Genomic DNA, 56,535 nt, shown 5'->3' with positions numbered 1-56,535 from the left:
CCGGCATCACCTGCGGGCCACGCGCACAGATCTCACCCGGCTCCCCAAGCGGCACCTCGTTGTTGCCGTCGTCGCGAATCGAAATGTCCGTTGACGGCATCGGTAGGCCGATGGTGCCGTCCCATTCGGGGTCGGTCGGCGAATTGCAGGTCAAGACCGGTGACGTCTCCGAGAGACCATAACCTTCCCATAGCGGCGAGCCCGTGGCACTGAACCAGCGGTCCGCCACCGATTTCTGCACCGCCATGCCGCCGCCGACGGCGGACTTGAGCATGCTCCAGTCGATCTTGCCGAAATCCGGATGATTGAGCAGCGCGTTGTAAAGCGTGTTCACGGCCGGGAAATGGTTCACCTTGTACTTGGCAAGCTCGTTGATGAGGCTGGGAATATCGCGCGGGTTGGGGATGAGAATGCTTTGACCGCCGGTACGGACGCTGAGCAGGAAACATGCCGTCAACGCGAAAATGTGATAGAGCGGCAACGCCGCCATGACGGTCAGACGATCCACCTTCGGCTCGCTCTCCAGCACCGGCTTCAGCCACTCGTCGATCTGCAGCAAGTTGGCGACCACGTTGCGATGCAACAGCATCGCGCCCTTGGGAATGCCCGTGGTCCCGCCGGTGTATTGCAGGAATGCGAGATCGTCGGGTCCAAGCTGCGGCTTGGTCAAGGTCATGCTCTTGCCGGCCGCGAGGGCCGCATTGAACGGCGTTGTGCCGGGAAGCGAATAAACCGGCACCATCTTCTTCACCCACCGTACCGCCAGATTAACGATCGTGCCTTTGATCGTGCCCAGGAGGTCGCCCATGGAAGCAACGACGACATGCTTAATGCTGGTATTGCCGATCGCCTGCTGCAGGACATGCGCAAAGTTCTCAAGCACGATAATGGCTTCGGCGCCGGAATCCTCGAGTTGAGCCTCGAGCTCGTGCGCCGTGTACAACGGGTTGGTGTTCACCACAGTGAAGCCGGCACGCAGGACGGCGCAGGTCGCCACCGGATACTGCAACACGTTCGGCATCATGATGGCGACGCGTGCCCCACTCGCCAGGCCTCTGCTCTGCAGCCAGGCCCCCAGGGCGCGCGACATCTCGTCGGTCTCGCCGTAGGTCAGCCCCTTGTCCATGCAGATGAAGGCCGTGCGCTCGCGATATCTGGCAAAGCTCTCTTCGAGCATCGCAACGAGCGATACGTATCGCGACGGGTCGATCTCCCCCGAAACGCCCGGCGGATAGTGCTTGAGCCAGATGCGATCCATGGCACTCCTTCTGACGGCCGGCAGATCACGCGAACCAGCTGATCAGACCTCTACAAGGATTCCTGACAGTTGCTCCCGGCGCCTCGCCAAAACGCGCGGTCGCGACTGGTCCGCCATGCTCTCCATCACGCGAACAGGCCGTTTGTCCTTCTCCCTCGGGACTACGTTCGCCGATGACCGGCGTAGCGGGGATTAAGACCACAATGCGCGTTAGTTCCCGACGCCGCCACCAGGCATTGTTGACGGGTGGCGAACTGACAATTTCCGGGAAAACCCCATCTGCGACCTTGTAGACAGTACCGGTCGTTCGAAGCGGCTGCATGCGTCATGGATGAGATCCCTATGACGGTGATGAGGGTCATCAGGCCGAGGATAAAACGCATCTTGATACACTCACTATGGACCGGACCGTACACGCACTTCACGCGATCTGCAGATCGGGAAAAGTTGAACCCGCATCCTGTGTTTTAGCTTCGGACGGGTTGTTTCCCATTCCGAGCGATCTGCGCAGATTAGCCGGCGACTCACCGCCGTGACATCCGATAAAACCCGCAAACGAGGGTCCTATTTGTCCCGATCACTAATATGTCGCGCCAGTCGCTGCTAGTGGAGGGACCCGCGGTTGCGGATGGGTTATCATCGGCATACCGGGCAGGCTCGGAGGCGGCTTCTACATATGCGACGGCAACGCTTCAGCCTTCGTTTGAATGCAGCTGATGAATTCATCAATAGCCTGCCAGTGGATTGGGCCAAGAAACACGATGAGGATCCGAGCGCAACTGCCGCCGCGAGGCCGCGACTATCGCCTCGATCTTCTGCGCGGTTTCGCCAACTGGGCGATCTATGTCGACCATATACCGAATAACGTGGTCAACTGGCTCACGCAGCGCAACTTCGGGTTCAGCGATGCGGCCGATCTCTTCGTCTTCATCTCTGGCTATACCGCGTCATTCGTCTATGCGCGGATCATGCTCGAGCGAGGATTCGTCATCGGGGGAACTCGCCTGATCAGACGAGCGTGGCAAATCTACGTTGCGCACATTGTCCTGCTCGTGATGTACATCGCCGAGATCGGGTATCTTGCGCGTCGCTACGACGATCCAAATCTCGAGCACGAGTTCAACGTCGCGGGCTTCATGGCCAATCCCGCCGAGACGCTCTACCAAGGACTCATTCTTGCGTTCAAGCCCGTCAACATGGATGTACTGCCTCTCTATATCCTGCTCATGGTCGCCTTTCCCCCGATCCTGTGGACGATGTTGCGACTGCCGAACCTGACGCTCGCCGCTTCATTCTTTCTGTATCTGGCCGCGCGCCACGTTGGCTGGAACATGACGGCGTTCCCGACCGGGTACTGGTATTTCAATCCATTCTGCTGGCAGTTTCTCTTCGTCTTCGGCGGATGGTTCGCGCTCGGTGGGGCGACCTTGGCGAGGCCCTTGATCCGGTCGCGTGCATTGCTCTGGCTCGGCAGCGCCTATTTGCTATTTGCGCTGGTCATGACGATGGCGGGGCGATTTCCGGAGATCGCTCGCTTGATGCCGACATGGCTCTACGATGCATTCGATCCCAACGACAAAACCAATCTCGCACCCTATCGTCTCGTGCATTTCATCGTGCTGGCCTTTTTCATCACCAGATTCCTGCCGCGTGACTGGCGTGGTCTCGAATGGCCGATATTTCAGCCGCTCATCAAATGCGGCCAACAGTCGCTCGAGGTCTTCTGTGTCGGTGTCTTCCTCGCGGTGGGGGCTTACGTCGTCCTCGTCGAAGTCTCGGACGCGCTCTGGATGCAAATTGCGGTCAGCTTTGTCGGAATCTCGTTGTTGACCGCAGTCGCGTACTACCGCTCCTGGTCCAAGAAAGCCGACAAGTCAAAGCGACCTACCTCACCCGCGGCCGGGATCGGCGGCTGAGAAACATAAACGCGGAGGCTGTGCGGTTCAGCATTCCGACCATCAAAACGATCCAAAAACCGAGCCTAGTATCAGGACAGCCACGAGTGCGATGATGCAACTGACAATCACGGTCATCACCATGTCAAGATAGCTTTCACGATGAGTGAGACCACTTATCTGCAATAGCAGCAGCACCGTGCCGTTGTGAGGAAGTGCATCCAGCGTACCGGCGCTCATCGTAGTAATACGATGCATCAATTCTCGGTCGATGTGATGCTCGGCGGCGAGACGCAGGAAGTCGTCGCCAAATGCATTGAGCACGATCGCCATGCCGCCAGAGGCGGTGCCGGTCAGCCCCGCCAGCACATTCATGGAGACGGTCAAAGAGACCAGCGGTCCTCCTTGAATCGCGAACACCGCATCACGAACCGTCGCAAATGCGGGCAACGCGGCAACGACCGCGCCGAAGCCGACAAGGCTGGCGATCATCAGCATCGGCAGGGCTGCGGAATTCGCACCGGCGTCGAGACTTTCGCGGAGGGTTGGCAGGCGTCGAAGGTTGGAGAGAAGGACGGTCAAGTTTGCTGCCGCCAGGGCCACGACGACTGACCAGACGCCGGACACGGCCCCGATCGTCGTGCCGCCCCACTGCTCCTCGGACAGGAACGAAAAATCGAGCCGCGGGAATACGACGAGCGACATCAGGAGATTCGTGACGATGACAACGACAATGGGCAGAACGGCAACGGCGAAGCTGGGCCCGCGCTCGGCCGGCTTGCCATGCGGCAGCTCGGCCGGGTCGAAGTCGCCCGCCGGTGCGGCCTGCTCGCGAACCTTCTCGCTGACCACGGGAGTGGTTTCCGCATCGCCGCCATAGCCTTCGCCCGCCTTGCGCGCGGCCGCCTCAACGCGGCCGAGCCACCACATGCCGAAGACGAAGATGATGGCCGACGCTATGAGGCTCAGCCCGGGAGCCGCGAAGGTGGTGGTGCCGAAGTACGGCATCGGAATGGCGTTGTTGACCGAGGGAGTTCCCGGCATCACCGACATGGTGAAGGTGAACGCACCGAGGCCGACGGTTGCCGGGAGCAACCGTCGGGGAATGTTCGCGGCCCGGAACATCTCATGAGCCATGGGTACTAGCACGAAAAATGCCACGAACACGCTCACGCCGCCATAGGTCACGAGAGCCGAGGCGATCACCACCGCGAGAACGGTGCGCTTGGTCCCCAGCTTGTCGGTCAAATAGTGCGCGATGGAGCTGATCGAACCGCTGTCACCCATGAGCTTTCCGAACAACCCGCCCAGCATAAACATGGGAAACCACTGTGCGACGAAGCGTGCTGCCCCGCTCATGAATGTTTGAGTCCAGTGGGCGAGCAGGGGCTCGCCTGAGAAACTCGCCGCGATGAGGGCTGCGATCGGCGAAACCAGCAAAACACTGACTCCCCGATACGCGAGCCACATGAGGAGGGCTAGGCCAAGCAGTACCCCAAAGAGTCCCATGTTTCGCTTTCTCCGACAGATCCGAGGTCGATGATTGAGCTGTCGCTGTCTTGCGCACGGACCACCTCAATCAAGCAGGCTTTTCGGCATCGCGCGCAACGGCAGACGCCGGCTCGAGGCGTTGCCGCGGCAGCAGGAACAGCCACGTCACCAGCACGAAAGGCGCCGTCAACGCCGGAATGGCGAACGGGGTCAGCGCAACGTTTAGGGCTGACTGGACGATGACCGTGAACATCGTGGCAAGGATCGTGTAGACCACGACGCGCCAGCTCGGCTGATAGAAGACGGTACCGAGTGCGATCGCAGTCAGGACCGGGCTGAAGCCGAGGAGACCGCCGGTGATCAGGTCGCTCTCGGCACCGAAAAGATGGGCCGTGAGCACGGCCAATATCGCACCTCCAAGAGCGAAGGCGGCGGCTGCGAGCGAGCTGACGGCGAGCCCCGCAAGCAGGAGCAACGCCGCGATGCTGCTGGCCTTCAGGAAGACCTGCGAGATGCTGAGGAACACGCCCTGGACAAGGTCAATCGGCTGGAGCGGGCTTCCCTGGTAGGGCTGGAATGCGGTAACAACCTTGCCGGTCGGCAAGGCTGCTCCCGCGAGGCCGGAAAATCCATACGTGGCCAACAAGAGGAGCCACGTCGTGAACACGAACGGAAATGTGAGAGCGCCACCCCATGGCTTGACGACGTTGGTCGTCCCCAGCATCACGACGACGGATACGACCGCCCCCAATATCACATAGACCCAAAGCAGCGGCCCGGGAGCCAGGAACGTCGCCAGCGCAAGGCCGACGAGGATGCCGTTGAAGCCATAGAGCCCCGCATGGAGCGACTCGGTATCGACGTGAAGCAGCTCCGCGGTCAGGTTTGCCGCGATGACCGCGACGACGCCCGCAATTGCCACGCGCGGGGCGCCGGCTGCATATGATCCCCAGGCAATCGCAGCGAGGAAGAGAATCCCGGTCAGCGGGTTGTTCTGAAACATGACTTGCCCGATGCCGCGCAAATTGATGTCCAGGAAACGCAATGCACCTGACGATGCGGAGAGGATTTCCCACCTTGCCAAGATCTGTTCCATTGCTGCCTCCTCTGACGTGGCGGCACCTGCGACTAGCGCCATAAGTAGTGGGGAGGTAACGCGGCGCCGATGATCTCCTCACGAACGATTTCCCAGAACTCGCGAACCTTGGCCTTCACCTGCGCGGTTTCGCGGCCCAGCACCTTGAAGATGAGACCGGCATCATTGGGCAGATGACAGGCGCCGAATGCCACGCCTTCCGCCAGATTCGCATCGGCGTCCGTGCGCTCATAGATTCGACCCGCTTTGTCCTTGGGTGCACACAGGATCACGTTGGCGAGCACGTCGAAGTCGCTCATCACGCCAATCTGCCGCATCCCATATCGCCGCGGTTCGATGACCAACCTCTCCGCGAACAGGGCGGGGCCATCAGGCCGCACGGCGGACGTGGAGATCGACAGCACCGTTGCTCCGAAGCACTCGTCCGGATGATGGTGCTTGCGGCCTGGCTGAATGATTTCCGACAAGAGCAGCGTAGCCGATGGAGCGATGGAGATCTGCGTGTCGCTGAGAAATCGCGCGTGCCGGTGCGGGATCACGGGATCGGGAAGAAACTCAAGATATGCGTCATCGGCGAGCGTAATCGTCTGGCTTTGTGCCGCATAGTTGGCGTCCATCGCGTGAATCTTTGTCGCCGACTGGGAGGTGAGGTGCGCCTGCGCGCGCGGGCCAAGGCTGACGTCCAGAGCGAGCCTGTCTCCCTGCAGCAAGCAGCCCGTGGTGGTGATGAGGAACACGCTGGCCAGGCCGGGCATTTCCTGGTCGCAATGCAGTGCGCGCTGCACCATGTAGGGCACACGCCGCTCCAGGGTCGCCAGAATCGTCTCTCCGGAGCGGCGCTCGAAGCCCAGGCGCAGGAATCCTGCCTTCCCGACGACGCCGCTGCGCATCTGCAGCGGCTCATCCTGGAAAGGGGCGAATTCCGGCATCGATGCGCCGAGCGCCTCGGCGCGAGCCCAGGGATGGACAGCGGCCGGTATCATGCCGACCGCCGTTCGCGCGGAGTGATATCGAACAGAAACTCCCGCTCGATCAGCCCAACCAGTTCGGGAATGCCTTCTCCGGTCTTGCAATTGGTGAACAGGAACGGCTTGGCGCCGCGCATCATCTTCGAGTCCTGCCTCATCACGTCGAGGCTCGCCCCCACGTGAGGGGCGAGATCGGTCTTGTTGATGACAAGGATGTCGGAATAGGTGATGCCGGGCCCATTCTTGCGGGGGATCTTGTCGCCCGCGGCGACGTCAATCACGTAGATGAAATAGTCCACGAGCGCCGGCGAGAAGGTCAGCGTCAGGTTGTCGCCGCCACTTTCGATCAGCACGACGTCGCTGTCCGGAAAGCGCCGCTCCATATCCTCGACGGCGGCGAGGTTCATGCTCGGATCTTCGCGCACTGCGGTATGAGGGCAGGCACCCGTCTCCACTCCGAGGACGCGCTCCTGGAGAAGGACGCCGTTGAGGGTGCGCTGGACGTGCTTGGCGTCTTCGGTCGTGACCACGTCGTTCGTGATGATGAGAACCTTGATGCCGAGCCCGAGCAGGCGTGGCGTGATGGCTTCCACGATCGCCGTCTTGCCCGACCCGACAGGGCCGCCGATCCCGATGCGCGTGATACTCTTCGACATTCCATGCTCCAATCAACGTCAGTTCATGAACAGGCGGACATGCGCCCTGGTATGGACAGCGGCTAGAATGTCCGTCAACGGAGCAAAGCTTGCCATGTCGGCAAGCCGCGCCGCCGCGGCGGTCGCATACATCTCTTCCACTTGTGCGGTGAGCTCATAGAGAATTTTCTGCGTCTCTATGTGGCTGATCTTCATCAACCGTAAGGCGGCGCCGAGGATCGTCGTGGCAACGCCGTACTGATGCACGACAAATGCCTGGCGGGCGGGCAGATTCTGCACGGCAAAGCTGATCGCCAATGCCACGGGATAGCAGCCCGGCGTGGCGGATGTCTGAATCCGTTCGCGCCACTCGCGAAGCAGCGGCGCGCCGATCACCTCTACACCCAGCTCCGTGAACTTTTTGCCCATGCGAACCGACATCGTTCGCGCTTCGTCGGAAAGCTTGCGCGCGTAGACCTGAGCATCGATGCGCGAGAGGGTGTCGACGTCGCCGGCAGATGCCGCGCGGTGCGCAGCGAGCAATGCGATGCAGTCGCCGCGTGCCGCCTGTTCTACCGCGGTGCGCGCGAAGGCTCGAAGCGTGGTTGCATTGGTAACCACGCCTTCCTGAACCGCGGATTCCAGCCCCGAGGAGAACGAGAACGCGCCAATGGGGAACATCGAGTCACCAAACTGCAGCATCCGCGCGAGAAATGCGGCGCTGTACGATGCGTCGATCCTGTCATTCGCGATAGTCACGCGCAGAACCGACCGTTGCCGGCGATGTGTGGCCGTGAGCAGAGGCTCCATGATGATCGTGAATATTGGTCTCGGCCTCTATCTTGGCGTGGCTCTCGTGCGCGTGCGAATGCACCGGCCCTTCCGCGCCGCCGAAGAGCCGACGCGCTTCATGTGGTGCGAGGTAGGGAACGACCTCGCGGCCAGGCACGAATTCGTAGCGGATTCCTTCAAAGCGATGTGTCTTCATGACGGACGCCATCACCTTGCGATCGACCGTCAGGGGAACATAGACGAGGTTGTCCTTGACCAAGGCCGGCCAATGCTGGTTGCCCATTGCATGGCCTAATTCAACGCATGTGCGCATTGCCATTTCGGGCGCAAGTCTGCTCAGGCCGTCCAGATGCACCATCATCACGTCACGAACTTCTATTCGCGCGATCAGCGCCGAGGGCGCCTCAGGGTTCCAGAGCAGCACGTCTCCGTCGCGGATATGCGTGCCCCGGTCGACAGAAACTGCAACCTCTGCGCCCTTCGCGGTGGTCTTGCGGAAGCGGCTCTTCTGCGCCTCCCACTGGTCGATCTCGATCAGGTCCATATCTGCGGTTGACAACCGCCTAGCCCATTCGGGGTCGCCTATATTGCCCAGAACTGCCTCGATCAGGATCACAGCGCGCTCCTAGCTGAAGAAATACTTCTGGTTCAGGGAGATCGTCTTCAAAGGGGGAACGGTCGCATGCTTGCCGTCCACGGTCACGGCGAAAGTTTCCGCGCTGACCTCGATCTTCGGTGTCCCGGAATTTCGAACCATGTCGCTCTTTGCGATCTTGCGCACATTTCTGACCGGCATCACCTGTCGACGGAGTTCCAGCTTCTCCTTGATCCCGGCTGAATGCGCTGCGCCGGAAACAAACGTGATGCAACTGGTAGCCAATGCGTCACCGTAGCCACCGAACATGGGCCGATAGTAAGTGGGCTGCGGCGTCGGCAGCGACGCGTTTGGGTCGCCCATGACCGCCCAGCTTATGAAGCCGTTCTTGATCACGATCTTCGGCTTGGCGCCGAAAAACGCAGGCTCCCACAGGACGAGGTCCGCGACCTTGCCGACCTCGACCGATCCAAGCACGTCGGCAATACCGTGCGTGATCGCCGGATTGATCGTGATCTTCGCAACATAGCGCAGCACCCGAAAATTATCGTTGCCAGGTGCATCCTCGGGCAGTTTGCCGCGCCCGGTCTTCATTGCATCCGCAGTCTGGATGCAACGCAGCCAGCATTCCCCGATGCGTCCCATGGCTTGCGAATCGCTCGAGAACATCGAGATGACGCCGAGATCCTGAAGGACGTTCTCGGCGGCGATAGTTTCGGCGCGGATACGGCTCTCGGTGAAGGCAACATCCGACGGGATGTCGGGGCTGAGGTGGTGACACACCATGATCATGTCATAGAGCTCCGCCTGGGAATTGATGCCATAGGGGAGCGTGGGGTTCGTCGATGACGGCAAGACGTTGGGAAGACCGGCGATCTTGATGATGTCAGGCGCGTGGCCGCCGCCGGAGCCTTCCGTGTGGAACGAATGGACCACCCGCCCCTCGAACGCCTCGATCGAATCGTCGACGAAGCCCGATTCGTTCAGGGTGTCGGTATGAATGCACACCTGAGTGTCCGTCTCGTCGGCGACGGTGAGCGCCGACCGAAGCACGGCCGGCGTGGTGCCCCAGTCCTCGTGACATTTCACGCCAACGGCGCCCGCCTCGATCTGTTCGACCAGCGCTGCCTTGCCGTGCCCGTGTCCCTTGCCGAGGATGCCGACGTTGAGCGGCCAGTTCTCGAATGCGCGCAACATCATCTTGATGTTGCCGGGGCCCGATGTAACCGTCGTGGCATTGGACCCGTCCGAAGGGCCCGTGCCGCCGCCGATCAACGTCGTGGTACCATTCGAGAGCGCTGCCTGCGCCTGCTGCGGAGAAATGAAATGAATATGCGTGTCGATTCCGGCGGCCGTCAGGATCAGATGCGAGCCCGAGATGGCATCCGTGGCGAGACCGACCTCGAGGCCGGGCGTAACGCGATCCATGATCTGCGGATTGCCGGCCTTGCCGATCCCACAGATGCGGCCATCTTTGATGCCCACATCCGCTTTCACGACGCCCAGCACCGCGTCGATCACCGTCACATTGGTGATGACGAGGTCGGGAGCCCCTCCCGCCCGCGTCACCTGATTGTCCATACCCATGCCCTCGCGCATGCTCTTGCCGCCACCGAAGACGATCTCGTCGCCGTAGCCGCCGCGCAAGTCGCGTTCGATTTCAACGAACAGGCCCGTATCGCCCAAGCGGATTCGGTCGCCTGTCGTCGGACCAAAGAGGCCGACATACTCTTTTCGAGAAATGGTAGCCATGGCGCCTCTCGCTCCGGAGATTGTGCTTCACAGCTCGTCTACAGTGAACGAAAACCTCGCTTCCCCGCCAGCGCCACTGCCTTGGATTTGACAGCGGCGGCGTCCGAGCCCGCGGTGGGACCGTCGACGAGATTGTTGAAGCCAAACACGGCGCGCTTGCCGCTGTAGGGAACAAGCTGAACCTCGCGCTCGTCGCCGGGCTCGAACCGCGTTGCCGTTGACGATGGAATATTCAGGTGCAGCCCAAAGGCCGCTGAGCGGTCGAATTCCAGGGCGCGATTGACTTCGAAAAAGTGAAAGTGCGATCCAACCTGGACCGGCCGATCGCCGGTATTCCGCACCTTGAGTGTCGTCACCGGACGATCGGCGTCGAACGTGATGGCTCCTGAAGCGCACACATAGCCGCCAACCGGAACCTCTACCGTCGCGGGATCGACATTGACGGGAGTCGTGGGGCCGATTTTTGGTCCAGCCATGTTGGTCTCCTAGCTTCTACTGAATCGGGGTGTGCACCGTTACCAACCGGCTCCCGTCAGTGAATACCGCTTCGATCTGGACCATTGGAATGAGATCGGCGACGCCATCCATGACGTCGGTTTTGGACAGGGCAGTCCGCGCCTCGTTGGTGACCTCTTCGATCGTCTTTCCGGCGCGGGCGCCGTCAAGGGCGACCGCCGAAATGACAGCGACTGCTTCTGGATAATTGAGTCTCAGTCCCTTGGCTTTTCGCTTCAACGCGACATCGGCCATCATGTAGACCAGCAACTTATCGAGCTCTCTCGGAGTTAGCTGCATGGGATCCCAGCCAGCATACGGAAGGTGTTGTTGAGATGGTGATCCAATGACCCGGAATTCAGCATTGGGGCTTTTACCCAGTTGCCTGCCGGAAAATACCTAGCGAGCGAAATCCCGCCGCCATGAGCTTGTTCAACGCTTCTTCGTCGGTATGATGCCTGATAACAAACCTCATACTGAGGTGTGGCTGCGATGATGCGATTGACTAAGTGGTCTTTGCAGGGCGTCGACCTCGCCACCGTGATCATGTTCGGCGGGCTGATTGCCACCAACGTCACGGCATGGGCCATTGCCCTCGCGCTGTTTTCCGACCGGCCTGCGTTGATGGCAACCGCGTTGCTTGCCTGGGTGTTTGGACTGCGGCACGCCGTCGATGCCGACCACATCGCGGCGATCGATAACGTCGTGCGAAAATTGATGCATGCGGGTGAAGGGCCGCGGAGCGCGGGGCTCTATTTCGCGCTCGGCCACTCCACCGTCGTGGTGGTTGCAACCTTGGCGCTCGGCTTGAGCGTGGTGGGTCTCGGCGGGGACAGCCTGCTCAGGACGGTCGGCAGCCTAATTGGCGCCTCTGTCTCAGCGATCTTTTTGCTGCTGATCGCCATGGCCAACCTCGCGATCTTTGTCAGCCTGTGGCGGACCATGCGCGCGGTGCGAACATACGGCGTCCACGACGCGGACCAGCTCGATAGGCTGCTCGCCGGGCGTGGGGTCCTGTCGCGATTGTTCGCCCCGATGTTCCGCATGGTGACGAAATCCCGTCACATGTATCTGCTGGGCCTCCTTTTCGGCCTGGGTTTCGACACCGCGACCGAAATCGGCCTGCTCAGCATCTCGGCAACGGAGGCCGCGCGTGGCGCGTCCTTGTCGCACATGCTGGTCTTTCCTGCGCTGTTCGCCGCCGGCATGGCGCTGATCGACACCGCCGACTCGACGCTGATGGTGAGCGCCTATCGCTGGGCTTTCGTCGATCCCCTGCGCAAGCTCTGGTACAACCTGACGATCACCGGCGCCTCCGTAGCGGTCGCGTTGTTCATCGGCGGCATCGAGGCACTCACCCTGATCGGCGAGCGGTTTGGCCTCCACGGCCCCACATGGGGGCTGGTTCAAACCCTCAGCGGGTCACTCACCAATTTTGGTTTCGCGGTGATCGCGCTATTCGTGCTCGCCTGGCTCGGTTCTATCGCCACGTGTCGTGCTGTGTTTGGCGGCACCGAGCCTGTTGTTCCGGACCGCGCTGCAGCTCCTGACATGCGCTAGTCATTTGTGGGTAGGCAGTGAGGGACTTGACGCAGCTTTGTCATGGCGCGGTTTCCCGTTGTGCAGACGGAGCACGCTCGGTCTCTCAGTTACCGACGCCTACCGAGCAGAGCCTCGGCCTGTGATGCAGAGACAATACAACCTGTTGCAGAATTGTTGCTAGAAATTCGGCTCTGGGGGCAAACCGCGAAAAGAGTCACGGCGAGCAAAACGCGGCCCTCTTAGCGCGGCCGCCTGGAAAATGACGCAAAAGAGCTGACTGACCGACGGACTGTCTGGCAACGTTGGCGGCGTCGTCCTGTGACCCGAGTGGGTCTGAATTGGCACAATATGCTAAGCGGAGGCGTTGTGTCGAGCGTGCGGGGCTGGGCAGTGCAGAAGAGACTGTTGCGGGTTTTTCCCGTCACAGCCTTTTCTGCCTTTCTTGTGTTGCCTGCGACCGCGCGCGAACTCGACGAGCCGCTTACTCACCTTCCGCCGATCACCGTCACCGCTCCTGAGGCCACCCCACCCAAACGGACAGCCCGTCCAAAGCCGTCGCGAAACCGCAGAACTCGGACCACAACAGCGCCCCCGCAGGAACGGCCCGTCAGCGGCGCCAGCAACGTCACATCCGGCGTGGCGCCCGCCGGCGCGCCCGGCTTGCAGCCCACTGCCGCCAGTGCAACGCGCATCGGCGGCAAGGAGGTGAATGCGGTCCCATTCGCGCGGCCCGGCGAGGCGCTGGAAGTGGTGCCGGGTCTGATCGTGACGCAGCACTCCGGCGAAGGCAAAGCCAATCAATATTTCCTGCGCGGCTTCAATCTCGATCACGGCACTGATCTCGCGATCAGCGTCGACGGCATGCCCGTCAACATGCCGACCCACGGGCATGGACAGGGCTACGCCGACATCAATTTCCTGATCCCCGAGCTGATCCGGCCGGTCGACGTCCGCAAGGGACCCTATTTCGCCGACCAGGGCGACTTTGCCTCGGCCGGCGCCGTGGCGATCGACTACGTCAACAAGCTGCCGAACAATTTTGCGGAGATGACCTTCGGCAGCTTCGGCTATCGCCGCGCATTGGCGGCGGGATCGACCAAGGGTGGCGAGGGCACGCTGCTGGCGGCGATCGAAGCCAACAAGTATGACGGACCGTGGGACGTGCCCGACGATGTCCGCAAGCTGAACGGCGTCCTGCGCTACAGCCAAGGCACCGCGACCGACGGTCTGACCCTGACGGCGATGGCTTATTCCAACGGCTGGAATTCGACCGACCAGGTCCCGCAACGCGCGATCGACCAGGGCCTGATCAACCGGCTCGGCACGCTCGATCCGACCGACGGCGGCACCTCCAGCCGCTTCAGCCTGTCGAGCAACTGGGCGCAGTCGAGCGACTACGGACAGACCAATGTCAGCGCCTATGTCGTGCGCTCCGACCTGCGGCTGTTCAACAATTTCACCTACTTTCTCGACAACCCCGTCAACGGCGACCAGTTCAGCCAGCTCGACGCGCGTACGCTCGGCGGCGTTGACGCGCGGCATACGTTCGACTGGCGCTTTGCCGCCTTCGAAATGCAGACCCGCGTCGGCATGCAGAGCCGCTATGACGACATCCATGTCGGCCTGTTCAAGACCGAGCAGCGGTCATGGCTCTCGACCGTGCGCGACGACCGCGTGCAGGAGGGCAATGTCGGCCTGTGGACCGATACCACGACGCGCTGGAACAATTGGCTGCGCACCACGGTCGGCATCCGCGAGGATTTCTTCGCCGGGCACGTCTTGAGCGATACACCGGAGAATTCGGGCAACGCGCAGGCGTCGATGGCAAGCCCGAAAGCCGGCATCGTGCTCGGGCCCTGGTCCAAGACCGAGTTCTACGGCAATGCCGGCTACGGCCTGCACAGCAACGATATCCGCGGCGCGACGATCACCGTCGATCCCAACGACAAGACGACCCCGCTCGATCGCGTGCCGCTGCTCGTGCGCTCGCGCGGCGCCGAACTCGGCATTCGCACCCAGGTGATCGAGGGCCTCACCAGCTCGCTGGCGGTGTTCGTGCTCGATTTCGACTCGGAGCTGTTGTTCGTCGGCGACGCCGGCACCACCGAGCCGAGCCGGCCCAGCCGCCGCGTCGGCGTCGAGTGGACGAACCAATACAAGCCCCTGCCGTGGATGACGGTCGATCTCGACGTCGCCCAGACCCATGCGCGTTTCACCGATTTCGACCCCGCCGGATCCCGCATCCCCGGCGCGCCGGCGTGGGTCGCCAGCAGCGCGATCACGCTGGGCGGCGACACCGGCTGGTTCGGCGCTCTCAAGGCGCGCTATTTCGGTCCGCGCCCTCTCATCGAGGACGACAGCATCCGTTCGAAGTCGTCGCTGATCTTCAATGCGCGCGCCGGGTACAAATTCGACAATGGCCTGCGGGTTCAGCTCGACGTGCTCAACCTCTTCAACGCCCAGGCCAACCAGATCGAATATTACTATCTGTCACGCCTGCCAGGCGAGCCGATCGACGGCGTTGCGGACCGCCACGTTCATCCCGCCGAACCATTGGCGGTCCGGCTGACCGTGGCGGGGCGGTTCTGACCCCGCGAAGAGATGCCCTGATGGCGGGTCGATCACGCTATGGTTTCGATACCGATGCCAGCCAAGCGGCCGCCGCAGTCGGACCCCTCAGGCGATAAATCCGGTCGATCGCTCAATGAACCAATAACGCGGCCAGAATTCCAATCGCGCAAGTCGTAAGTAAGGGCGCGCAACGTTCGACAAAGACAGCAAGCTTGATCAGCCCTGCGCCCCGTAGTGCGCACAGGACAACCTCGATGAAGGCAAGCAATGGCGGCTGATCGGTGGTCCGGGCACCTGCGTCACCTCCGGCGTGGCAAGGCTCAAGGTAATGGAATGCGCGACCGTAAAAGCCGTGACCGTAACTGGTGTTGCGCATAATCATGATGAGGATGCACGGCGCCACGGTATGTCCGTTGATCCGCTGCGAGCCGAGCACCTCGCCTCTGTCGCGGATAGGGATGCCCCGCGCCAGCGCCTAGGGTTTCGCCGGATAGATTGAGATCCGCTGGACGCTACGATCCTCCTGATGAGCCATTCTCGGTTGGAACGGCCAGTGAGTTGCGGCAACTTCGTGAGCCGATAAGGGAGCATCTAAAGGATATCGTGTCCAACTGACTACAGATTCTCGCCACCTACGCGCGGATCACGAACCGTATCGGGTGTCGACGGTATGCGCGAATAGTCGACTTGTCCTAAAGGAATGGAAGTATGTGTGATGCATGCATGAACACGCTTGTCGGACGGCGTAGATTATTGCAGCGCGGTGTGACGCTGGCCGGGATGTCATTGATGGGCGGCTCGTTCATTGCACGCGCGGCTCGGGCTCAGCCGGTACGCGCCGCCGGTACGCCGGACTCGGCGTTGAAGCTGCTGATGGACGGCAATGCCCGCTACGCGACGAACCAGCCGAACGAGCGTGATTTCTCAGCGAACCGGGTCAACACCGCTATCGGGCAAAGCCCTTTCGCATCGATCCTTGGATGCGCGGACTCCCGTGTCGCGCCGGAATTGGCCTTTGACCAACGGCCAGGCGATCTCTTCGTAGTCCGCGTCGCCGGCAACTTCGTAACGGATGAAGGGCTTGGTAGCCTTGAGTTCGGGTCAGCAGTTCTGGGATCGAAGCTTATTCTGGTGCTGGGACACACCGAGTGCGGCGCAGTGAAGGCCACGGTGGAGGCGTTGCAGAAGGGCAATAACTTGCCAGGCCATATCGCGGGGCTCGCTAGCGCGATGAAGCCGGGCATTGAACCAGAGGTCAAGAAGGGCGGCGACGATCTCGGTCAACGGGCGACAATCGCGAATATCCGCTTCAACGTGAAGCGCTTGCAAGAGACCAGCCCGATCCTGGCGGAACTCGTTGCGAAGGACCAGTTGCGCGTGGTCGGCGGCGTTTATGACTTGGCGACTGGAAAAGTATCATTGGTGTAGATCACAAGGCCTGCGCTGCATTTTGCGCAATTACGTCCTCAGTACGCGTGCTCGCGACACGCAGCGACGCGGAACGCATCGGAAATATAGAGAAAGTCGAGCTAACCGATTCTATTAACAAGGAACGCTATAGAAAAGCTAATAGAGCCTTAGGCCCGCCACGCCCAACGCCAAATTCACGCCGAATACCCCTTCGACCGACAACGGTTGCAGCGAGATCGTGCGGTTGGATCCTCCTACGAGTACATTCGCGCCCATTCCTATGCCAAGGGACGCGTTCCCACCTACGCCTACGAACGTTCCTCGCAATGCGCCAGGACCGATATGGCTCGTCGGCGCAAGGACGCTCCAAAATAGCCTTCCCCCTCCCGTGATGCCGACATCCACACCGAGGCGAGTAATCCTACCCCGATAGCGATAGAGCTGTCCTGTATTTGAACGGAAGACGCAATTCATCCGCTGTCGCGAGCCAATCAATAATCCAACTCTCGGCCCGGTCTCGCAAGTGAGCCCGCCGACTCGAGCCGGTTGCCTTTGCGCACGCGCGGGTGCGGCAAGTAAAAACGTGCAAATCCCCACGGCAAGAAGGCCCTTTAGCATCACACTCTCCAATTCGTCGGTCACGGTGGCTCTAAGTTGGCGCGCCGGCTTCTACTGCATCGCAACCTATGTTGTCACGGCGGATCAGAGCAACAAGGACGTCGGAATATTGAGTCTTGCTGGGTCATTCCATCCGGCAAAACCCTGGGTAAGCTCGTGGATGTTCACAGACGTAGACAGCGTCTGTGGCGAGTTTTCCAACCGCTCATCAAATGCGGCTATCAACCACTCGAAGGGTTCCTCGTCGGTATCCTCGTGGCGATGGGGGGCCACGTCGTGCTCGTATTCGTAGATCGCCGTCAGTCTCACCGGCATAAACCCATCAAAGAGACAGGAAGAGAGCCACGATCTACGCTCAATTCTCAGCCGATCTTCAGAATGAGCGTTCGATTTAAGATCAGCTTTCACTGCGTCAAAGCTACGCTGAGCGCGAAGACTTAACCGTTATCAGCACCTACGGACCCGTTCTGGCGGCTCCGTCATGGGACGCGAAGGCCTTGTACGGATGTTGGACAAAACGGGAGAGATTCTTTGAGGTATTGATCCTCCAGCGTTCGATCGCCTCACTCGCGACATCTGGCAGGCATCCATAAGCGGCTATCTTGGTTTGACGCTCGAAACTGTGTGGCGCGCGCTGTCTTTTCTGCGTCGCGCGGGCTTGCTCAACTTCGTCGGCAACACGCGACGCAGTATCGATTCTCGAGCGTGACCGACTACGAGCGTTGGACTTTGAACGGCAATGAGGCGAGTGGCGTCGGGCACCTATCGAAAACCTCGCGCTCCCGATCCGGTCCCCGCTAGAACCCGGCTTCGATGTCGACGAAATCTGCTCAGGGTCAAATGCGAACAACTCAGGTTGAGAAAAGCCGATCCGCTCTGTCGAAGGCAGGCACATTCGATCCTGAGAAGTTCGAGGATCACTACGAAAGCGCGCTGGTCGATCTGATCAACGAGAAGCGTGCCGGCAAGGTGATCTGCCCGAAGGAACGGCCGAAACGAGAACGTCGTCGATCTGATGGAGGCGCTGCGACGTAGCGTCGGAAGAGAAGGATCGGTCGAACCCGCGACGGTGCCCAAAAATCAGCCAAGAAACCGCGCAAGGCCGCACCTGGGCAGAAGGAAATGCTGATGTCCATTGCGGGCAAGAAGCAGCCAAAAGAGACGAAAGCAAAAAGGCCGGTGGCGAAATCGCAGCGTCGGTCCGCCTAGTCGAGACTTTTACTCGAACAGCCTGTACGCCCGCGCAACAAGATACAGAGGCGCCGTGCAAACGTCGCGAATATCTCCTTCTTAGTTCGCTAGCGTACATCATTGCGCTCGAGAACTTCAGGACGCTCTCCCCCAAACGCAGGTGCCCAGTCCGGCTGCGAGAGCGGTAAGGGAGATCGCGCATGCCCGCTCAAAACAAATCGCTCCTGCGCGCCGAGCGCGGGCCTTCCCACACTCCTGGAGCGGCAGGAGCCGTTTTGATGCCGAGAACGACGGAAGGCCGGCCGCAGCACACCCCAATTAAGGACGATATCCCTCGAAGAGTAGGACGTCCTGTGGTTCTGCGAACGGCGGAAGCCGATTGCTCCGAGTTATAACCCAAGCGCGATCTCGGCCCATTTCAACATGCGGTCGCTATTGAGGAACGCCAGCACCGCCGGCTCAAGTGACGCGGGCGCGCTCGGTCCGACCAAAGCGGTCGCTGCCACCATGTCGCAGCGCTGATTGAAGGCGAGTGACAGCGCGGAGTTGCTGTTACCCTCCACGCGATAGGCCCGGCTGCGGCCGCGCATCGGACCGACGATGATCTCCTTGCCGGCACCGATGGGCGTTGCCTTGCCGATGAGCACGAGGTCGCCCATTTGCTCGAGGTCGCCATCGTCGGCGACGCCCGTGGTGCAATTGCAGAAGCCGAGCTTGGCGCGGACGTAGAGCTGGACCTCCGTGCCGCAATCCTCGGCCTTGCAGCGGAACGCCTTTCCTTTTCCCCAGGGATCTGCGCCGAAAGGCCAGTCGGTTTCCGTCCACACCGGGCTGGGCTCGCCGGATGCCGCTGTCGCGCGTACCGGTTCGCCGGATCGCAAGATCCAGATCGCAGTGGCTGCGCAGATGAGTGCGGCGGCTGCGCCGATCGCAACGAATATTCTTGTCAGGCGCATGGAAGCTGCCGCGGCATTTCTGCTAATTCTGAGCCATGAACCTTCGGGCGGCCGCGAGGTCCTCCCGCGAGGAGTCGCCATTTCGCGCCATATCGACAACTTTCGCGTAGTACTGGCGTGCCTTCACGGCTTCACCCGCTTTCTCGGCGGCGTGAGCGGCGCCGATCGTCGCGCCAAAGCGGTTCGGCTCCTTGCGCATGGTGCTTTCGAACGCTGCCAATGCCTCCGTCGCCATGCCGCGTTCGAGCAGCATGGTCCCGTAAAGCTCGCGTGCCGGGGCAAGCGGTCCCGGCGTCACGATGGATTTCTCGGTCTTGTCTTCGGCTTCGGCGGCAAGGCGCATCGCTTCCAATGCGTCCGCCTGTTTTCCCTGGGCATTGAGCTGCCAGGCTGTAGCGACCTGCCGTTGAATGTCGACAATTTCAGCCCAATAGGCGTCCTTGTCCTGCTGCAGCTTGTCCCGCAGCTCCGTCAGCTTGACGATGTCAGCGGTCGCTGCGTCTGCATTACCGGAGCGCGCGGCGCCAAGAGCGCGGGCAAAATAGGTGATCGCATCGACATAGGCAAACCGGCTCGGCTCAACCTTCAGCGCGGCAGCGCCCTGCCAATCGCCCCGTTCGACCATATAGCGCGCTTGGCTCGCCGCGATCGCATAGGGACCGGCTCGGACGGCCGGCGCATAGCCCGTGGTCGCGATCATGTCCGCGATGACGTCGCGAGCTCGGCTGTCCTGCGCAAGCTGGAGCAGGGCGTAGACCATATAGTCGTCGGCATGCAGCTGCTCGCTGGGGTCTTTGCCCTCCTTGGCAGCCTTGGCGGAGCGGCTATTGGCGTCGATGGATTCGTTCCAGTAGCCGACGCGCGTGAAGATGTGCGACGGCATATGTAAGGCGTGCGGTGCCGCCGGCGCGATCTCGGAATAGCGCTTGGCAGCGTCGAGACCTTGCTCCGCGATTGCCGGATAGTCGTAGAGGTGGATCAGGTAGTGCGCGACGCCGGGGTGCCGCGGCTGCCGCTTGAAGATCGGCTCCAGGATGGCAGCGCCCTTGAGCTGGTTGGCATAGGTCTTGTCGTTTGGTGACGCCGTGACATTCAGCGTGATGGCATAGGCGATCTGCGCCTCGTCATCGTCGGGATAGCGCGCGGCGACGGCTTCTGTTGCCTTGAGATAGGCCTTGGCGCGCTGGCCAAACGTCGTCGTTTCGTCTCCCGAATAGAAAGCCAACAGCGCGTCGATGTAGTCGCGTTCGCGTTCGCTCTTCGCGCCGAGTGCCTTGGCCTTCTGCAGCGCGGCGAGGCCCTCCGTGAGGTTTTCCTTCGGCGCGGGAAAATGCGGATTGTACAGCAGGCTCAGGGCAATCCCCCAATAGGCAATCGCGCATTCCGGATCGGCCTGCAACGTCTCCTCGAAAATCTCTTTCGCAGGCCGGTACCAGAACGAGTGCTGATAGCGCATCCCGCGGTCAAAGCGGCGCTGCGCCACCTCGTTGCAGGAGGTCTGGAAGTGAACCTTGCCAAACTGCTCATCGGTCCCGTCCTGCGCGCGGGAGCTAGGCGTGGCTGAGATGGAGCCAAGAATGGTGAGGGCGAGAAGAGAGACGGTTCTCAAGGCGAGCGCGCGCATCGGCTCCTCCGTTCTGGTCAGAAGCAATTGGGTCAGATGGCGCCGATAAAGGCCGGGGCGCCGAAGTTCGTCCTGCTGAAATTGGCGATGGCAATTGCTTGTCGGAAGGATTTGCTCGTTCGCAATGCGAGTCAATAGAAGCGGGCGGGTTTGGGTTAGGTAAGAACGCCTGTCAGGCTTCATCCATCCCTGAGCGAAATCGTAAGGCAGGTAGCGTTGCACCCTTGCGCCGAGGGTTTTCGAGGCCGCTTAGGCTTCCGGCGATGTCCGCGAGCACCGTTGCCATCTTCGGCGATACGCCCAGGGCTTTCCCGCGAGTGCGACGAGGGCTAAGGCCCAAGCCGACAACGTCGGCAGGTCATCCTCGCTCATAGCGTCCTGTCGCGCGGCAGGTCTCGGGTTTGTCATCAAAAGAAGGGCCGTCAGGGGATGCATCACCTAACCCGCTGACGGCCCCGCGCTGGCGGACCGATCTCGCAAGACACGAGCCCGGCCCGGGTACCGGATCAATTCGACGCTCAACCTCGGCTAGAAGATATCCGTGTGCGGGCTTTTCCGTGGCTATCCCCAGAGATGCGGCGTTTGACGTGGGAACGACGATTTGAGGTAACGAAGCCCGCAGCTTTCCGCACCCACGAGAACTCAAACGCCCACCCTCAAAAGAGGATGGGCGCGCGGTGACTCATGACATGATGACGTTCTACTTCTTCTCGGCGCTGGCTTCCTTGGCTGGGGACGGCTTCATGCTGACGGTCAACTGGCGAATTTTCAAAACGCCGCCTTCACGTATGTCGATGGCGCCCCAGAATACCGTGACCTTGGTGGCGTCGCCGCTCTTAGGATCCTTGCCAAAGATGTCGGTCTCGCCGTTGGCGACGACCAGATCGTTGTTGATGACCGACATGTTGCCGACTCTGATCTCAATATGATCGGTGCCGTTCTTAAAGTTGTTTTCGTATACGGTCTTGAGATCGGAAAACACGCCGCCCGGGTTGATCTGGACCCCGTCCTTTGTATAGAGCGCAGCGACACATGCCGCGTCTTTCTTGACGACGCAGTCGGTGTAGGCGACGGCTAATTTTTCGGCCTCCTGCTTGACGTCATCGGCCAGTGCCGGTGCAGAGATGAAAGTGCAAGAACACAATGCCAAGAGCAATGAACGTCGCTTCATAACAACTTCCCCTCTGGTTGTGATGCACAATTGCATCGCGACGTCCTCCTAACGTAGGACGCTGCGTTGCAGTTGTTCCGAGGGGCGTTTCTTTGGCAGGCTAAATAGTGCCGGTTTGCGAGTATACGCCATTTTGCACGGCTTGGTGCGCCAACCTTGATTATCGGCGGCGGGGGCGGGCATTTCTCGAGGATGCAGCGGAAGCGGGGAGGGAAAGACAGGCACGTTGACGCATGCCACAGATGAAGGTGTCATGCGAGCGTTGAATGAGCTTCACGCGTCTCCCGCGGTCGTCGGCAGAGTGCCGAACTGAAGCTGCGCACGCAGCGCCAGGGCGTCAGCGGCTGGCATCCAGACCGGTGCCGCTTGCATCGAGGCCAAGCAGCGATGAGCGGCACTAATCGCCCGTCAGCTAGTGATCCATTGCGGCGTGCGGTACGCTTCCGTAAGGCCACCTCACTAGGGTACCGAAGTTCGAATGCGGTCTAGAATGAGCAGCAACAGAAGCGCAAACGGGCCGAAGATCAAGGTCGTCGAAAGCCAAAGTATTGTAGATCGGCCACGGTCGCGCGCCATGTCATAGACAGCAGGCATGCAGGCCATCGCGAAGAGCTGGAAAATCAGCCACGTCGGCATGGGCAACTCCTGATTGCCAACCGATCATAGCATTGCTGGGCTCTTTGTCGGCTTCAGGGTTGTTGGTCCGCCCGGCTATCGCGAGGCATCGCAAGGGTTCCTTCACCTTGATCTAGGGAACACCGAACCGGCAAGAGCGTGGAAAGATTCATCTTGGAGAGTCAGACCAGCCGCTGCTGGGGGCCAACCGGAGATGTCCGATGGGTGTGGCAGGCTGGCGTTTCGCGCAAAATAGAACTCTCCGCCTCCGGGCGGTCGTTGTTGTCGTGCTCGATGAGTTGCCGTTTATTTGTCCGGTGGCAGTTGCAGTCGGCTCGCTGGTCATGATCGGAATCAGGCTCTGCACGGAGTGGCCGCAGTAAATCCACGCAAGGTCGCGTAAGCAGTCAAAAGAGAAGTCCGGCCAGCTTGACGCTGACCGGGCTGCTCACGCCGACTGCCCGCCAGTTGATGCAGGTTGTGGATCAGGCCGCGACCCGCAATTTCGGTTTAGCTGCCTTCACGGCAGGCTCACCGATAATCCGCCTCAGCTCAGCCGCGACGCCATCAAGCACCGCGCGCTTTTCCTTCATCCGTTTGGAGTGATTGTAGACCTTACCGGTAACGGTTGGTACGATTTGCTCGGCCTTCTTGCTCGCGGCGTGGTCGAGGCACTTCGCGATCCATGCGTCGTCGAAGCCGAGATCGCCCGCCAAAGTCGCTGCCGTCCGGCGGAGATCGTGTGGCGTGAACGGCTTGAGGCCGAGTAGCTCGCAAAGGCCAGCGGTCTTGGTTTTGTCCTTGTTCGTCTCGTGCTTTGTGCCGCGGAGCGCGTCGGCCATCGCCTTGCGGTGGATTGGCTGGCCCTTGTACATCGGGCTTTCGAAAACAAATTGCTGATCTTCAGAGGTGAGCGCTTCCTGGATGATCTCGACCGCCAAGTCGGACAACGGCTGCTGGATGACCCGCCGCTTCTTGACGCGCTTGAGGGGCACGTCGAAGCGCGGGTAGTCGCCGTCGAGGTCGAACAGCTCTTCCCGGTGCGCACCGAGCAGTTCACGAGAGCGGAGCATCGTGACCAACTCGAACTTGAGCGCGAGGCGGGTCTTTCGGTCATAGGGGAGGTCGTTGCGGTCCAGCCCATGCCAGAAGATCCTGATCTCATCCTCGGACAGGACGCGCGTGCGGGGATACTCCGGATCGAGCTTGGGCAGATTGACGCAGGGGCTCGCCGTCACGTAGTCGCGGCCGGCCTCCGCCGCCCAGTTGAACAGGCCAGAGGCCGCCTTGCGCATATGACGCGCGTTGCTGACCGATGGCTTACCGAACTTGCCCGCGACGATATCATTCGAGAGCGTGGCGATGTCATGCTTGGTGACCTCCATGGCCAGCTTCTTGCCGAGGCGGGGGCGAATGAAGCGGCCGAGATGGCTTGCCGTATATTCCCATGCCTCCAGCCGGGGGCGCATTTCGCCATCCGGCTTCTTCACCAGCGTCTTCATCCACGCGATGCGCTCGTCGATGATCTGGGAAACCGTCTTGCCACGCTTGGCCTTCGTGGCCTTCTCGTCGCGGAAGGTCTCGGCAAGGGCCCCAGTACCCAGTCCCTTGAGGCCGTACACCTTGTTGCGGGCATCCTCGACCGTGAAGGTCTCGGGATTGTAGACGCCGAGCCAGCCGGTCCGCTGCTTGCCGGTCTGCCTGTCGGTGAACTTGAACGAGAAGGTCGCAGCCCCGGCCGTGGTGATGCTGACGTAGAGACCAGGGCATTTGCGGTCATAGAGTTTCACCCGCTCGACGACGCGCTTCTCGCACATGCGGTCGGTCAGAATGACGCTGCTGTTGCGGCCGCGCTTGCCGGCGGGGGAGGGGGCGATGGTAGTATTCATGTGGTTTCGGCTCCTTGGGCTTGGGACCAAAGGGTTCGGCTTGGGGCTTTCAGTTTGTCGTGCGGACGCTGAAACGCTTAGGGCCGGGCCCTTATTTTGGTGAAGCGCGCTGAAACAGCCCGCATCAGGGTAGTCGAAAAGCACTTGTTTTAAAGGGTTTTCGTAGTTTCGGCGTGTTTCACCGAATGCCAAAATATAGACGTGTGGTCCTGGCCGTCGTTGCTACGGTCAAGTCTTTGCGGATGCGGCATCGGGTCAACCGGCGCGATGCCGGCGACTTCTGCGAAGGCGAGGGAGGCCAAAGGGAATTCGGCTCTCGGGAGAGCACGGCATAAGCCGTCCGACCATCGCGCAGGGAAGGCCGTGTGATTGGCTTCACCTGTATGCTGCTGTGCGGTCTCCTAGCGCACCACTTTCGCGCAGCGGACCGCGGGTGCCAGCCGGCACCCGGTCTTCCCTGCGCCCTCTTGGATCAGAGGGTGGAATGACCAAGCAAAGCTCGGGCGGATTGAGCCGCGAGAATGCGGAGGTGTGTCTGCAAGTTGAAACGCGTGTTGGAGGCTGACGATGCTGCCCCTTGCTCCGTCATTGCGAGCGTAGCGAAGCAATCCAGAATCTTTCCACGGAGGGATTCTGGATTGCTTCGTCGCTTCGCTCCTCGCAATGACGAGGTGGAGAAAGCGTGCGCCAATCCATCACCGTCACCCTGAGGCGCCGGAGCGAAGCGGAGGCCTCGAAGGGCGACGGCCCGGCTGCACTGAGGCCGTGCATCCTTCGACGCTCCCCACGGGACCCGTTGCGCCCCGTGGCTCGCGCCTCAGGATGACGGATTTGGTGATGTCGTCGTCGCAAGAAGTGGGGCGCACACCGCGCCCCGAAGCGCGACGGCCCGCGTGTTGATCCAGATCAAGCCTGCCGCACACAGCGGCCCGTTACGTTCACTGCACAGTCCAAGTCCCGAGGAAGGCACCGGCTTGAAGACGCTGCGCTCGCTTCTCTCTGCAGACGAGGTGATCCAGCTGGTGATCCGGCTCGGATTGCTCGCGCTCGTGATTTTCTGGACGTTCCTGATCATCCGGCCGTTCGTGCCGATCCTGACCTGGAGCGCGGTGCTGGCGGTCGCGTTCTATCCGGCCTTCAGCTGGCTCGCAAAATGCCTCGGCGGCCGGCCGCGGACGGCCGCGGCAATCCTCACGCTGGTCATGCTCGGCATCGTGATCGGCCCGGCGGCGTGGCTCGGGCTGAGCGCGATCGAAGGCATCAAGGACCTTGCGAGCCAGATCGGCACCGGCGATCTCATGCTCCAGGACGCGCCCGAGTGGATCAAGAGCTGGCCGCTGGTCGGCCAGCAGCTCTTTGATCTCTGGAATCTGGCTTACACCAATATTCGCGCCGTGCTCCGCGAGGTAACGCCCTATCTGAAGCCGCTGGCTGGCGTGATGCTGTCGTTCGCCGGCGGTGCCGGCGTCGGCACGCTCCAGTTCCTGCTTTCTGTGCTCGTCGCCGGCTTCCTGTTTCCGTACGGCCCGCAACTCGTCGGCGCGGTCCGCGGCTTCCTGTTTCGGATCGTGCCGGAGCAGAGCGAGCATTTTCTCGAGCTCTCAGGGGCGACCATCCGGGCGGTGTCGCAGGGCGTGATCGGCGTTGCGATCATCCAGGCGCTGCTGGCCGGCATCGGTTTCAAGCTCATTGCCGTGCCGAGCGCCGGTCTGCTCGCAATCATCGTCCTGCTGTTGTCGATCGTGCAGATCGGCGCCACCATCGTCCTCATTCCCGTGGTGATCTGGATCTGGATGGTCAAGGACGTCGCCATTGCGCTGCCGCTGACGATCTTCTTCGTCGTCGTCGGTCTTCTCGACAACATTCTGAAGCCATTGGTCATGGGGCGTGGCCTGACCACGCCGACGCTGGTGATCCTGATCGGGGTCATCGGCGGCACGCTGGCGCACGGCATCATCGGCCTGTTCATCGGTCCGGTCATTCTGGCGCTCGCCTGGGAGCTCGCGGCGGCCTGGATCAGGATCGACCGATCCACAGCGGTGCGGACGGTGGAAGAGGCCTAGAGCTTGCAACCGCCGCACAACATGACGCTGATCTCGAATCGCCTTTCGTCACTCTGACGCAGGCTCGAAAGACAAGGAAAACTGGTCGACCCTTATGCTCATCCAATTTGTCGTCGGCGCGCTGGTCAGCGTCATCAATATCGGGATCCACGCGCTTGCGACCGTCGTTGCCATATGGATCGCGCGAACGGCCGGCTTGCGGCGGACCGATAGTCCGAGGATGCACCTGATGGGCGTCATGGTGGCGACCGCAGCCGTGCTCAAGGTCGCACACACGCTGGAGATCGTCGTCTGGGCCTGGAGCTATAGCATCATTCAGGTAGCCGCTCCCGACAGCGACCTGCTCTACTTCGCTTTCGTCAACTACACCACGCTCGGCTATGGCGACATCACGCCGGTGCGCGAATGGCGGCTGATCGGGCCGCTGACGGCCATGAACGGAATTTTGCTGTTCGGCTGGTCCGCGGCCATCCTGTTCGAGGTCCTGCGCAAGACGCTCGAGCATCTCGAAACGATGGAACGGTTGCCGGATCGGAAAAATGCCTGAACGCGTGTCGTCCCGGTTGGTTTCCGACTTTCTGTTCGGGTTCGGCGCGCTATTTGCGATCATCAACCCTTACGGGCTCGCCTTCATCTTCCCCGACAGGACAATAAGCCTGTCTGAGACCGAGCTTATGCCTCAATAGGAGGCGGCGGCTTCAGGACTGCAGGTCAAGACCCGCGAGCTGATGCCGGTCCACGAGCACGATCTGGCGCTGGGTGTTGCCGATGAAACCGAGGATGCCGAGCTCATGCAGCCGCGACAGGGCACGCGACACCGTTTCTAGCGTCAGGCCGAGATAGTCGGCGATGTCGCGCCGCGACATCGGTAGCGCCATGACGCCGGCGGCGGTCAGGCGCTTGTCCATCTCGAGCAGGAAGGCCGCGACCCGCTCCAGCGAGGTCTTGCGCCCCAAGAGCAGCATATGGTCTTCGGCGTGCTGGAGATTGCTCGTGGTCATGTTGAGCAGGTTCCTGGCTACCATGGCGTCGCTCTCCGCCACCATTTCGAGGCTCTGCCGCCTCACCAGGCGCACGGTGGTGTCGACGATCGCCTCGGTCGTGAAGCGATGCTCGCCGCCATTTTCGAGGCCGAAAATGTCGCCGGTGAGGTGAAAGGCGCCGATCTGCCTGCGCCCGTCCGAGAGCAGCTTGTAGCTTCGCACTGCACCGGACTTGACCTGGTAGACATATTCCGCGGGCTCTCTCTCGCCGTAGATTTCCGTGCCTTTCTTGTACGAAAATTCGCTTAAATTGACGAGCGCATTTGAATCGCTTGTCATGCCAAGGTCGCGGAGGGAATTTGGGCGAAGCGCGGAATCCGTCGTGATGCGAACGAACATAGGCCAACTCCTCAGGCTCATCGCCGAATTGGTCTGTCTGACAAATCGTCTCAGCGGAAGATGCGCCGCGCAATCCCACTCCCGCCGTGGTTGATTTATGACCAAGGCTGTATTTCAATCCATTGTCCCAAGGGTCAATGTACCAACGGACAGAAGGGGCATTTGCTGCACGAAATGAGAAAATTTGGCTTCGGTCGCGATGCGATTTATTGCGCTGCAGATATTTCGATTATCAAACTATTGATTAAGGCTTTGCAGAATGAGAGGACGTCAAAGGTCCTGTTTCAATCGGGCGAGAGGTGAAGCGTGCCCGGACTGGTCCATGTGGTCGACGACGACACGTCATTCCGGACGGCAATCGAGCGGCGGCTGAAGCTCGCCGGCTACGATGTCGCGACCTATGCCTCGGCAATCGACCTGCTCGATGCCTCGCCGAACGACGACCAGCCGGGATGTATCCTGCTCGATGTGCGCATCCCGGGACTGAGCGGTCCGGACCTGCAAAGCCGCCTGGTCGAGCAGGGCTCGAAATTGCCGATCATCTTCCTGACCGGGCACGCTGATACGCAGACCACCGTGCGCGCGATCAAGGCCGGGGCGGAAGACTTCCTGACCAAGCCGATCTCCTCGGAGCAACTGATCGATGCGATCGAGCGTGCACTCGCGCGCCAGGACGCCGCGCGTACGCAGCGCAACCGGCTCGACATGTTCCGCGCTCACCTCGCCAAGCTGACACAGCGCGAGCGCCAGGTGTTCGACCTCATCGTGCGCGGCAAGATCAACAAGCAGATCGCGCATCAGCTCGGCACCACCGAACGCACCGTGAAGGCGCATCGCCATCAGGTGATGGAGAAGATGCAGGTTCATTCACTTGCGGAGCTCGTTTCGATCGCGGAGCGGCTCGGCATGATCGATGCGAACGGCGATTAACTGATCTGTTGTCAAAACGAACGGTTCCATCGGTGTCACTTCCCGAAGGGACAATAGGAAATCCACCGGCGCGGTGCTGCCATGCAGGCGCGGCGGATGCGGCGTTTTGCCAGATGCGTGAGAAAAGGGGCGAGGCGTATCGAGTTCCGCCCATAGCGCATCACCGTCGATGCCGCCTGAAAGGTCGCTGTGCCGATGCGCCGGTCCGTTTTCATCGTCGATGACGATCCATCCGTTCGCAACAGCATGTTCAGGCTGCTGCGCGAGCACGGTTTCGTCGCGACGCTGTTCGAGTCCGCGAGCGCCTTGCTGGATCACGGCGGATTCGAAAAGGCGATCTGCATCGTGCTCGACATCAATATCGACGGAAAGTCGGGCATCGACCTGCGTCGGAGGCTGTCGGAGAAAGGTGTCACCGCGCCGGTGATCTATATCACCGGCAACGACAGTACCGCGAACCGCGCTGCGGCGGTTGCATCGGGCTGCGTCGCTTACCTGACGAAGCCGTTCTCGGCCCAGTCCTTGATCGAGTCGGTGACGCGCGCGGCTGCCGCTTGAGGCAATTCACTCCTCGACATATTGCTCCAGCGTCTTCGCCGGTGCGCCCTTGTGGACGGACGCGAACTGCGCCAGCGGCACCGACGTAGTCAGCGCAAGGAGATTCGAGTCAACGGTCTCAAGCGTCAGCGTCTTGCCGGATTCCATCTGCTTGATCATCCCAGCCGGAGCGACGTCAGCCGCGATGCAGCCATTGGTCAGGCACCAGCTATAGGGCAAGCGGAGGGGGCTGCCCTGGTCGACGGTTAGTTTGGCCGGTTGCTGCAAGTACATGCCGACGGGCACGAAGAGTTGCAGTCGTGCTGTCGAGGCTCCCTCGCGCTCGATCAGGTCGATACGCACAGCCATCTGGCCGGTCTCGAACTTGCCGGTGATTGATGTCCGGCATAGAGTCGGTGCGCCGCCGGCCTTGAAGCAGAATTTTTGCCAATCGCCGTAGCTGATGTCCTTGGCTTCACGTTGGCCGCGCGTTGCGACCTCGGCAGGTTTGTCGGCCTGTGCGGCCTTCGGTGCGGCGATGCCTGGAGAGATTGCGATCGCAATGATTGCGACGACAAAGAGGCCAGAGAGACAATCAAGAGGGCGAGGCATGGTCGCGTCTCCGGGATCAGGAACTACTTCTGCGCGTCGAGGAATTTCGTCACCAGCGGCGACCAGAGTGGAATCGAGTCCGGCGAGCCGATGAAGAAGTGGCCTTCGTTGCCGAACGGCGGCATCAGATGATATTCGGCCTTGCCGCCGGCGCCGGTGAAAGCGGCATGCATGCGCTTCGACAGTTCGGGGCCGAAGAACGTGTCGTTCTCGATATAGATCCACAGCATCGGCACGCGCGAGGTGCGGCCGAAATCCGCGGTCGCCTCGACCAGCCTGTCCGGCGCGCAATTGTTGTTGGGCTTGCCATCGACCCGGCCGCCGCGGCCGGCGGCGAAGGTGATGATCGCTTTCACCTGCGGCGGGTTCGCGCTGGAGAGAGCGATCGATGCCCAGCCTCCGGCGGATTGGCCGACCACGATCACGTTATTCGGAATGATGCGCTTCTCGGCAGCCAGATAGTCGATGATCCAGAGATCGACCTGCGCAACGGCGAGGCCCGCATCATGGAAGTTGGGGTTGGTGCACTTGCCGACCTTGGAGAAGAACGGGCCGAACAGAGCGCGTTCGGAGATGTCTATGGCAGCGGCGCCATAGCCCGTGCCGACCGGCGCCACCACGAGATGGCCGCGTTTGGCGAACCATTTGGCGGCGTCGCGGAATTCGACCAGCGGAAAGAAGCTGCGATCCCTGGGGTTGAGCGAGACGCCGTGGTTCATGATCACGAGCGGGAAGGGGCCGTCGCCGACCGGGCGCACCAGATAGGCGAACATCGGCAGCGGCAGTGGCAGGGCCCAGATCTCCTCCTGGATGCGGACCTCGTCCTCGGCGCGCGCGAGCGGAGCGAGCATAAGGAGCAAGAGAGCTGTCACGAACGAGCGAAGGATTGCAGGCAAGCCACGCATCGCGATCTCCCTCATCCCGAGAACGTGGCGGCGACCACGATCGGACCGAGCACCGTGACTACGACGTTGCCGACTGATTCGCCCGAGAATGGTGCCGATCGCAATCGCCAGCAGCAGGAAGATTTCCGGTGCGGTGGTGATCATCCACCTGACGGTATCCATGGTCGCAATTCCCCCGGCAGCTTTGTCGCGATTTGATTGGCGGCGAGGGATGATTGCTTGATCCAGATCAAGCCTCGGCACGGACGAGCCGAGGCCTATGAAACCATGCAGAATTCGCGACAATCATTGCCGACATGAGTACCCTGGATGTTGCCGCCGGCGCGAACCGCCGAGATGAGACCGTCCTGCTGCTCGCCTTCGCCGTTGGCATCGTGATCGCCGCCTGGCTGCGCCGCATCGCCGGGGAGCGGGCCGGCGGGCTCAGCATCCTGATCGAGATACTGTGTCTGATCGTGGTCGGCGTCCTGCACAACCGGTTGCCGAATCTGGCCGGAACGCTCGGTATTGCCGTGGTCGCGCTGCTGATTGTCTTGCTGCGCTGCGAGGCGACGCCACGTGAGGTGATCAGATGAATCCGCAGTCCGACGCGAACTGGACGCGTTTCTTTCCGCCACTCGGCTGGCTCGCATCCTACCAGCGCGATTGGCTGCCGTCCGACGCCGTCGCTGGCATCACGCTCGCCGCCTACGCCATTCCGGTCTCGCTCGCCTATGCTGCACTCGCTGGGTTGCCGCCGCAGATCGGCGTCTACGGCTATTTGCTCGGAGGCGTCGGTTACGCGCTGCTCGGTTCATCACGGCAGCTCGCAATCGGTCCGACCTCGGCGATCTCTCTGATGATCGCAGGTACCGTCGGTGTGCTCGCCGGAGGAGATGCGGTACGCTATGCCCAGATCGCGAGCCTTGCCGCCTTCGCGGTCGCGGTGCTGTGCTTCATTGCCTGGCTGTTCAAGCTCAGCGTCCTCGTCCGCCTCGTCAGCGACAGCATTTTGGTCGGCTTCAAGGCCGGTGCGGGGCTCACCATCATCATGAGCCAGTTGCCGAGCCTGCTTGGCGTTGCCGGTGGCGGCCACAATTTCTTCGACCGGGCGATCAAGCTGGTCGGGCAGCTCGGGGGGATCAATCTGCTCGTGCTGGCCATCGGCGCGGTCGCACTGCTGCTGCTGTTGCTCGGCGAACGGCTGCTGCCGGGCAAGCCGGTTGGCATCACCATCGTCGCACTGGCAATCGCGGTGGCGACGGTGTTCGGATTCCCCGGCCTCGGCGTGCCCGTTACCGGGAAGATACCGGAAGGATTGCCGGCGCTGGGGATCCCGACCTTTGGCCTCCTCAAGTTCGACGATCTGTTTCCGCTCGCCGCGGGCTGCGTGCTGCTGGCCTATATCGAAGGCGTTTCGGCGGCGCGCAGCTTTGCCGCCAAGCACGGTTATCCGCTCGACGTCCGCCAGGAGTTTCTGGGGCTGGGTGCGGCGAATCTCGCCGCTGCCTTCGGTCATGGCTATCCCGTCGCAGGCGGCCTGTCGCAATCGGCGGTCAATGACAACGCAGGCGCGCGTACGCCGCTGGCGCTGGTGATCTGCTCGGTGACGCTCGGGCTGTGCCTGTTGTTCTTCACGGGGCTGCTCACCAATCTGCCCAAGGCGGTGCTCGCAGCCATCGTCTTTGCCGCCGTCTACAAGCTGGTGGATGTGCGCGCGCTGATCCGGATGTGGCAGGTCAGCCGGATCGATTTCTACGCGGCGTCGATTGCTCTCGTTTCCGTCCTGCTGCTCGGCATCCTGCAGGGCGTCCTGCTGGCCTCGATCGCGTCGATCTTCCTGCTGCTGGCGCGGGCGTCGCGGCCTAATGTCGCGTTCCTCGGGCGTCTGCCCGGCAGCGGCCGCTATTCCGACAGCGCAAGGCACGCGGACGTCGAGCCGCTGGTCGGCATCATCGCCTTCCGCCCCGAGGCGTCGCTGCTCTACATCAACGCCGAGACGATCCTGGATACGGTCCTGACGGCGCTGAGGAGTTCGCCGGGCATCCACCTCGTCGCCTGCGACCTCTCGGCCTCTCCCTACATTGATCTTGCAGGCGCACGCATGCTGCGTGATCTCCATGACGAGCTTGCGTCGCGCCGCGTCACTCTCTGCATCGTCGGCGCGCATGCGCAGCTCCGCGATCTCCTGCGTGCAGAGGGACTCGGGGAAAAGACCGACAGCGGCCAGTGGCTGCGTTCGCTCGACAGCGTTTTGAGCGACGACAAAGGTGATCCGCCCCAGCGAACCGCCTGAGCCGTGTTGCGATGCGAATAGCGTCACCCGCGTCTGTTGAATGAACCCGACCGTTGACTTGGATCAATGGAGCGACCGGCGCCGAAAGCACGATCCCGCATCCCCTTTGTCCCAGAGGATCGGGAGAGACGCATGGCCAAGGATACAAAGACCGCGCAGAAGCGCATCGACCAGTTCTTTTCCGGCCCCGGCGCGCGTGCGGACGACTGGCGCGATCTGGTCGAAGCCGCGAAGGTATGGGCCCACGGCGGGAATCGTGCGGCCTACGACGCGGCACTGGCCAGTCTATCGGTCACTGAAGAATTCCACGGCTATCCCGGTCTGCAGTTGATGGCGGCTCTGCGCGAAGCCGCTGCGGCCGGCGATGCGGCCGGGTCGTTGTCGCTTGCGACCCGGATCACCCAGGCCCTGGCCACGCGATCGTTCCGCCAGCACGCCGGCGACTGGAATGCGAAGGACGATGGCAATGGCGATGCGCCCGAGCTGGTGTCGTCCACCTTCGGTGCGCATAAGGCACGCCGGCCCTATTTCGAAACCCTGATTGTCACCGGCGTATCACCCAGCCAATGGCCCGCGCTCGCCGCCGAATGGCGCAAGCTGCGTCGTCCCGAAGACGGATTCATCTATGAGCCTGTCATCGTCGGCAGTCTCGAGGACGCCTTCTCGGCGACCATGGTCAATCCCAACCTCGGAGCCGTCGTCGTCAACGAAGGCTTTGGCCTGCACTCGCGGCACGATGCGCCCGTCCTCCGCGCGATGGCGACCGCCGCCGGCCTCAAGGAGGAATCCGATGCGTCCGCGCTGCGGCTCGCCCAGATCATCAAGCGCGTCCGCCCCGAGCTCGACCTCTATATGATCTCGAATCGCGACGTCGAGGAGCTCGCCGGCAACCCCGAAGCCAACGCCGTCCGCCGCATCTTCTATTCGGTGGAAGAGCTGCTGGAGTTGCATCTGTCGATCCTCGAAGGCATCCAGGATCGCTACGACACGCCGTTCTTCGACAATCTCAAGAAATACGCGCAGCGCCCGATCGGCACGTTCCACGCGCTGCCGATCGCCCGCGGCAAGTCGATCTTCAAGTCTGACTGGATCCGCGACATGGGCGAGTTCTACGGCCCGAACCTGTTCCTGGCCGAGAGCAGCGCCACCACCGGCGGCCTCGACAGCATGCTGGAGCCGACCGGCAACATCAAGAAAGCACAGGAGAAGGCGGCGAGGGCGCTCGGCGCCGACCGCGTCTTCTTCGTCACCAATGGTACTTCGACATCGAACAAGATGGCCGTGCAGGCGCTGCTCGCGCCGGGCGACATCGCGATCGTCGACCGCAACTGCCACAAGTCGCACCATTACGGCATGGTGCTCGCCGGCGCCCAGCCGCTCTATGTCGAAGCCTTCCCGATGACGGCATATTCGATGTACGGCGCAGTGCCGCTGAAGACGATCAAGCAGGCGCTGTTGAACGCCAGGGCCGAGGGCCGGCTCGACCGCGTCAAGATGCTGGAGCTGACCAACTGCACCTTCGATGGCCACATCTACAACACCCGCCGTGTCATGGAGGAATGTCTCGCCATCAAGCCGGACCTGATCTTCCTGTGGGACGAGGCCTGGTTCGGCTTCGCACGCTTCTCGCCGTTCCTGCGCCGCCGCACGGGCCTCGGCGCCGCCAACGAGATCGAGGCGTGGATGCACGACCCGAAGTCGGTCGAGGCCTATGAGAAGCAACAGGCTCAGCTCGGCAAGGAGCCGTCGGTCGAGACGCTGCTGAGCACCAGGCTCATCCCCGATCCCAGGCAGATTCGCCTCCGCGTCTACCAGACCAACTCAACCCACAAGTCGATGTCGGCGATCCGCCAGGGCTCGATGCTGTCGGTCAAGGACGTCGAATTCCACACGGTCGAGCAGCAGTTCAAGGAGGCCGTGTTCACGCACGCCTCCACCAGCCCGAACCAGCAGCTCATCGCGAGCCTCGACATCTCGCGGCGGCAGATGGAGCTGGAGGGTTATGGGCTCGTCGCCAACGCGATCGAGGTTGCGTTCGCGATCCGCCAGGCGGTCAACAACAATCCGCTGCTGTCAAAATACTTCCGCGTGCTTCCGGCCGACGCCATGGTGCCGGCGCAATATCGCCAGAGTGGCTTCACCGACTATCTCGCCGACGGCGTGAACTGGGCGAATACGCTCAAGAGCCTGGACGAGGACGAGTTCTGCCTCGATCCGACCCGGATGACGCTGGTGTGCGGCACGGCCGGTTTCGATGGCACCCAGTTCAAGGGCGTCCTGGCGAGCGAGTACAATATCCAGGTCAACAAGACCTCGCGCAATTCAGTGCTGGTCCAGTCGAACATCAACAACACCCGCAGCGACGTCGCGCATCTCATCCGTGTCCTCGCCGAGATCGCGGGCGAGGTCGATCGGGGGCTGGCGCAGGGGGGCGAAAACGCGAAGAAGACGTTCGCGGCGCGGGTCAAGAGCCTGATGACTGATGTGCCCGATCTGCCGAACTTCTCGCACTTCCACCCGAGCTTCCGCGGCGATGCCGGCGACAAGACCAACGAAGGCGACATCCGCAGCGGCTTCTATGCCGCCTATGACGTCGCGGGCTGCGAGCACATCCGTCTCAACGATCCCGAGATCGACCGGCGGCTGAAGGCCGGTCCAGAGCTGGTCTCCGCCAATTTCGTGATCCCGTATCCGCCGGGCTTCCCGATCATGGTGCCGGGCCAGGTCATCACCCAGGAGACCATCGACTTCATGCGCAAGCTCGATGTGAAGGAGATCCATGGCTACGACGCCAAGGAAGGGCTGAAGCTCGTGCGCACCGAAGCCTTGGCGAAGATCGGCCGGCCGAAGCCCGGCGCATCGCCGAAGCTCAAGGCTGCGTCGTAAGTCGTAAGGGGGACCAGGATGAAGCCGTTTTTCGAGTTCCTGCAGCACTATCCGTATCTGCTGCTGTTCTTCGTCGTCGGCCTTGCCGTCTATATCGGCCGGGCCAGCATCAAGGGCTATGGCCTCGGCATGGTCGCCGGCGCCATCGTGGTCGGCGCGGGTCTGTCGGTGTGGTCGTCGACCTATGGCGTGAAGCTCGAGCTGAACAATTTTGTCAAGAGCCTGTTCTACTATCTCTTCATGTACGGCGTCGGCTTGCGCGTCGGTCCGTCCTTCATCAACAGCTTGAGGGGTGACGGACTGAAGTTCTGCATCCTGGCGCTGGTGTCGAGCGTGCTCGGTCTTGCGCTGGTCGTCCTTGGTGCAAAGATGTTCGACCTGCCGGTCGGTGCGGCCGGCGGCATGCTGGCGGGCTCGCAGACCATGTCGGCGGCGATCGGTTCGGCCGAGCAGGCCGTGACATCAGGCGTCGTCAAGCTTCCGGAGGGCATGAAGCCCGAGCAAGCCTCCGGCATGATCGCGCTGTCCTACGGCATCACCTATATATGGGGCACCGTCGGCATCATCCTGATCTGCAAATATCTGCCGCGCTGGTGGGGCGTCGACGCCAAGGCCGCCGCGAAGCAGTATGAGCAGGAGTACGGCGTCAAGGATCTCGAAGGCGGCGGCCTGACCGGGTATCGCCAGTTCGGCCTGCGCGCCTACCGGCTGGAGAACCCGGCAACGGTCGGCATCAGCATCGCCAAATTCCGCGCGATGAATCCGGAATACCGGATCGTCAATGTCGGGCGGAACGGCGAACCGCAAGGTGCCGATGCCGATCTCGTGCTGCAAAAGGGCGACATCGTGGCCCTCGGCGGCGCGACCGAGCATCTCACCAACAAGATGGGCCTGATCGGTCCGGAGGTTGCCGATGCCAAGACTCTCGGCATTCCCATGGACCAGGCCGAGATTCTCATCACCAACAAGGATGTGGTGGGCCGCACCTTCGAGTCCTTCCGCGACACCGCGATCGCCGGCCAGTTGCAGGTGACCAAGGTCGAGCGCGGCGGCGTGCAGATTCCGGCGGGTCTCAAGACCAAGCTGGAGCGGATGGACATCGTCTCGGTGGTTGGCCTCAAGGGGGCGGTCAACGAGCTCGGCGACATGTGGGGCCGTATCGCGCGGACCAACACATCGACCGACCTCCTGACGCTGTCGGTCGGCATGATCCTCGGCTTCCTGATCGGCATGGTCGAATTCCCGGCCTTCGGTGCCAAGGTGGGCCTCGGCAACGCCGGTGGTCTGTTGCTGTCGGGTGTGATCGTGTCCTCGGTCGTGTCGCGGCTGCGCTTCTTCGGCAATACGCCGAACGCGGCGCGCAACGTGCTGGAGGATCTCGGCCTCGTCGTCTTCGTCGCCATCGTCGGCATCAATGCCGGCGCAGGACTGCTCGCGCAGCTCACCGGCGCAGTGGCACTGAAGATCTTCATCGTCGGCTTCATCGCCTGCACGATCCCGCCGTTCATCGTCTGGGCGATCGGCTTCCACGTCTTCAAGATCAACCCGGCCGTGTTGATGGGCGGCGTTGCCGGTGCGCGGTCGCACTCCGGCCCGTGCCGCGAGGCCGCGGTCGAGATCCAGAGTTCTGTGCCCTGGATCGGGTTCCCGGTCGGCTATGCCGTCTCGGGCATCCTGCTCACCATCTTCGGCTACTTCGCAATGCTGCTAGCGCAATAATCAGAAGGGGAAAGACACGTCATGAGAAAGTTTGCTATTGGAGCTGCACTGATCGCCTCGCTCGCCGTCGCTGCCGGTTTCAGCACGCCCTCGCGTGCCGACACCGGCCAGGTCGCTGTTGTCTTCACCAAGGGCGGCTTCATCGTCGGCGTTGGAGGCGGTGAGGGCGTGCTCCTCTACCGCGGCCACAAATATCCCTTCACCGTGTCGGGCATGAGCGTCGGCTTCACGGTCGGCGCCTCAACCACCAAGCTGGTCGGCCGCGCGCTCAATCTGAAAGGTCCGCAGTCGATCGAGGGCTCCTATGCGGCGGGCGGAGCGGGTGGTGCGGTCGCTGCTGGTGCCGGCGCCGTGCAGTTGCAGAACGGCAACGGCGTGATCCTGCAGCTCAGCGGCCCGAAGGTCGGCGCGGAAGTGTCGGCTGCGGTCGGCGGCGTCACGATTCGCCTGAAATAGGCGACGGAGCTGGGCTCAAGAAAAACGGGCTGCGTCACCGCAGCCCGTTTCGCATTTCAGTATCGTATTTCAGTGTCTTGCGGTTCAGTATCGCTCTTCGACGAACTTCATCCCGCGCAGGCTGGCCTGGTCGTTGTAGCGCCCCTTGTGAGACCGCGGCGGCAGCTTGACCTTGTCCCGCTTGACCTTCTTGTATGGGATCGTGCGCAGGATGTGCGAGATGACGTTGAGCCGCGCGCGCCGCTTGTCGTCTGAGCGGATCAAGCGCCATGGCGCATGCTTGGTGTCGGTCGCCTCGAACATCATGTCGCGCGCGCGGGAATAGTCGTACCAGCGGCCGAACGACTCGGTGTCCATCGGGCTCAGCTTCCACTGCCGCAGCGGATCCTCGATCCGTGCCTTGAAGCGGAGCTCCTGCTCTTCCATCCCGACCTCGAGCCACAGCTTGATCAGGATGATGCCAGCGTCCACGGCGAATTTCTCGACCAGCGGACACAGTTCCAGGAAGCGCTTGTGATCCTGCGGCGAACAGAAGCCCATCACATATTCGACACCGGCGCGGTTGTACCAGCTGCGGTCGAAGATCACGATTTCGCCGCCGGCCGGGAATTGCTCGATATAGCGCTGCAGAAACAGCTGGGATTTCTGCCGGTCGGACGGCGCGGGCAGAGCGCAGACGCGAAAGACACGTGGGCTGACCTTTTCGGTCAAGGCCTTGATGGTGCCGCCCTTGCCGGCGGCGTCGCGTCCCTCGAAGATGATGATCACCTTCAGCTTCTGGACCTTGACCCATTCCTGCAGGTGACACAGCTCGACCTGGAGCTTTTCGAGCTCCTTTTCATAGGCCTTCCGCTTCATCTTCTCCGCGGGTTCGTCCTTGGCCATGCCTGTCCTTTCGCCGCTGCGTTTCATTCGTCCAAAATCATTCGTCCCATGAAATGGTCACGCCGATATCGCCGGGCACGCCGCCCGGGAATTCGATGACCTGATAGGCGATGCGATAGCCGCGCGGCTTCAGATAATCGGTCCAGAGCTGGAAGATCTCCTTGGGGATGCCGGTCAGCGTGGTTTCCCAGCCTTTCTCCATCTGGTTGATGGCGCGTCCCTTGTCGGTGCAGAGCGAGTTGGGGAAGCGATAGACCATCACTTCCGTCAATCCGTTGCGCACCGCGCGCTGGATGATGGTCGAAGCAAGCTTGATCTTCTCCTCCTCGGTCTTGCCGGAGGGCTTGCTGAGCCGCTCGATCAGCGCGTGCTTCTCGGCCTCGGCGGCGGCGGCGAGGCGGACATATTCCTCGGCCTTCTGGGCCTCCTTGAGGGCGGCTTCCTTGCGGATCTGGGCAGCGTTCGGGATGAGATCATCTAGGCCGGCCATGGCTGCGGCTCCCTGGTGATGGTGCGATCAGCATTCGCGAAACGCTATGTGCCGCAGGAGGCATTCCCTTGATTCAAATCAAGCAAATTGGGATGCTGCCCGAACACAGTGCCGCAGAGCACGTTTGACCGGGAGAGGCGTTTGAGCGACCAGCTACATCCGATGGCCCCACACCATCTGCCGTTCTTCCTCGCGCCGGGGAGCGGGACCGACACGCTGATGGTGGTGATGGGCATATTCCTGATCGGCACCGTGCTTTGGATCGGAACGCTCTATTGGAAATTGCACAGCCTGCCGGAGCGGATGGCACACAAATCGCAGAAGCTGCAATTCGAGATCGTGGCCGTGCTCGGCCTGATCTCGCTGTTCACGCACATGCACATCTTCTGGGTTGCAGGCCTGCTGCTTGCGCTGATCGATATCCCCGATTTCGGGACGCCGCTGCGCAGCATCGCCGATTCCGTCGAGAAGATCGCCGATTCAACGCCCGGCCAGGAGGACGTCCCGATCGAGGCCGGTCCAATGCCTGCTCCGGACGCCGGTAAGAAGGAGCACACTCATGCTTGAGCTGATGATCTGCTCCCTGGTCACGATCCTGCCGGATTACCTCTATCGCCGCTACGTCCAGGGCAAGCGCTTCGGCAAGGAGATCACCTTCTTCTCGGTCTGGTACGAGCTGCGCTGGGGCATCACCGGCTGCCTGATGCTGACCGTGTCGCTGATCACCATGATCTTCTATTTCCATCCATCGACGACGTCGGCGACGCTGTATTTCCGTACCGTGCCGATCCTGCCCGAAGGGTCGGGCCGCGTGGCCGATGTGAAGGTCGGCTTTACCCAGGCCGTGAAGAAGGGCGATGTGCTGTTCACGCTCGATGCTTCAAAGCAGCAGGCCGCGTTCGAGACGGCCAAGCGGAAGGTGGCCGAGGTCGATGCGATGATGCAGACGGCACAGGCCGATGTGGTCAAGGCCGAGGCGCAGGTCGGCGAAGCCAAGGCCAATTATCAGCAGGCCAAGGACGAGCTCGAGGTCAAAAGCGAGCTGCAGCGCCGCAATCCCGGCATCGTGCCGCAGCGGGATATCGACAAGCTCCAGGTGCTGGTCGATCAGCGTCAGTCCGGCATCGATGCAGCGAATGCCGCGAAGCAAGCGGCATCCTTGCAGGTTTCGATCCTGTTGCCGGCGCAGAAGGCCAGCGCGGAGGCCGCGCTGGACCAGGCGCAGGTCGATCTTGACAAGACGCAGGTCCGTGCCGGCGTCGACGGACGCGTCGAGCAGTTCCTGGTTCGCCCCGGCGACGTCGTCAATCAGCTGATGCGCCCCGCCGGCGTCCTCATTCCGACGGAGGCGGGCCGCAAGGTGCTGCAGGCCGGTTTTGGCCAGATCGAGGCGCAAGTGATGCAGACCGGCATGGTGGCCGAGGCGAGTTGCATCTCCAAGCCGTGGGTGATCATCCCGATGGTGATCACGACGGTGCAGGACTACATCGCCGCTGGACAGTTCCGGTCCGGCGAGCAGTTGCTCGAGGCCCAGAATGCCGTGAAGCCCGGGACAATTCTCGTGTTCCTGGAGCCGCTCTACAAAGGCGGTCTCGACGGCGTGACGCCGGGCAGCAGCTGCATCGTCAACGCCTATACCAGCAACCACGAGGAAATCACGGCGAAGGACACGCCGGCAGGACGACGATTTGCGCTCCACGTCATCGATGCCACCGGTCTCGTCCACGCGCTGCTGCTGCGCATCCAGGCACTGTTGCTGCCGATCCAGACGCTCGTGCTGAGCGGACATTGAACGGCGAGGGAAGGACAAGCGACATGCGTCCAAGAAAATTGGCTGCGCTCGGCGCGGCACTGCTGGCCTCGCTGTTGGTTGCAGGTGGCAGCGCTAATGCCCTCGAGCTCGACGGCGCGTGGGCCAGCGATGCAGATAATTGTGCCAAGGTGTTCGTGCGCAAGGGCTCCCAGCTCGGATTCACCGACATGTCGGACGTCTATGGTGGCGGCTTCATCGTCGACGGCGACCGGATCGTCGGCAAATTCGCGAGTTGCCGGATCAAGGCGCGAAAGGACAACGGTCAGAACGTCAATCTGATCGCGGCGTGCGCGACCGACATCATGCTTTCCAGCGTCCAGTTCAGTCTCAGGGAACTCGATGCCAACAGCATTATCAGGCTGTTCCCGGGCATGGAGGACATGGAGATCCGCTATCACCGTTGTCCGGCGTCCTAGCGACAAGTTGCGTCGGCCTTGACTCATGTCAAACAAGCCGGCGCCCGCTGCATCTCAATGTCCTTCATCCGAGGAGGACACGTGATGAAATCAACAACAAGCCTTCGAACCACATCGTTCGCGATCGGTGCAGCCTTGCTGATGGCTGCAACCTCGATTGCGCGGGCGGATGACCCGGCAAAAATCCTCAAATCGATGACAGACTACCTGGGCAGCCAGAAGACGCTGTCCGCCTCGTTCGACAGTGACATCGAGATCATCACCCCCGAACTGCAGAAGATCCAGTTCGCAAGTTCCGGCCAGCTCAAGCTGAGCCGGCCCGACAAGCTGCGCGTCAGGCGCACCGGCGGCTATGCCGATGTCGAGCTGGTTTACGACGGCAAGACCGTCTCGCTCTACGGCAACGACTCCAAGGCCTACATGCAGGCCGAGATGGCTGGCACGGTGGATCAGATGATCTCGGAGATGCAGAGCCGTTCCGGTCTCGGCATGCCCGGCACGGATCTGCTGCTCAGCAACGCATTCGACGAGCTGATGGCGACCACCACCGAGGGCAAGCATATCGGGCAAGGCGTGGTCGACGGCGTCGAATGCGAACATCTCGCGTTTCGCACGCCCGACACCGACTGGCAGATCTGGATCGAAACGGGCGCAAAGCCCGTGCCGCGCAAATATGTGATCACCAGCAAGACCCTCACGGGCGCGCCGCAATACACGCTGCGGACCCGGGACTGGAAGACCGATGCCTTTGCCGACGACGCCTTCGTGTTCAAGGCGCCCGAAGGCGCCACCAAGGTCGACATCAACTCGGTCGCGATGGCGGATTTCGACGAACTTCCCCCGGGCACACCACCGACAGGAGCCAAGCAATGATCGCGCCAATGATCGCGCTGCGGAAAATCTCGATCGCAACGGCCGCAACGGCTGCTTTCGTCGTGGGGCTGTCCTGGAATGGCACGCTTCGCACCGATGGGAGCGGATTCCTCGCGGAGGCGCAGGCGCGGGTGGGACGCCCGCTCACGCCGATGAGCTATGCCGGTGTCGCGCGCCGGACCACGCGCCGGGCCGTTGCGGTCGGCGCCGCGGCGGGCGCCGCCGGGGCCTATTATGCGCCGGGCTGCGCGCAGGTCGTGGATGCCTATGGGCGCGTTGTGACGCGCTGCTGAGGCGGTATCTTTGCGGCTTGTCCGTGCTCCACAATTCCCGCTAGAATCCGAAACAGCAGCCGTCTGAAGCTGTGAGGATTGGAGCTGAGCGGACGCATGTCCACTGACTCGGTCAGGCCCTGGTCGGCCGCGCTGTTCTGCCTGGGCCTGTTCCTGGCGATGTGCGCGTGGCCCGAGCCGGCCGGAGCCGTCGAGCGAAGCCTGCGCGGCGAGCTCAAGCGCGTGCTGGTGCTGCACTCCTTCGGCCGCGAGTTTCGGCCGTGGAGCGAGTATGCCCGCAGCATCAAGGCCGAGCTCGAGCGGCAGTCGCCCTTGCCGCTCGACATCCAGGAGCACGCGCTGCTCACCGCGCGCTTCAACAACCCTGGCCCCGAGGCACCCTTTGTCGAGTATCTGCAATCGCTCTACCAGGGGGCATTGCCTGATATCGTCTTGACCATCGGCGCGCCGGCCGCGCGGTTTGCGCAGCGATACCGCGCGAAGCTGTTTCCCGACACGCCACTGATTCTTGGCGCGGTCGAGGACCGGCTGATCAACCGCGCCGATCTCACCGACAACGACGTCGTCGTGGCGATCCACAACGATTTTCTCGTCGCCTTCAATAACATCCTTCAGCTGCTGCCGGATACCAAAACGGTCGCGGTCGTGATCGGCGCCTCGCCGCTCGAGAGATTCTGGGTCGACGAGGTGAAGCGGGAGCTTAGGCCTCTGGGCGATCGGCTTCAGCTCGTCTGGTTTTCCGACCTGTCGTTCGAGGAAATCTTGAAACGTGCATCCACGCTCCCGCCGCACACCGTGCTGTTCTGGGGCTTGATGTCGGTCGATGCGGCCGGGATCGTCCACGAGAGCGACATTGCGCTGCGCAGCCTTCATGCGGTCGCGAACGCACCGATCTTTTCCTACCAGGACCCGTTTTTCGGCGGCAGCACCGTCGGCGGGCCGATGCATTCGGTTGCGGAAACGACCGCGAGGACCGTCAGCGCGGTGATCCGTGTTCTCGGTGGCGAGAAGCCGGCAAGCATTCACTATGAGACGATCGGCTTCGCGACGCCGAAATATGATTGGCGGGAATTGCAGCGCTGGGGCATCAGCGAGAGTCGTTTGCCTCCCGGCAGCGAAATCCTGTTTCGCGAGCCCAACATCTGGGAGCGCTATCGCTGGCAGATGTTGCTGATCACGGCCGTATTCCTGGTGCAGGCGGGTCTCATCAGCGGGCTGCTGCACGAGCGCCACCAACGGCGGCTCGCCGAGGTGGAATCGCGCCAGCGACTTGCGGAGCTCGCCCACGTCAACCGCTACTCGGCCGTCGGTGAGCTGACCACCTCGATCGCGCATGAATTGAACCAGCCGCTCGGATCCATCCTGACCAATGCCGAGACCGCAGAGCTCATGCTCAAGGGCGCCTCGCCCGACATGGACGAGATTCGGCAGATCCTCGCCGACATCAGGCGCGACGATCAGCGGGCGAGCGAGGTGATCCGCAGGCTGCGCAGCGTCCTGAAGAAGACGCCGTTCGAGGTCAGGGATATCGAGCTCAACGACACGGTGCGGGAGGCGATCGACCTAGTGACCGGCATCGTTGACGGACGCCGCATCTCGCTGACCTACCAGCCTGTCCTGGTCGACCTGCACGTCAAGGGCGACCCGGTGCAGCTTCAGCAGGTCGTCCTCAACCTGATCATCAACGCGATGGATGCGGTCTCGGACGCCGACATGAAAAAGCGCGAGGTCAACGTATCGACCGTCCGCGCCGGCAACCAGGCCGAGATCAGGATCTCCGATACCGGTCCAGGGATCGCCTCCGCCGATCTCGGCAGCATCTTCAATCCGTTCTTCACGACCAAGCCGCAGGGCATGGGCATGGGACTTGCGATCGCACGGACCATCATCGAGGCCCACCACGGCATCATCACCGCCGAAAATCAGCCGTGGGGCGGTGCGCTGTTCACGATCAGGCTGCCGATCATCCGTTGATGCCGGTCCCTTGATCTCGATCAAAGGTCCCGCCCCGACGGCGTCTTTTCCTTTTTGCAGTTGCGTCATGACCGGGACGGCGCGGGGGCAGGGTTGGGTGGTGGGTGGCCATGAAACGCCGTGAATTCGTGTCGCTGGTGGGCGCAGCGGCCGCGTATCCGGTGCTGGCGATGGGCCAGGAGAGGGCGCCATGGCGGTCGATGCCATCGGTGGGCGTCCTCACCGGCAATGTCCCGGGCGATCCCGGCGCGCAGATGCGGGTCGATGCGTTCCGGCAGGGGCTGGCCGATCGCGGCTGGATCGCCAACCAGAACTACCGGCTCGAGGTGCGCTGGCCGGGGCCCGATCCGGCGCGGCAGCAAGTGGAAGCGCGCGAGCTCATTGCCGCCCGGCCGGACGTGCTGTTTGCGACCAGCACGGGGACGACCCGGGCGTTGCGCGACGCGACGCAGACGATTCCGATCGTCTTCGTCGGGCTCTCCGATCCTGTCGGGAGCGGTCTGGTCGTCAATCTGGCGCGGCCGAGCAGCAATCTCACCGGCTTCTCGCTCTACGAGCACTCGATGAGCGGGAAGTGGCTCAGCCTGCTCAAGGACCTGGTGCCGGGCATGACCAATGCCGCCATCCTGTTCAATCCGGACTCGGCGCCCTACGCGCCGTTCTACATCGATGCCGCGCAAAAGATGGAAAACCGTCTCGGCATGAAGGTCGCGAGCGCGAGCGTCCGGAGCGGAGCCGAGATCGCCGGGGTCATCGAGGCGGCGGCGCGCGTTGGCTCAGGCCTCGTCGTGTTGCCGGACGGCGGCTTCTTCGGGGCACAAAGCGCGATGACAATTCCATTGCTGGCCCAGCGCCGTGTGCCGGCGATCTTCGCGGTCCGGTTCTACGCCGCTAATGGCGGCCTGATGTCCTATGGCGCCGATCTGACCCAGCAGTTTCGCGATGGTGCCGGTTATGTCGATCGGATCCTGCGCGGGGCCGACATCCGTAGTCTTCCGGTGCAGTTCGCCAGCAAGTTCGATCTCGTCATCAACATGAAGGCGGCCAATGCCCTCGGGCTGGCGGTCCCGAACCGGCTGCTGATGGATGCTGAGCTGATCGAATGACCTCTCGCGTTGCAGCAGCCGCCACGGCCACGTTTCGTTGATCTCGATCAACAAAAGCTCCGGCTCCGACCCCGATGGTCGCGAACGAAAAGCTTTGTGGAGGTTGCGATGTTTCGCTGCGGCAAGACCCTGATGGCGCTTGCGCTGGTGGTGGCGGTCCCCGCCGCCGCGATGGCGCAGGCAACGACACCGGCGGCGCCGACGACGCCGGCGCCTCCAGCCGCGCAGGCACAGCCCGCAGCTCCGCCGGCGCCGACGGCCGAGCTTCTCAAGCCCGAGCAGCTCGATGCGCTGGTCGCGCCGATCGCGCTTTATCCCGACGAATTGCTGGCCAACGTGCTGGCCGCCTCGACCTATCCGCTCGAAGTGGTGCAGGCCGATCGCTGGCTGAAGGAGCGCAAGAGCCTGAAGGGCGATGCGCTCAGGACCGAGGTGGAGAAGCAGAGCTGGGACGACAGCATCAAGGCACTCGCCAGCACCGCTTCCGTTCTGACCATGATGAGCGACCAGCTCGATTGGACCCAGAAACTCGGCGATGCCTTTCTGGCACAGCAGCCCGATGTGATGGATGCGATCCAGCGCCTGCGCAACAAGGCCTATGACAACAAGAAGCTCGTCACCACCAAGCAGCAGAAGGTCAGCGTCGAGTCGCAGGAGGGCAAGCAGGTCGTCGTGATCCAGCAGGCCAATCCCGCGGAAATGTATGTGCCGTATTACGATCCGGCGACGGTCTACGGCACCTGGCCCTATGCGGAATATCCGCCGTATTATTGGGGCTATCCGTCCTATATCGGTGCCGGCGTGGTCGCGGCGGGCCTCGCCTTCGGCACCGCCTGGGCGATCGGACGCTGGGGCAATTACTGGGGCGGCGGCTGCAATTGGGGCAACCGCAACGTCTACGTCAATCATCGTACCACCAACATCGGCAACGGCTGGCAGCACAATCCCGCGCATCGCGGCGGCGTGCGCTACAACAACACCAACGTTGCGAACCGCTTTGGCAACACCAACATCAAGGCCGGCGCGTCGGACCGCATGGATTTCCGCGGCCGCGACGGCAACCAGGTGCTGAAGCCGGGAGATCGTGCAGGTGATCGTGCCGGCGATCGCGCGGGCGACCGTGCTGGGGATCGTGGCGGTCCGGGTGACCGCGCAGGAGATCGAGCCGGTGACCGTGCCGGCAATCGCGGCGATCGTCCCGGTGGTGGCGATCGCGCGGGTGCCGCGGATCGCGCCAAGGGCGGCGGTGATCGTGCAAAGGGTGGCGGCGGCGATCGCGCCAAGGCCGCGAACCGTGCCGGCGGCGGTGCTGCAGCCAACCGTGGCGGCGGCAATCGCGGTGGCGCGATGAATGTCTCGTCCGGCCGCTCGGCCGCCGCGGCCTCGGCGCGCGGACGCGCCAGCATGGCAAGCATGCCGCGCGGTGGCGGCGGCGGAGCGGCCATGGCCAGTCGCGGCGGCGGTGGTGGCATGGCCATGCGTGGCGGCGGAGGCGGCGGCTTCCGCGGTGGCGGCGGAGGAGGCTTCCGTGGTGGCGGCGGCGGTGGCCGGCGCTCCGACATCGCGCTGAAGCATGATGTCGTGCTGCTCGGTCATCTCTCGAACGGCCTCGGCTATTATCGCTTCAGCTACATCGGCAGCGACAAGGCCTATGTCGGTGTGATGGCGCAGGAGGTCGAGCAGGTGATGCCTGATGCCGTGACCCGTGGCAGCGACGGCTATCTGCGCGTCTATTACGACAAGCTCGGACTGACATTCCGCACCTACCGCGACTGGCTCGCCGGCGGCGCGAAGATTCCCGCGGAGGTGACGCCATGACCGCTCTGAAATCGTTCCGACGCGCGGTGTTGCCGGGCCTGATGGCGCTGGCGCTGCTTGGCACCGCGTCGCAGGCGCAGCAGGCCTACAAGACGCCCGAAGACGCCGCCGCCGCGCTCGCGGCTGCGGTCAAGAGCGGGCCGGACGACATCCTGAAAGTGCTCGGCCGTGCCGCCGACGACATCGTCTCCTCCGGCGACGAGATCGCCGACAAGGACATCCGCGCGCGCTTCACCTCGATGTATGACGTCAAGCACGGCATCAAGGCGGAGGGCAACAAGACCGCGACGCTGATGCTGGGCCCGGATGATTTTCCGTTCCCGATTCCGCTGATCAACACCAAGGCCGGCTGGGAGTTCGACACCGCCGAGGGCCGCATCGAGGTGCTGCGCCGTCGCATCGGCCGCAACGAGCTCGACGCGATCCAGACCGCGCTCGCTTTCGTCGACGCGCAGAACGAATATGCCGACAAGGATCGCGGCGAGGGCGCCGGCGTCTATGCCCAGCGCATCGTCTCCTCGCCCGGCAAGAAGGATGGCCTGTTCTGGCGCGACGACAGCGATCCGAGTCCGCTCGGTGCGCTGGTGGCGGAGGCCTCGAAGGAAGGTTACCGCGGAGGCGATGTCGGCCCCGCGCCGTATCACGGCTACTACTTCCATATCCTCAAGGGGCAGGGCCGCGATGCGCCGGGCGGCGCGCTCAATTACGTCGTCAAGGGCAAGATGATTGGCGGCTTCGGGCTGATCGCGTGGCCCGCTGAATACGGCAATTCCGGCATCATGACCTTCCTGGTCAATCATGATGGCGTCGTCTACCAGAAGGATCTCGGCAAGCGCACCGAGTTCATCGCTGAGCACACCACGCTGTACGATCCCGACGAGACCTGGAAGAAGGTCGATGCAGCAAAGCCCTGAGCCGAAGCGGATGCGCCGCGTGATTGCAGTCGGCCTTGCTGCGCTCGGGCTGTTCCTGCTCGCGATGCCGGCCACGCCGTCGTTTGCGCAAGCGAGCGGCGACGTCCGGGTGAAGTTCGTCAAGGCCGGCCTGCTGGTCGGCGGCGGCACCGGCAGTGGCGTGCTGACCTATCGCGGCCGGAACTATCCGTTCAAGGTCTCCGGGGTGAGCGTCGGCATCACGGCCGGCGCGACCATCGGCAAATTCCAGGGCCGGGCTTCAGGCATCCGCGATGTCGGCGATTTCGTCGGCACCTACAGTTCCGTCGGCGGCGGCTTCGCCCTCGTCGGCGGCGTCAACGGCGTTCACCTGCGCAACGAAAAGGGCGTGACGATCGTGCTGCAGGGACCGAAGGCTGGCCTCGAGCTTGCCTCGAACATCAGCGCGATCACGATCGCCTGGAAGTGAGTGCCGCCAGCCAGCGTTATCGCGCGGCGGTGGCGGTCATCTCGAGCTTGACGCCGGGACCGAGATCGGCCACGCCGATCGCGGCGCGCGCAGGCAGATGCGCTTCTGCAAAATGCGCCTTCCAGGCCGCATTGAACTCGGCCTTCTCCTCGAGGTCAGTCATGTAGATGGTCACCTGCAGGACCTTGGACGAATCCGATCCGAGGGTCGTCAGCAGCTGCGCCAGCTGCCTGAGCACGTCGCTCGCCTGGCCCGACATATCGAGGCTGGTGTCCTCGGGGACGATTCCGCCGATGTAGAGCACTCCGTTGTGCTCGACCACTTCGTGGAGCAGTCCTTCGTAGGGCAAGACGCGATTTATCATGATGAGACCAATGCTGCTGTGGGATGAGTGGCGTATGGCATATTTTGATCGCCAATACGAGGCCCTTGGCTCGCTTGTTCTCCGCGCCTTCCGACTTATGAAGAGGAGCGGGGAACGCAGCGAGGTTCGTCCGCGCTCCGCGGCCGGCGCTGCCGCGCACGGCCTTGGCTGGCAATCAGATAGCTCGCCAGCGCCAGGATCCAGACGGAGATCCCGCCATAAAGCATCACCAGCCTGAAGCCGTGAACCAGCGCATCCTGCAGCGCGGCCTCCGCTACCGGCAGCAGGCCGAGCTCGGGAATGTCAGAAACGCGGATCGTTCCGCCCGCGATCCGCTGCGCAACATCCTGCAGGCGGCCGGCATCGAGCGCGCCGGGAAGCGCGCTGCTTAGCCAGGACGAGATGCCGGCGATCAGGATGAACCCCATCAAGGCAATGTTGATCGCCAGCGAGATCATGCGGGCACTCATGTCGATGCCTGAGGCCATGCCGGCGCGCGCGCTCGGCACCGATGCGGTCGTGACGTTGGTCACCGGCGTATTGGTCAGGCCGAGGCCGACGCCTGCGACGAGGCATCCCGGCGCCAATGTCAGCCAGCTGACCTGCGCCACGCCACTGCCGATCCACATCAGCAGGAAGCCGAGACCGATCACGAACAGGCCGGTGGGAATAGCAATGCCGCCGCCGAACCTCAGCAGGATCCGCTCGCCGAACGGCGGAACGACGAGCGTCGGAAGCGTGTAGGCCAGCAGCGCCAAGCCCGCCGCGATATTGTCGTAGCCGAGCGCGCTGCGGAAGAAGATCGGCAGGTAGATCATGAACGGCCAGAAGCTGAAATTCATGCCGGCCGATCCCAGCAACGCGCCGGAGAAGGCGGGTATGCGCAGGACGGAGAAGTCGAACATCGGACGGGCGCTGCGCGTCTCCGCTAGCACGAAGGCGACGAAGCTGAGAATGGCCGTCGCGACGATCGCAAGGCCGGTTGGGCTGGTGAAGCCGAAATCGGGGCCTTGCGTGATGTAAAAGGCCACTGAGAACACCGACGTCGAGAGCGTTGCGATGCCCGCGACATCGAGATGATCAGCATCGGGATCGCGCGATTCCTGCACGCCGGTCACCGCGAGCGCAGTCGTGACAATGGCGATGACGGCGTGGACCAGGAACACCCATTGCCAGCCGGAGATCGCGACGATCGCCGCCCCGATGATGGGGCCGAAGCCAAGTCCGATGCCGAAGATGATCCCCCAGGCGGCGAAGGCGCGTGCACGCTCCGATCCTTGCTGGAATTGATGCGAGAGCACCGCAACCTGGCAGATCAGCATCGCGCCGCCGCTCATGCCCTGGAGGAAACGGCTCACGATGAGGACGAGCGCGTCCTGCGCAAGGCCGCAGACCAGCGAGGCAAGGCCGAACACGATGATGCTGACGACGAACACGCGCTTTCGGCCATAGCGGTCCGCCAGCGTCCCCGTCGCCATCAGCACCGTCGTCACTGCGATGGTGTAGGCGTTCATGATCCATTGGAGCTGCTGGAAGCTTGCGTGCAGCACGCTCTCCAGCGTCGGCAGGATCGTCGGTACGCTGGAGATCTCCAGGCCGAACATGAGGGACGCGAGGCACGCTGCGGCGAGGGCAATCGTGTTTCGTGATGATGAGACCGTCAAAGCTATGACCTCCGGGCTTGGCGCCGATGACCGACGTGCAGCCACGACATCCCTCGATCGAAGGATGCTGCTTTCCGATGCGCTGGCGTGCGTCAGGCCGCGCGAACATAGGGGGCCCTTGACCACAACAAAATCCGATCAATATAGATTTCAGAGACAACAAAGCCGGATGATGAGATGCTCTCGCTCGACGTTGATGCCGTCAGGGCTTTTGTGATGGTGGCGGACCTCCACAGCTTCACGCGCGCTGCCAAGGCGCTGGGAACCACGCAAGGCGCGATCAGTGTGAAGCTGAAGCGTCTCGAAGATCGCATCGGGCATCGCTTGCTCGAACGCACGCCGCGCTCGGTGCGGCTGTCGGCGCAGGGGACCGCCTTCCTCCAGGGCGCGAGGGACTTGATCGCGGCTCACGAGCGCGCGATCGCGGGGCTCAATGCGCCGCCGCGTCATTTCGGCCTTGGCATTGCCGCGCATGTCGCAGGTCCCGAGGTTCCGTCCTTGCTGTCGCGGCTTCATGCGCACGATCCGAATTTGACCATCGAGGTCCAGCTCGACAGCTCGCGCAATCTGCTCGATCTGTTCGACCAGGGACGGCTGGACGCAGCCATCGTCCAGCGCGAGGACGATCGTCGCGATGGCGAGACGCTGGCGCATGAGCGCTTCGGCTGGTTCGCGGCGCAGGGCTTCGAGCACAGGGCGGGAGAGCCCTTGCGCCTCGCGGCACTGGCGCCGACCTGCGGTGTCCGCAACATCGCCACGCAGGCGCTGGACGCTGCCGGCATCAAATGGACCGAGGTGTTTTTGGGAGGCGGCTCCTCGGCGGTCCATGCCGCGGTCGTGGCAGGACTCGCCATCGCACCGTTGTCGTACCGGATCGCCCCTGGCGGCACGATCGACATCGGCGAGCGGCTAGGGTTGCCAAAACTCCCGCCGTCCGAGGTCGTGCTGCATTCGTCCCTGACGGACCGGCGGTCGCGGGCGGCCCTCAGTGCCCTGGCGGCCGCATTTCGCGAGCATCGCGCGCCGGCGTGAGCCCGCGCTAGGTCAGAGGCTCGTTCCAGCGAACGACCACCAGCCGGCGCCCTATACAGGGGAGCCCCGCGTTTGCGTCGGCCTCATCGCCATGACATCGGGACCTGGATCGGTATACTGCCACCGTGCATGGGAATAAGGATCTCGCGATGGACGATACGATTGGCTTCCCCGACCCCGGCCTCGACCTGTCCGACGGGTTCAAGCCGCACACCTCGCATTGGGGCGTGTTTTCGGCGCGTCAGGGCGAAGCCGGGCTCGAGGTCAGGGCCTATGCGGGCGATCCCGATCCGAACGGCATCATCGACAATTTCCCCGGCGCGCTGCGCCATCAGGCCCGCATCGCGCAGCCGGCGATCCGCCGCGGCTGGCTGGAGCGCGGGCCCGGCCCGGACGATCGCCGCGGCCGTGACGAGTTCGTCTCGGTGAGCTGGGAGAAGGCGCTCGATTTGCTCGGCGACGAGCTCGGCCGCATCCGCGACACGCGCGGACCCGGCGCCGTGTTCGGCGGCTCCTATGGCTGGTCGAGCGCGGGCCGCTTCCATCACGCGCAGAGCCAGGTGCATCGCTTCCTCAACATCGCGATGGGCGGCTATGTGCGCTCGGTGAACACCTACTCGTCGGGCGCATCTTCGGTGCTGCTGCCGCAGATCATGGCTGGTTATGAGGACATCACCAAGCGCAACGTCACCTGGGAGCAGATCGCCGGCCATACCGACATCGTGCTGGCATTCGGCGGCATGGCGCTGAAGAATTCGATGGTGGCCGGCGGCTCGATCAGCAAGCATGTCGAGCGCGGTGCCATGGAGGCGGCGCGCAAGCGCGGCTGCGAGTTCATCCTGATCAGTCCGCTCCGCGATGATCTTCCCGTCGAGGCCGGTGCCGAATGGATGAGTTGCGTGCCCGGCACCGACACCGCGCTGATGCTCGGCATCGTCCACACGCTCGTCAGCGAAGGCCTGCATGATCAGGCCTTCCTCGATCGCTACACCGAGGGCTGGCCGGTCTTCCTGCGCTATCTCACCGGCGCGAGCGACGGTCAGCCCAAGCACGCCGAATGGGCCGCGGCAATCTCCGGCGTCGATGCGGACACGATCCGCACGCTCGCGCGCCGCGCCGCCGGCAAGCGCGCGCTCGTCACCGTCTCGCATTCGCTGCAGCGCGCCGAGCATGGCGAGCAGCCGGTGTGGATGGGCATGGTGCTGGCGGCAGCGCTCGGCCAGATCGGCCTTCCCGGCGGCGGCTACGCCTATTCGCTCGGTGCGATCGGCTATTACGGCCGCCGCGTCAACGACGTGCCGGGGCCGACGCTCGGGCAGGGCCGCAACGGCGTGCGCGACTATATTCCGGTGGCGCGCATCGCCGACATGCTGCTCAATCCCGGCACCACCTATCGCTACAATGGCGAGACGCGGACCTATCCGGACATCCGCCTCGTCTACTGGGCCGGCGGCAATCCCTTCCATCACCATCAGGACATCAACCGCCTGCGCAAGGCGTTTGCGCAGCTCGATACCTTCGTCGTGCACGAGCTCGCCTGGACCGCGACGGCGCGGCACGCCGATATCGTGCTGCCCTCGACCATGACGCTCGAGCGCGAGGACATCGGCTATTCCACCAACGATCCGCTGATGGTCGCGATGCACCAGATCGCCGAGCCGTTCGGCCTTGCGCGCGACGATTACGATATCTTTGCGGATCTCGCCGAGCGCCTCGGCGCGCGCGAGCCTTTCACCGAAGGCCGCACGTCACGGGAGTGGCTGCAGCATCTCTATGAACCGACCCGCGCCTCGCTCGAAGCGCGCGGCCTGGAAGCGCCTGATTTCGACGAGTTCTGGCGGCGTGGCAGCCTCGTCGTACCGCAACAGCCCGACGACGGCGGCCGTCTCCGCAGCTTCCGCGAGGATCCGGTCGCGCATGCGCTGCCGACGCCGAGCGGCCGCATCGAAATCTATTCGGCCAAGATCGCAGCCCATGGCGATGCGGATTGTCCCGGCCATCCGGTCTGGCTGGAAAAGACCGACATCCCGAAGCCCGGCGCGCCGTGCTTCCTCGTTGCCAACCAGCCGGTGAGCCGCCTGCACAGCCAGCTCGATTTCGGCGGCCATTCGCTTGGCGCAAAGCATCGCGGCCGCGAGGTCGCGCGCATGAACCCGGTTGACGCGGACGCGCGCAGCATCAAGGACGGCGACATCATCCGCCTGTTCAACGAACGCGGCGCCTGTCTTGCCGCGGTCCACGTCACCGACGGCATCGCTGCCGGTGTCGTGCAGCTGCCGACCGGTGCCTGGTACGATCCGATGGACCCCGAGGACGACGCACCGCTCTGTGTCCACGGCAATCCGAACGTGCTCACCCGCGACATCGGCACCTCGTCCTTCGCGCAAGGTTGCACCGGGCAGTTGACGACGGTCGAGGTGGAGAAGTTTTCAGGCAATCTGCCGCCGATCCGGGCGTTCGATCCGGTCTAGCGGACGAGCGCCAGGGTCGGGTCGAGAGTCACGACATTGGATGCACCGGCCGCCTGCTTGTTGACGGACTCCAATGCGAACCTTCCGGCTGCCATCGCCGGCGGTAGCACCGGATTGGTGCTGTGCCAGGTCGGCGGCCAGTGCTCGGGCCTGTGGCCCCAGGCATTGAGCTGTCCGAGCGCATCGAACAGGCCGAGATATTGGTGATAGGCGACGTTCGGCAGTTCCTCGCCGATCGGACATCCCAACGTCACCACGGTGACGCCGTCGAGACGTGCTGTCGGGACTGAACGGATCGCATTGCTGATCTGGAGCGCACCCTTGCTGTGTCCGACCAGCAGGCGGAACGGCTGTTCGCGGCGCATCAGCAACGCATGCAGCACGTCCGACGAACCGGATCCAGTCCGGAACACCGGTGCTCCACGCATCGTCGGCTCGTTGGGCGCCGATGCTGCGAGCTCGCGCCCGATGCGCGCGACCTGCGGCGCGGCCGCCGCGAGGCTCTTCTGGATCATCGACTTGCTGCCGAGGTAATCGTGCAGGCCGAAGGCGAACCAGCCGCCCAGCGACTGGAGAAGCACGTCAGCGACACCATAGCCGGGGACGAGCGCCAGCACAGGCTTCCGCAGCGCGACCGAGATGTCCCAGGCCAGAGCGGCACTTCCCAGCGCAGAGCTGCCGACACCGGTGATCGTGACGATGTCGACGTCCTTTGTCTCAGGGCTCGCGGAATCGAGGAACGTCGCGACGTTCTTGTACCTGTGCACATACGGCGCAGTCGTTGCATCGATGATGAGCATCGATCCTTCGGGATCGGTGAGCGCATCGAAATCCACGATCCGGGAGGGCTTCTTGTCCCCCGCGGCGATTTGCGCATCCTTTTCGATCAATGCCGCGCGCAAGGTCGGAACGTCGTAGAAGATGAAGTCCAGTGCGGTGTTGAACAGCCGGCACGAACGCACCGCCGGCTCGACGAGCCATTTTGGAATCTCGAAGAAGGCAGGGGATAGTCCGGTGGACGAATGATCTGATGTCGCCATGACGGGCTCCAATTGCTTTGAACAATCGATATTCCGCCTGATCTTGTCCGCATATATGCGGTCAGGCCGCGCCCGGCGACGTGATTGTTATATGGAGAGGCGGCAATTTACAATTGTCGTGATCATGCCGCGCTGATCACATTTGTCGCAATGACAATGTGCAGACGATGCGCCGCTATCCATCACCGTCACCCTGAGGTGCCGAAGCGAAGCGGAGGCCTCGAAGGGCGACGGCCCGGCTCTATCGGGGCCGTTCATCCTTCGAGGTTCCCGACGGGGCGCTCCGCGCCCCATCGCTCGCACCTCAGGATGACGGGATTGGCAATGACGATGTGGAGACGATGCGCCGCTATCCATCACCGTCACCCTGAGGTGCCGAAGCGAAGCGGAGGCCTCGAAGGGCGACGGCCCGGCTCTATCGGGGCCGCTCTTCCTTCGAGGCTCCCGATGGAGCGCTCTGCGCTCCATCGCTCGCACCTCAGACCGTATGTCCCTTTGCGGAACGGGGCGACTCACCCTCGATGCGACTGCGAGGGTTACCCGGATGGTCCGGGCAGAGCCTCACGCAAGGAGGGCGAGTCATGGGTGATTATAGCGAGGCTTTC

General features: G+C 62.7%; 53 protein-coding genes and 1 pseudogene (1 of these 54 only partly in view). 27 read left to right on the top strand and 27 right to left on the bottom strand.

Annotated features, from left to right (window positions below; translation table 11 throughout):
- Together RAD16_RS12840 and RAD16_RS12835 are read right to left on the bottom strand one after the other, a co-directional pair.
- Positions 1-1,258, bottom strand: partial view of a long-chain-fatty-acid--CoA ligase gene (locus RAD16_RS12840; RefSeq protein WP_458158241.1) — the 5' portion only. It extends 440 nt beyond the left edge of the window; 1,258 of the gene's 1,698 nt are visible here — the first part of the coding sequence; it begins with the start codon at positions 1,256-1,258; its stop codon lies beyond the left edge, outside the window.
- Between the two features lie 161 nt (positions 1,259-1,419).
- Positions 1,420-1,620, bottom strand: a complete 201-nt coding sequence (locus RAD16_RS12835) for a DUF3551 domain-containing protein (RefSeq protein ID WP_458158540.1) — start codon at positions 1,618-1,620, stop codon at positions 1,420-1,422.
- A gap of 399 nt (positions 1,621-2,019) precedes the next feature.
- Here RAD16_RS12835 and RAD16_RS12830 point away from each other — a divergent pair, with 399 nt between their 5' ends.
- Entirely contained in the window at positions 2,020-3,174 is a 1,155-nt protein-coding gene (locus RAD16_RS12830; RefSeq protein ID WP_458158240.1) for an OpgC domain-containing protein, read from the top strand.
- A gap of 42 nt (positions 3,175-3,216) precedes the next feature.
- Here RAD16_RS12830 and RAD16_RS12825 read toward each other — a convergent pair whose 3' ends face one another.
- The 9 genes from RAD16_RS12825 to RAD16_RS12785 all read right to left on the bottom strand — a co-directional run bounded on the left by RAD16_RS12825 (position 3,217) and on the right by RAD16_RS12785 (position 11,277).
- Positions 3,217-4,662 carry a GntP family permease gene (locus tag RAD16_RS12825; protein WP_458158239.1) on the bottom strand — a complete coding sequence of 482 codons (1,446 nt, stop codon included), beginning with the start codon at positions 4,660-4,662 and terminating at the stop codon, positions 3,217-3,219.
- 70 nt (positions 4,663-4,732) lie between these two features.
- The gene (yut, locus tag RAD16_RS12820; RefSeq protein ID WP_458158238.1) at positions 4,733-5,740 is read right to left on the bottom strand and encodes an urea transporter; all 1,008 of its coding nucleotides are present in this window, start codon (positions 5,738-5,740) and stop codon (positions 4,733-4,735) included.
- Positions 5,741-5,772: 32 nt separating this feature from the next.
- Positions 5,773-6,723 (bottom strand): urease accessory protein UreD, encoded by a 951-nt coding sequence (locus tag RAD16_RS12815; RefSeq protein ID WP_458158237.1) that lies wholly within the window; start codon positions 6,721-6,723, stop codon positions 5,773-5,775.
- Complete coding sequence (ureG, locus tag RAD16_RS12810; RefSeq protein WP_458158236.1) at positions 6,720-7,364, bottom strand: urease accessory protein UreG; 645 nt, start codon at positions 7,362-7,364, stop codon at positions 6,720-6,722. Before ureG ends, RAD16_RS12815 begins: the two co-directional genes overlap by 4 nt.
- Positions 7,365-7,382: 18 nt before the next feature.
- A complete protein-coding gene (locus RAD16_RS12805) occupies positions 7,383-8,045 on the bottom strand; it encodes an urease accessory protein UreF (protein ID WP_458158539.1) in 663 nt (220 codons plus the stop codon).
- A gap of 40 nt (positions 8,046-8,085) precedes the next feature.
- A complete protein-coding gene (gene ureE / locus RAD16_RS12800) occupies positions 8,086-8,751 on the bottom strand; it encodes an urease accessory protein UreE (RefSeq protein WP_458158235.1) in 666 nt (221 codons plus the stop codon).
- Positions 8,752-8,760: 9 nt separating this feature from the next.
- Complete coding sequence (locus RAD16_RS12795) at positions 8,761-10,482, bottom strand: urease subunit alpha (protein ID WP_458158234.1); 1,722 nt, start codon at positions 10,480-10,482, stop codon at positions 8,761-8,763.
- A 38-nt stretch (positions 10,483-10,520) separates the two neighbouring features.
- Positions 10,521-10,958, bottom strand: coding sequence for an urease subunit beta (locus RAD16_RS12790; protein WP_458158233.1), 438 nt, complete (start codon positions 10,956-10,958; stop codon positions 10,521-10,523).
- Positions 10,959-10,974: 16 nt separating this feature from the next.
- Positions 10,975-11,277, bottom strand: coding sequence for an urease subunit gamma (locus RAD16_RS12785; RefSeq protein ID WP_458158232.1), 303 nt, complete (start codon positions 11,275-11,277; stop codon positions 10,975-10,977).
- A gap of 192 nt (positions 11,278-11,469) precedes the next feature.
- On the opposite strand from RAD16_RS12785, the gene RAD16_RS12780 reads away from it, so the two are divergent.
- Both RAD16_RS12780 and RAD16_RS12775 read left to right on the top strand, forming a co-directional pair.
- Positions 11,470-12,537, top strand: coding sequence for a HoxN/HupN/NixA family nickel/cobalt transporter (locus RAD16_RS12780; protein WP_458158231.1), 1,068 nt, complete (start codon positions 11,470-11,472; stop codon positions 12,535-12,537).
- A 330-nt stretch (positions 12,538-12,867) separates the two neighbouring features.
- Positions 12,868-15,108: a TonB-dependent receptor gene (locus RAD16_RS12775; RefSeq protein ID WP_458158230.1), complete on the top strand. Its 2,241-nt coding sequence runs from the start codon at positions 12,868-12,870 to the stop codon at positions 15,106-15,108.
- A gap of 112 nt (positions 15,109-15,220) precedes the next feature.
- On the opposite strand, the gene RAD16_RS12770 is transcribed toward RAD16_RS12775, so the two are convergent.
- Positions 15,221-15,526 carry a hypothetical protein gene (locus RAD16_RS12770; RefSeq protein ID WP_458158229.1) on the bottom strand — a complete coding sequence of 102 codons (306 nt, stop codon included), beginning with the start codon at positions 15,524-15,526 and terminating at the stop codon, positions 15,221-15,223.
- Between the two features lie 272 nt (positions 15,527-15,798).
- Between RAD16_RS12770 and RAD16_RS12765 the strand changes: the two genes are divergently transcribed.
- Positions 15,799-16,518: a carbonic anhydrase gene (locus RAD16_RS12765; protein ID WP_458158228.1), complete on the top strand. Its 720-nt coding sequence runs from the start codon at positions 15,799-15,801 to the stop codon at positions 16,516-16,518.
- 138 nt (positions 16,519-16,656) lie between these two features.
- Here RAD16_RS12765 and RAD16_RS12760 read toward each other — a convergent pair whose 3' ends face one another.
- The gene (locus RAD16_RS12760) at positions 16,657-17,118 is read right to left on the bottom strand and encodes a DUF992 domain-containing protein (protein WP_458158538.1); all 462 of its coding nucleotides are present in this window, start codon (positions 17,116-17,118) and stop codon (positions 16,657-16,659) included.
- An 84-nt stretch (positions 17,119-17,202) separates the two neighbouring features.
- A complete protein-coding gene (locus RAD16_RS12755; RefSeq protein WP_458158227.1) occupies positions 17,203-17,433 on the bottom strand; it encodes a hypothetical protein in 231 nt (76 codons plus the stop codon).
- 223 nt (positions 17,434-17,656) lie between these two features.
- Here RAD16_RS12755 and RAD16_RS12750 point away from each other — a divergent pair, with 223 nt between their 5' ends.
- Together RAD16_RS12750 and RAD16_RS12745 are read left to right on the top strand one after the other, a co-directional pair.
- Complete coding sequence (locus RAD16_RS12750) at positions 17,657-17,827, top strand: hypothetical protein (RefSeq protein ID WP_458158537.1); 171 nt, start codon at positions 17,657-17,659, stop codon at positions 17,825-17,827.
- 173 nt (positions 17,828-18,000) lie between these two features.
- Positions 18,001-18,327: pseudogene (locus RAD16_RS12745) on the top strand (Ku protein); the annotation flags it as partial.
- 371 nt (positions 18,328-18,698) lie between these two features.
- Here the strand turns inward: RAD16_RS12745 and RAD16_RS12740 are convergent.
- From RAD16_RS12740 to RAD16_RS12720, 5 genes are all read right to left on the bottom strand, one after another.
- Positions 18,699-19,265 carry a hypothetical protein gene (locus tag RAD16_RS12740; RefSeq protein ID WP_458158226.1) on the bottom strand — a complete coding sequence of 189 codons (567 nt, stop codon included), beginning with the start codon at positions 19,263-19,265 and terminating at the stop codon, positions 18,699-18,701.
- Between the two features lie 22 nt (positions 19,266-19,287).
- Entirely contained in the window at positions 19,288-20,889 is a 1,602-nt protein-coding gene (locus RAD16_RS12735) for a hypothetical protein (protein WP_458158536.1), read from the bottom strand.
- Between the two features lie 700 nt (positions 20,890-21,589).
- Positions 21,590-22,060: a nuclear transport factor 2 family protein gene (locus RAD16_RS12730; RefSeq protein WP_458158225.1), complete on the bottom strand. Its 471-nt coding sequence runs from the start codon at positions 22,058-22,060 to the stop codon at positions 21,590-21,592.
- A 459-nt stretch (positions 22,061-22,519) separates the two neighbouring features.
- Positions 22,520-22,696, bottom strand: a complete 177-nt coding sequence (locus tag RAD16_RS12725; RefSeq protein ID WP_458158224.1) for a hypothetical protein — start codon at positions 22,694-22,696, stop codon at positions 22,520-22,522.
- A 464-nt stretch (positions 22,697-23,160) separates the two neighbouring features.
- Positions 23,161-24,708 (bottom strand): tyrosine-type recombinase/integrase, encoded by a 1,548-nt coding sequence (locus tag RAD16_RS12720; protein ID WP_458158223.1) that lies wholly within the window; start codon positions 24,706-24,708, stop codon positions 23,161-23,163.
- Positions 24,709-25,538: 830 nt separating this feature from the next.
- On the opposite strand from RAD16_RS12720, the gene RAD16_RS12715 reads away from it, so the two are divergent.
- Both RAD16_RS12715 and RAD16_RS12710 read left to right on the top strand, forming a co-directional pair.
- Positions 25,539-26,627, top strand: a complete 1,089-nt coding sequence (locus tag RAD16_RS12715; RefSeq protein WP_458158535.1) for an AI-2E family transporter — start codon at positions 25,539-25,541, stop codon at positions 26,625-26,627.
- Positions 26,628-26,721: 94 nt separating this feature from the next.
- Entirely contained in the window at positions 26,722-27,174 is a 453-nt protein-coding gene (locus RAD16_RS12710; RefSeq protein ID WP_458158222.1) for a potassium channel family protein, read from the top strand.
- Between the two features lie 151 nt (positions 27,175-27,325).
- Here the strand turns inward: RAD16_RS12710 and RAD16_RS12705 are convergent, their stop codons facing one another.
- Entirely contained in the window at positions 27,326-28,009 is a 684-nt protein-coding gene (locus RAD16_RS12705) for a helix-turn-helix domain-containing protein (RefSeq protein ID WP_458158221.1), read from the bottom strand.
- Between the two features lie 306 nt (positions 28,010-28,315).
- On the opposite strand from RAD16_RS12705, the gene RAD16_RS12700 reads away from it, so the two are divergent.
- Together RAD16_RS12700 and RAD16_RS12695 are read left to right on the top strand one after the other, a co-directional pair.
- Positions 28,316-28,939 carry a response regulator transcription factor gene (locus RAD16_RS12700; protein WP_458158220.1) on the top strand — a complete coding sequence of 208 codons (624 nt, stop codon included), beginning with the start codon at positions 28,316-28,318 and terminating at the stop codon, positions 28,937-28,939.
- A gap of 195 nt (positions 28,940-29,134) precedes the next feature.
- On the top strand, positions 29,135-29,497 hold the full coding sequence (locus tag RAD16_RS12695; RefSeq protein ID WP_458158219.1) for a response regulator transcription factor: 363 nt from the start codon (positions 29,135-29,137) through the stop codon (positions 29,495-29,497).
- Positions 29,498-29,503: 6 nt separating this feature from the next.
- Here the strand turns inward: RAD16_RS12695 and RAD16_RS12690 are convergent, their stop codons facing one another.
- Positions 29,504-30,088 carry an invasion associated locus B family protein gene (locus tag RAD16_RS12690; RefSeq protein WP_458158218.1) on the bottom strand — a complete coding sequence of 195 codons (585 nt, stop codon included), beginning with the start codon at positions 30,086-30,088 and terminating at the stop codon, positions 29,504-29,506.
- A gap of 23 nt (positions 30,089-30,111) precedes the next feature.
- Positions 30,112-30,939, bottom strand: a complete 828-nt coding sequence (locus tag RAD16_RS12685; RefSeq protein WP_458158534.1) for a dienelactone hydrolase family protein — start codon at positions 30,937-30,939, stop codon at positions 30,112-30,114.
- A 350-nt stretch (positions 30,940-31,289) separates the two neighbouring features.
- On the opposite strand from RAD16_RS12685, the gene RAD16_RS12680 reads away from it, so the two are divergent.
- The 5 genes from RAD16_RS12680 (at position 31,290) to RAD16_RS12660 (ending at position 38,329) form a co-directional block, all read left to right on the top strand.
- Complete coding sequence (locus tag RAD16_RS12680; RefSeq protein WP_458158217.1) at positions 31,290-31,568, top strand: DUF1275 family protein; 279 nt, start codon at positions 31,290-31,292, stop codon at positions 31,566-31,568.
- Positions 31,565-33,268, top strand: a complete 1,704-nt coding sequence (locus RAD16_RS12675) for a SulP family inorganic anion transporter (protein WP_458158216.1) — start codon at positions 31,565-31,567, stop codon at positions 33,266-33,268. Before RAD16_RS12680 ends, RAD16_RS12675 begins: the two co-directional genes overlap by 4 nt.
- Before the next feature lie 132 nt (positions 33,269-33,400).
- Positions 33,401-36,154 (top strand): decarboxylase, encoded by a 2,754-nt coding sequence (locus RAD16_RS12670; RefSeq protein ID WP_458158215.1) that lies wholly within the window; start codon positions 33,401-33,403, stop codon positions 36,152-36,154.
- Between the two features lie 18 nt (positions 36,155-36,172).
- Complete coding sequence (locus tag RAD16_RS12665; protein ID WP_458158214.1) at positions 36,173-37,873, top strand: aspartate:alanine exchanger family transporter; 1,701 nt, start codon at positions 36,173-36,175, stop codon at positions 37,871-37,873.
- Between the two features lie 21 nt (positions 37,874-37,894).
- Positions 37,895-38,329, top strand: coding sequence for a hypothetical protein (locus RAD16_RS12660; protein ID WP_458158213.1), 435 nt, complete (start codon positions 37,895-37,897; stop codon positions 38,327-38,329).
- An 84-nt stretch (positions 38,330-38,413) separates the two neighbouring features.
- Here the strand turns inward: RAD16_RS12660 and ppk2 are convergent, their stop codons facing one another.
- Both ppk2 and RAD16_RS12650 read right to left on the bottom strand, forming a co-directional pair.
- On the bottom strand, positions 38,414-39,214 hold the full coding sequence (ppk2, locus tag RAD16_RS12655) for a polyphosphate kinase 2 (RefSeq protein WP_458158212.1): 801 nt from the start codon (positions 39,212-39,214) through the stop codon (positions 38,414-38,416).
- Between the two features lie 37 nt (positions 39,215-39,251).
- Complete coding sequence (locus RAD16_RS12650; protein WP_458158211.1) at positions 39,252-39,704, bottom strand: hypothetical protein; 453 nt, start codon at positions 39,702-39,704, stop codon at positions 39,252-39,254.
- A gap of 162 nt (positions 39,705-39,866) precedes the next feature.
- Here RAD16_RS12650 and RAD16_RS12645 point away from each other — a divergent pair, with 162 nt between their 5' ends.
- The 10 genes from RAD16_RS12645 (at position 39,867) to RAD16_RS12600 (ending at position 49,359) form a co-directional block, all read left to right on the top strand.
- Complete coding sequence (locus RAD16_RS12645) at positions 39,867-40,271, top strand: hypothetical protein (RefSeq protein ID WP_458158533.1); 405 nt, start codon at positions 39,867-39,869, stop codon at positions 40,269-40,271.
- The gene (locus tag RAD16_RS12640) at positions 40,264-41,496 is read left to right on the top strand and encodes an HlyD family secretion protein (RefSeq protein ID WP_458158210.1); all 1,233 of its coding nucleotides are present in this window, start codon (positions 40,264-40,266) and stop codon (positions 41,494-41,496) included. Before RAD16_RS12645 ends, RAD16_RS12640 begins: the two co-directional genes overlap by 8 nt.
- Before the next feature lie 23 nt (positions 41,497-41,519).
- A complete protein-coding gene (locus tag RAD16_RS12635) occupies positions 41,520-41,933 on the top strand; it encodes a hypothetical protein (RefSeq protein ID WP_458158209.1) in 414 nt (137 codons plus the stop codon).
- An 84-nt stretch (positions 41,934-42,017) separates the two neighbouring features.
- Entirely contained in the window at positions 42,018-42,806 is a 789-nt protein-coding gene (locus tag RAD16_RS12630; protein WP_458158208.1) for a DUF2092 domain-containing protein, read from the top strand.
- Positions 42,803-43,099 carry a hypothetical protein gene (locus RAD16_RS12625; RefSeq protein ID WP_458158207.1) on the top strand — a complete coding sequence of 99 codons (297 nt, stop codon included), beginning with the start codon at positions 42,803-42,805 and terminating at the stop codon, positions 43,097-43,099. The genes RAD16_RS12630 and RAD16_RS12625 overlap by 4 nt, the downstream gene beginning before the upstream one ends.
- A gap of 96 nt (positions 43,100-43,195) precedes the next feature.
- On the top strand, positions 43,196-45,073 hold the full coding sequence (locus tag RAD16_RS12620; RefSeq protein WP_458158206.1) for a sensor histidine kinase: 1,878 nt from the start codon (positions 43,196-43,198) through the stop codon (positions 45,071-45,073).
- Positions 45,074-45,183: 110 nt separating this feature from the next.
- Positions 45,184-46,179 carry an ABC transporter substrate-binding protein gene (locus tag RAD16_RS12615; protein WP_458158205.1) on the top strand — a complete coding sequence of 332 codons (996 nt, stop codon included), beginning with the start codon at positions 45,184-45,186 and terminating at the stop codon, positions 46,177-46,179.
- Between the two features lie 108 nt (positions 46,180-46,287).
- Positions 46,288-47,997: a DUF3300 domain-containing protein gene (locus RAD16_RS12610; RefSeq protein WP_458158204.1), complete on the top strand. Its 1,710-nt coding sequence runs from the start codon at positions 46,288-46,290 to the stop codon at positions 47,995-47,997.
- Entirely contained in the window at positions 47,994-48,911 is a 918-nt protein-coding gene (locus RAD16_RS12605) for a DUF2950 domain-containing protein (protein WP_458158203.1), read from the top strand. Before RAD16_RS12610 ends, RAD16_RS12605 begins: the two co-directional genes overlap by 4 nt.
- Positions 48,895-49,359, top strand: a complete 465-nt coding sequence (locus tag RAD16_RS12600) for a hypothetical protein (RefSeq protein WP_458158202.1) — start codon at positions 48,895-48,897, stop codon at positions 49,357-49,359. Before RAD16_RS12605 ends, RAD16_RS12600 begins: the two co-directional genes overlap by 17 nt.
- Positions 49,360-49,375: 16 nt before the next feature.
- Here the strand turns inward: RAD16_RS12600 and RAD16_RS12595 are convergent, their stop codons facing one another.
- Together RAD16_RS12595 and RAD16_RS12590 are read right to left on the bottom strand one after the other, a co-directional pair.
- The gene (locus RAD16_RS12595) at positions 49,376-49,723 is read right to left on the bottom strand and encodes a RidA family protein (protein ID WP_458158201.1); all 348 of its coding nucleotides are present in this window, start codon (positions 49,721-49,723) and stop codon (positions 49,376-49,378) included.
- A gap of 95 nt (positions 49,724-49,818) precedes the next feature.
- The gene (locus RAD16_RS12590) at positions 49,819-51,393 is read right to left on the bottom strand and encodes an MFS transporter (RefSeq protein ID WP_458158532.1); all 1,575 of its coding nucleotides are present in this window, start codon (positions 51,391-51,393) and stop codon (positions 49,819-49,821) included.
- A 171-nt stretch (positions 51,394-51,564) separates the two neighbouring features.
- Here RAD16_RS12590 and RAD16_RS12585 point away from each other — a divergent pair, with 171 nt between their 5' ends.
- Together RAD16_RS12585 and RAD16_RS12580 are read left to right on the top strand one after the other, a co-directional pair.
- A complete protein-coding gene (locus tag RAD16_RS12585; RefSeq protein ID WP_458158200.1) occupies positions 51,565-52,419 on the top strand; it encodes a LysR family transcriptional regulator in 855 nt (284 codons plus the stop codon).
- A 149-nt stretch (positions 52,420-52,568) separates the two neighbouring features.
- Complete coding sequence (locus tag RAD16_RS12580) at positions 52,569-54,890, top strand: molybdopterin guanine dinucleotide-containing S/N-oxide reductase (RefSeq protein ID WP_458158199.1); 2,322 nt, start codon at positions 52,569-52,571, stop codon at positions 54,888-54,890.
- On the opposite strand, the gene RAD16_RS12575 is transcribed toward RAD16_RS12580, so the two are convergent.
- Positions 54,887-55,930: a hypothetical protein gene (locus tag RAD16_RS12575; RefSeq protein WP_458158198.1), complete on the bottom strand. Its 1,044-nt coding sequence runs from the start codon at positions 55,928-55,930 to the stop codon at positions 54,887-54,889. The genes RAD16_RS12580 and RAD16_RS12575 overlap by 4 nt on opposite strands.
- Positions 55,931-56,535: the final 605 nt, after the last annotated feature.

The sequence above is a fragment of the Bradyrhizobium sp. 18BD genome (assembly GCF_054185225.1).
Note: the sequence above shows the minus strand (reverse complement) of the source record. Positions and strands in the feature narration are given on the sequence as shown.

Coding starts and splice junctions, on each gene's coding strand:
- RAD16_RS12805 (WP_458158539.1), bottom strand. CDS start 8,045: ATGCTGCAGTTTGGTGACTCGATGTTCCCCATTGGCGCGTTCTCGTTC.
- RAD16_RS12830 (WP_458158240.1), top strand. CDS start 2,020: ATGAGGATCCGAGCGCAACTGCCGCCGCGAGGCCGCGACTATCGCCTC.
- RAD16_RS12615 (WP_458158205.1), top strand. CDS start 45,184: ATGAAACGCCGTGAATTCGTGTCGCTGGTGGGCGCAGCGGCCGCGTAT.
- RAD16_RS12815 (WP_458158237.1), bottom strand. CDS start 6,723: ATGATACCGGCCGCTGTCCATCCCTGGGCTCGCGCCGAGGCGCTCGGC.
- RAD16_RS12735 (WP_458158536.1), bottom strand. CDS start 20,889: ATGCGCGCGCTCGCCTTGAGAACCGTCTCTCTTCTCGCCCTCACCATT.
- ureG (WP_458158236.1), bottom strand. CDS start 7,364: ATGTCGAAGAGTATCACGCGCATCGGGATCGGCGGCCCTGTCGGGTCG.
- RAD16_RS12765 (WP_458158228.1), top strand. CDS start 15,799: ATGTGTGATGCATGCATGAACACGCTTGTCGGACGGCGTAGATTATTG.
- RAD16_RS12680 (WP_458158217.1), top strand. CDS start 31,290: ATGAGTACCCTGGATGTTGCCGCCGGCGCGAACCGCCGAGATGAGACC.
- RAD16_RS12730 (WP_458158225.1), bottom strand. CDS start 22,060: ATGAAGCGACGTTCATTGCTCTTGGCATTGTGTTCTTGCACTTTCATC.
- RAD16_RS12575 (WP_458158198.1), bottom strand. CDS start 55,930: ATGGCGACATCAGATCATTCGTCCACCGGACTATCCCCTGCCTTCTTC.
- RAD16_RS12685 (WP_458158534.1), bottom strand. CDS start 30,939: ATGCTCGCTCCGCTCGCGCGCGCCGAGGACGAGGTCCGCATCCAGGAG.
- yut (WP_458158238.1), bottom strand. CDS start 5,740: ATGGAACAGATCTTGGCAAGGTGGGAAATCCTCTCCGCATCGTCAGGT.
- RAD16_RS12825 (WP_458158239.1), bottom strand. CDS start 4,662: ATGGGACTCTTTGGGGTACTGCTTGGCCTAGCCCTCCTCATGTGGCTC.
- RAD16_RS12690 (WP_458158218.1), bottom strand. CDS start 30,088: ATGCCTCGCCCTCTTGATTGTCTCTCTGGCCTCTTTGTCGTCGCAATC.
- RAD16_RS12675 (WP_458158216.1), top strand. CDS start 31,565: ATGAATCCGCAGTCCGACGCGAACTGGACGCGTTTCTTTCCGCCACTC.
- ppk2 (WP_458158212.1), bottom strand. CDS start 39,214: ATGGCCAAGGACGAACCCGCGGAGAAGATGAAGCGGAAGGCCTATGAA.
- RAD16_RS12670 (WP_458158215.1), top strand. CDS start 33,401: ATGGCCAAGGATACAAAGACCGCGCAGAAGCGCATCGACCAGTTCTTT.
- RAD16_RS12600 (WP_458158202.1), top strand. CDS start 48,895: ATGCAGCAAAGCCCTGAGCCGAAGCGGATGCGCCGCGTGATTGCAGTC.
- RAD16_RS12710 (WP_458158222.1), top strand. CDS start 26,722: ATGCTCATCCAATTTGTCGTCGGCGCGCTGGTCAGCGTCATCAATATC.
- RAD16_RS12645 (WP_458158533.1), top strand. CDS start 39,867: ATGGCCCCACACCATCTGCCGTTCTTCCTCGCGCCGGGGAGCGGGACC.
- RAD16_RS12660 (WP_458158213.1), top strand. CDS start 37,895: ATGAGAAAGTTTGCTATTGGAGCTGCACTGATCGCCTCGCTCGCCGTC.
- RAD16_RS12665 (WP_458158214.1), top strand. CDS start 36,173: ATGAAGCCGTTTTTCGAGTTCCTGCAGCACTATCCGTATCTGCTGCTG.
- RAD16_RS12775 (WP_458158230.1), top strand. CDS start 12,868: ATGCTAAGCGGAGGCGTTGTGTCGAGCGTGCGGGGCTGGGCAGTGCAG.
- RAD16_RS12640 (WP_458158210.1), top strand. CDS start 40,264: ATGCTTGAGCTGATGATCTGCTCCCTGGTCACGATCCTGCCGGATTAC.
- RAD16_RS12635 (WP_458158209.1), top strand. CDS start 41,520: ATGCGTCCAAGAAAATTGGCTGCGCTCGGCGCGGCACTGCTGGCCTCG.
- RAD16_RS12780 (WP_458158231.1), top strand. CDS start 11,470: ATGATGCGATTGACTAAGTGGTCTTTGCAGGGCGTCGACCTCGCCACC.
- RAD16_RS12620 (WP_458158206.1), top strand. CDS start 43,196: ATGTCCACTGACTCGGTCAGGCCCTGGTCGGCCGCGCTGTTCTGCCTG.
- RAD16_RS12625 (WP_458158207.1), top strand. CDS start 42,803: ATGATCGCGCCAATGATCGCGCTGCGGAAAATCTCGATCGCAACGGCC.
- RAD16_RS12785 (WP_458158232.1), bottom strand. CDS start 11,277: ATGCAGCTAACTCCGAGAGAGCTCGATAAGTTGCTGGTCTACATGATG.
- RAD16_RS12610 (WP_458158204.1), top strand. CDS start 46,288: ATGTTTCGCTGCGGCAAGACCCTGATGGCGCTTGCGCTGGTGGTGGCG.
- RAD16_RS12585 (WP_458158200.1), top strand. CDS start 51,565: ATGCTCTCGCTCGACGTTGATGCCGTCAGGGCTTTTGTGATGGTGGCG.
- RAD16_RS12580 (WP_458158199.1), top strand. CDS start 52,569: ATGGACGATACGATTGGCTTCCCCGACCCCGGCCTCGACCTGTCCGAC.
- RAD16_RS12605 (WP_458158203.1), top strand. CDS start 47,994: ATGACCGCTCTGAAATCGTTCCGACGCGCGGTGTTGCCGGGCCTGATG.
- RAD16_RS12790 (WP_458158233.1), bottom strand. CDS start 10,958: ATGGCTGGACCAAAAATCGGCCCCACGACTCCCGTCAATGTCGATCCC.
- RAD16_RS12795 (WP_458158234.1), bottom strand. CDS start 10,482: ATGGCTACCATTTCTCGAAAAGAGTATGTCGGCCTCTTTGGTCCGACG.
- RAD16_RS12650 (WP_458158211.1), bottom strand. CDS start 39,704: ATGGCCGGCCTAGATGATCTCATCCCGAACGCTGCCCAGATCCGCAAG.
- RAD16_RS12835 (WP_458158540.1), bottom strand. CDS start 1,620: ATGACCCTCATCACCGTCATAGGGATCTCATCCATGACGCATGCAGCC.
- RAD16_RS12755 (WP_458158227.1), bottom strand. CDS start 17,433: ATGCCGGTGAGACTGACGGCGATCTACGAATACGAGCACGACGTGGCC.
- RAD16_RS12595 (WP_458158201.1), bottom strand. CDS start 49,723: ATGATAAATCGCGTCTTGCCCTACGAAGGACTGCTCCACGAAGTGGTC.
- RAD16_RS12705 (WP_458158221.1), bottom strand. CDS start 28,009: ATGTTCGTTCGCATCACGACGGATTCCGCGCTTCGCCCAAATTCCCTC.
- RAD16_RS12630 (WP_458158208.1), top strand. CDS start 42,018: ATGAAATCAACAACAAGCCTTCGAACCACATCGTTCGCGATCGGTGCA.
- RAD16_RS12760 (WP_458158538.1), bottom strand. CDS start 17,118: ATGCTAAAGGGCCTTCTTGCCGTGGGGATTTGCACGTTTTTACTTGCC.
- RAD16_RS12695 (WP_458158219.1), top strand. CDS start 29,135: ATGCGCCGGTCCGTTTTCATCGTCGATGACGATCCATCCGTTCGCAAC.
- RAD16_RS12725 (WP_458158224.1), bottom strand. CDS start 22,696: ATGCCGACGTGGCTGATTTTCCAGCTCTTCGCGATGGCCTGCATGCCT.
- RAD16_RS12740 (WP_458158226.1), bottom strand. CDS start 19,265: ATGCGCCTGACAAGAATATTCGTTGCGATCGGCGCAGCCGCCGCACTC.